The sequence below is a fragment of the Ancalomicrobiaceae bacterium S20 genome (assembly GCA_040269895.1).
In the GTDB taxonomy this organism is placed as follows: Bacteria; Pseudomonadota; Alphaproteobacteria; order Rhizobiales; family Ancalomicrobiaceae; genus Methyloraptor; species Methyloraptor flagellatus.
Window position 1 is genome coordinate 343,415 of the sequence record CP158568.1, and the last position, 54,311, is coordinate 397,725.

The following is a 54,311-nucleotide window of genomic DNA, read 5'->3' on the forward strand; positions in this document are numbered from 1 at the left end:
CGTCGACCAAGTATCTCGGCGGCCACGGCACCTCGATCGGCGGCCTGATCGTCGACGGCGGCAATTTCGACTGGGCGGCCAATCCGGAGCGCCAGCCGCTCCTGAACCGGCCGGATCCGAGCTACCACGGTGCGGTGTGGACGGAAGCCGTGAAGCCGCTCGGGCCGATCGCCTACATCATCAAGGCGCGTGTCACGCTGCTGCGTGACCTCGGCGCGGCGATCTCGCCGTTCAACGCCTTCCTGACCCTTCAGGGCATCGAGACGCTGCATCTGCGCATCGACCGCCACTTCGAGAACGCCGTGAAGGTCGCCGACTGGCTGGCCAAGCGGCCCGAGGTGACCAAGGTCATCCATCCGAGCCAGCAGACGGGTGTCGCGCGCGAGCGGGCGGAGAAATATCTGAAGCGCGGCTTCGGCGGGCTGGTCGGGTTCGAGCTTGCCGGCGGGCGCGAGGCCGGGCGGCGGTTCATCGACGCGCTCGAACTGCTCTATCACGTCGCCAACATCGGCGACGCGCGCAGCCTCGCGATCCATCCGGCCTCGACCACCCATTCGCAGCTCTCGCCCGACGAGCAGCTCGCGACCGGCGTCAGCGAGGGCTATGTGCGGCTGTCGATCGGCATCGAGCACATCGACGACATTCTCGCCGATCTCGATCGCGGTCTGGCCGCGGCCGGCGGCGCGGGCCTGCGCACGGCGGCCGAATAAGCTCCCGCGCCACCGAGAGCGGGCCCGAGCCGGGCTCGCCTCGGGGCGGCCGATCGGTCATGATGAGGAGGCCCGGGGACGATCGTCGCCGGGCCGCTGCTTTCATGGGACGCGCGGGCTTGGACACGGACGATATGGACGACTGGGCCGAGCCGGGCCTGGGCCTCAGCGAGGCGGAGGCTTCGGCGCTCTGCCAGGCCTGCGGCGCGTGCTGCGCCTACTCGGCCGAATGGCCGCGCTTCAGTCTGGAAACGGACGAGGAACTAGCACTGATTCCGGAGGCGCTGGTCGACGATCCGAACGGCCGGATGCGGTTTGTCGATGGTCGCTGCGCCGCGCTGGACGGCACGCTCGGCGAGCATGTCGGCTGCTCTTGCTATCAGGTCCGGCCGCTGGTCTGCCGGACCTGCATGCCGGGCGATCCGGAATGCGCTATCGCTCGGGACGCACGCGGGTTTCCGCCGATCGTGGCGGCGGCGTGAGGTCGTCGGGAGACGGGCCGGGGCAGGCCGGGAGCCCGGTCGCGAGCACCGTGAGCCCGGCTGGTATCATCGCTTCGCTCACGAAAAAATTCGCGGGTTCGCGCGAGAAAACACGAGCATTTTTTTGAAAACGTGGTATGGACGCGGCTCCTGACAGCCGAGGCCGGGGGCGATGGCATTGCCACGTCTGCCGCCACGAACCAAAAAGTGGTGAGGAACTTGCAGGTTCTCGTTCGTGACAACAACGTCGATCAGGCGCTCCGCGTCCTGAAGAAGAAGATGCAGCGCGAAGGCATTTTCCGCGAGATGAAGCAGCGGAAGGCCTATGAGAAGCCGTCCGAGCGCAAGGCTCGCGAGAAGGCCGAAGCCGTGCGCCGCGCCCGCAAGGCCGCGCGCAAGCAGGCCCAGCGCGAAGGCCTCCTCCCGGCGCCGAAGCGCGTCGTCAAGGGCGCCCGCTGATTGATCGACGGCGCGGGAGGCCGATCCTCCCGCTCGAGCCTGTCATGTGAGATGAAATGCGCCGTGCGGCCCCGCGCGGCGCTTTCGTTCGTCGGTGCGTCCGGATCGCAAGGCGATCCCCGCGCGATCGCGGGCGCCCAGTACCCCGGCGGAGATGCCATTGAGGCACTCCGATGCTCTCACGCGGTCGGAACGGTCCCTCCATCGATGACATATTCGGTGCCGGTTATGGCTGCGGCGCGAGGGGAGGCCAGGAACGCGATCAGATCGGCGATCTCGGCGGGCTTCACCGGTCGACCGAGCGGAATGCCGCCCAGCGCGTTCATGATGATCCTCTTGCCGCCCTCATAGTCCGTGCCGGCATCCTTCGCGAGCCGTTCCGCGAGGGCCACGGCGGCGTCTGTCTCGATCCAGCCCGGCGATACACGGACCACCCTGATGCCCTTGGGCGTCACTTCCTTCGACAGGCTCTTGCTGTAGGTCGACAGCGCGGCCTTGGCCGCTGCGTAGGCGGTCGTCGAGTCCGGCAGAGGCAGTTCGTGCTGGATCGAGGTCACGTGGATGATGACGCCCTCTCCCCGGGCGATCATGGACGGGAGCAGCGCGCGGTCGAGACGGACCGCGGGCATGAGATTGTGATCGATCTCCCTTTGCCATTCCTCGTCGGTCAATGCCGCAAACCCACCCGCCGGTGCTGTCGATCCGCCGAGCATATTGACGAGAATGTCGATGCCGCCGGCGATCCGGATCGCTTCCTCTGCGACCTTGGCGCACCCTTTCGCGGTCAGCAGGTCGGCGGCGATGTAATGGACATTGCCGCTGCCGTTCTCGGGCACGGTCCGGGCCGTTGCGGTCACGTGGGCGCCTGCGGCCGCAAGGGCCTGGACGACCGCGGCACCCGCCCCCTTGGTGCCACCCGTCACGAGGGCGCGTTTTCCGCCGAGCGCGAGATCGAAGCTCATGGGACGATCTCCAGCCGGGCGATCAAGTCATCCGAAAGCGTAAAGGCGTAGCGAAGGTCGACCGGGCTGCCTGGAAAAGTCCCGGCCACATGGGCTGTGACGACGAGCCTGCCGCTCTGATCCTCAACCGCGATGGGGGTGGCGGTGTAATCGTATTTTGCGGACGCCGCGGCCTTCCAGGCCGCGATCGCCTCGCGCCCTGTGTGGGTCCTCTTCTCATCGATGACAACGGCGTCGGCCGTGAAGCACTTGGCGACCGCCACGGGGTCTGAGGCATCCGCGGCAAAGTAATCGGCGATAGGCTCGGGTAGTGCGAAAGGCATGATCGATCTCCGGGTCGACTTGTCCCGCTTTCGAAAATGGCCTAACTTTCCAAAATCGCAAGAACACACGAAAAAGTAAGGTACTTACGAAAAAGTATGTCCGAACAATATACGAGAGAGACGGCAGCGGAGGGCGTCGAAAATGCCCTCAAGCTTTTGGAGGGGCGCTGGAAGCTGGTGATCCTGTTTCACCTCTTCGGCGGGCATGTCCTGCGCTTCTCCGATCTCGAGCGCGCCATCCCCGGCGTCTCCCAGAAGATGCTCATCCAGCAGCTTCGGCAGATGGAAAAGGACGGGATCGTGCGCCGCATCGTGCACCACCAGGTGCCGCCAAAGGTCGAGTACTGCCTTACGGACTGGGGGCAGGCCTTGTGTCCGGCTCTGGATGCGCTGCTCACCTGGGCTGCGCAGCGCGAGGACACAGCAAGGCAAGGCCAGGCCGCTGCCGGTCCGGACCGGGCGGTCTGATCTCCGCCGAAGACCGATCCGAGGCGCGACGGTCTGCGACCGGAGCACGCGGGCGTCGATTTCAGCCGATCGGCCGCTCGTCGAGCGCGACGGTCTTGACCATCAGATGCACCGGATCGCCGACGGTGCGGCCGATCTCGGCGAGGCCCATGCGGGTGACGGCGGCGGTCACCGTGCCGCCGCCCGGCAACTCGATCTCGACGCGCGCGACCGCGCCCGGACCCGGCACGATCCGGGCGATCAGGCCGCGCAACACGGTGCGTACCGTAGACGGGCCCGGCGGCTCGGCCGATAGCGCGACGTCGGTCGCGCGGATCACGACCCGCCGTGTTTCGCCCGGCCGGCCGACCCGGCCGGCGACGCGGATCGCACCGGCGGGATGCATGAGCGGGGTCAGATCCCAGGCCTCGTCATAGTCACCGGCGGTGACCGTCAGCACCGAGGCGAGGGCGAAGCGGTCGATATCGCCGTCGAGGCCGTGGCCGAACACCTCCTCCGGCGGGCCGCTCGCCGCGATCCGGCCGTCGCGCAGGATCAGCACCTTGGCCGCGAGCCGCGCGACCTCCTCGATCGCGTGGCTGACATAGACGATCGGGATCGCGAACTCGTCGCGCAGGCGCTCGATCAGCGGCAGGATCTCGCGCTTGCGGTCCTGATCGAGGGCGGCGAGCGGCTCGTCCATCAGGAGGATGCGTGGGCTCGCGATCAGCGCGCGGCCGATCGCGACGCGCTGGCGCTCGCCGCCGGAGAGGCCGGCCGGGCGGCGCTTCAGGAGATGGCCGATGCCGAGCGTCTCGATCACCGGGCCGGGCGCGATCCGCCGCTCGGCGCGGGGCGTGAACAGGCGGCCGAAGAACAGGTTCTGCTCGACGCTCAGATGGGGGAACAGCAGCGCGTCCTGATAGACGAGGCCGACGCGGCGGCGCGGTGGGGCCAAGAAGACGCCGCGCGCGGTGTCGACCAGCACGGTGCCGTCGACCTCGATGCGGCCGGCGCTCAGGCGCGCCAGCCCGGCGATCAGGTTGACCAGCGTCGACTTGCCCGAGCCGGACGGGCCGAACAGCGCCAGGATGCCGGCGTCGTTATGAAAGTCGGCTTCGAGCCGGAAGGCGCCCTGGGTATGGTCGATCTCGGCGCGGATCATTCGGCGAGCCCCGTGGAGCGGCGCGCGCGCCGTTCGAGCAGGCCCGAGCCGACGAGCGCGAGCAGCGCGACGGCCACCGCGATCAGGGTCAGCCGAAACGCCTGGGCGTCGCCGCCCGGGATCTGGGTCGCGGAGTAGATGGCCGCCGAGATCGTCTGGGTCTCGCCGGGAATGTTCGACACGAAGGTGATCGTCGCGCCGAATTCGCCGAGCGCCTTGGCGAAGCAGAGGATCGCGCCGACCACCACGCCGGGCAGCGCGAGCGGCAGCGTCACCAGCACGAAGCTGGCGATCCGTCCGGCGCCGAGCGTGCCGGCGGCCTGTTCGAGGCGCCGGTCGATGCCTTCGATCGACAGCCGGATCGCGCGCACCATGAGCGGGAAGCCCATCACCGCGCAGGCGAGCGCCGCGCCGGTCCAGCGGAACGACAGCACGATCCCGAATGTGTGGTCGAGGAAGGCGCCGACGGGGCCGCGGCGCCCGAACAGGACGAGCAGGATATAGCCGGTGACGACCGGCGGCAGCACGAGCGGCAGATGCACGAAGCCGTCGAGCAGGCTCTTGCCCCAGAATTTCCCGCGCGCCAGCGCCAGCGCCACCAGGATTCCGAGCGGCAGGCTCGCCAGCGTCGCGACCGTCGCGATGCGCAGGCTGAGCCGGATGGCGGTCCATTCGTCAGGGGTGAGGTCGAACACGACGAAAAACCATTGGCTGGACAGGGGCAGGGCGGACACCCGTCGGGGGCGGGCGCTTCGGGCGAGCTTAGCCGTGCGGCGGCCAGGAAGCCAAGGGGGAGGCGCGTGAAGCCATGTCGTGGAAAATACGGCTTGTGGGTAGAGCCGTATCTCGGACAATATGGCTTACCCTTTTGTCAGGAGAGTGTTCGATGGCCTGTCCGTCCCGCCGTTCCGTCCTCGCCGCGCTGGTCGCGGGCGTCCTCTCGCTCGGCGCTTTCGGCTCCGCCGCCACCCCGGCGGCGGCGCAGTCCGGCGACATCGTGTTCTTCGCGGCGGCGAGCCTGAAGACCGCGCTCGACAGGATCGCGGCCGACTGGCAGGCCAAGACCGGCAAGAAGGTGGTGTTCTCCTATGCGGCGAGTTCCACCCTCTCCAAGCAGATGGAGGCCGGCGCGCCGGCGCAGCTGTTCGCCTCCGCCGATCTCGACTGGATGGACTACGCGCAGTCGAAAGGCCTGATCAAGACCGACAGCCGCCGCACGCTGCTCGGCAACCGGCTCGTGCTGATCGCGCCGGCCGACAAGGCCAAGCCGGTCGAGATCAAGCCCGGCTTCGATCTCGCCGGCCTCGTCGGCGACGGCCGTCTGTCCGTCGGCCAGATCGCCTCGGTGCCGGCCGGCAAATATGCCAAGACCGCGCTCGAGAAGCTCGGCGCCTGGGCCGGCGTCGAGCCGAAGCTCGCGCAGGCGGAGAGCGTGCGCGCCGCGCTCGCCTTCGTGGCGCGCGGCGAGACGCCCTATGGCATCGTCTACGCGACCGATGCCAAGGCCGAACCGAAGGTCGCCGTGGTCGGTGTGTTCCCGGAGGACAGCCATCCGCCGATCGTTTATCCTTTCGCGCTGACCCCTCGGCGGGCCCGGACGCGGCCGCGTTCCTGGCGAGCCTGTCGGAACCGGCGGCGGTCAAGGTGTTCGAGGCCGAGGGGTTCTCGATCCTGGCGAAGTGACGCGTCGCGACAGGTGAGGCCGGGGGCAACGGGCCTCGCAGAACGGGGAAGCGGAAGGGCCATGGACGGCAGCGGCGGCGGCAAGGCGACGGGCGCGGATCTCACGATCACGATCGCGCTGCCGAACGGCGTGCGCCTGTCGGCCGAGGACGTCGCGCTGCTCGAGGCGATCCGGCGCGTTCGCTCGATCACCGGTGCCGCCAAGGCGCTCGGCATCTCCTATCGCAAGGCTTGGCTGATGGTCGATGCGTTGGCGCGCGGCTTCGAGAGCCCGGCGGTGACGACCCATCCCGGCCGCCGCGAAGGCGGCTCGGAACTGACGCCGTTCGGCGAGCGGCTGATCGCGCTCTATCGCTCGGTCGAGCGCCGCTCGCGCTCGGCCGCGGGGGCGGCACTCGGCGAACTGGTCGCCGGGCTCGACTGGTCGTTCAGGGTCGAGGGGGCCGATGCCGACCTCACGGCGCGGGCGGCCACGGACGAGGCGTGACCTCGCCCTCCGGGCTGATCGCGGCTTTCTCGATCGCAACGGCCTTCACCATCGCCCAGGCCCGCAGGCCCGGCTCCAGGCCGAGGCGTTCGACCGATTCGGTGGTCACGAGCGCGTCGAGCCGTGTCGTGCCCAGATCGAAGGTCACCCGGACATAGGGCAGGGCCAGCGGCTCGACCGCCAGGATCGTACCGGGCAGGCGATTGGTGATCGAGATGTCCATCGGCCGCGACAGCGCGACGGCGACGTCGCGGGCGTCGATCTCGACGCTGACCCCGTGGCCGATCTCGAAATCGACCGCCGGCACGCGCAACTCGCCGTCGGCGAATTGCAGGGTCGACAGGCCGTAGGTCCGGTCGTGGCGCAGCACGCGCGCGAAGATGGCCGTGCTCGGCCAGGGCGATCTGGGGTCTTGGCTCAGGGGCGCGGCGTGCATCGGCGGTCGGTCCCACGTTGCAACGCGCGGCCTCCCGTCGGGATCCGCGCGCGCTGGTACGACGACGAGAGTTCCACAAGCCGGGCGCAAGCTCCAGTCTCCGATCCGGATGCCGGCAGCGCGTCCGGTGCTGTTTCCTTTTCGCGGCGAAGGCGATAGGGCTGCCGGACGGTTCACTGTCGGAGAGGCTCCAGATGACCGCCTTTGTCATTCCCGCACCGGCGCAGCCGGCGGTTCCCGTCGCCGGCGGCGGCCGTTTCCCCGTGCGCCGCATCTTCTGCGTCGGGCGCAACTACGCCGATCACGCCCGCGAAATGGGTGGCGATCCCGATCGCGAGCCGCCGTTCTTCTTCACGAAACCCGCCGACGCGATCGTGACCAGCGGCGCGGCGACGCCCTACCCGACCGAGACCGCCGAGCTGCATTTCGAGATCGAGCTGGTGGTCGCGATCGGCACCGCCGGACGCGATATCGCGGTGGGCGATGCGTTGGCGCATGTCTATGGCTACGCGGTCGGCATCGATCTGACCCGCCGCGATCTCCAGGCCGCCGCCAAGAAGGGCGGCCGGCCCTGGGACATGGCCAAGGGCTTCGACGCCTCGGCGCCGATCGGCTTCATCCAGCCGGCGTCGGTGATCGGGCACCCCGCCAAGGGCGGAATCACGCTCAGCGTCGACGGGGTAATCAAGCAGTCGTCGGATCTCGCCAAGATGATCTGGTCGGTGCCGGAGACGATCGCCTGTCTGAGCCGCCTCGTCGCGCTGGAGCCGGGTGATCTGATCTTCACCGGCACGCCGGACGGCGTCGGGCCGACCGTGCGCGGCGAGGCACTGCACGGCAGCGTCGAAGGGGTCGGCGAGATCCTGACGCGAATCGTCTGAGACCCACGCCGTAGAGAACACCGACGGGCGCCGGTGTTTCCGGCGCCCGTTCGCATGCGAGGCCGGCGATCACTTCTTCCGATCGCGCGCCGTCTCGCCCTTGCGCTCCTTGGCCTTGGTCTTCGCCAGGGCCTTGCGGTTTTCTGCCGGGCTCTGCTCATTGGAGGCGCCGGCCTCGTGAAGCGCGATGGCGATCGCCTGTTTCGGGTTCTTCACCGTCTTGCCGCTGCCCGACTTCAGCTCGTGATGCTTGTATTCGTGCATCACGCGATCGACGGTTTCCTTCTGGCCTTTGGTCTCCTTGGGCATTCGTGCCTCCTCCCGATCCTCGGTTCCAGTCAACGGCCTGGTGACGTCGCGGTTCGGCCGGACCGAGAGCTTTGCGTTTCATGCAAGGCTGCAACGACGTCCCCTGTGGGGAACCGACGTGTGGGGCTCTGCTTTGAGACTGGTCGCAGGGGCCGAGCTGGAGCTCGGCTTTCGCGTCATCGAGAGGGAGTGACCGCGTGGCCGCCGAACATCTCCTCGAACGGGCGCTGCGCCCGCTGATCGCCACCGGCCGTCTCGACGTGGTGACGCCGGACGGCTCGCGCTTCTCGGTCGGCTCGGGCGACGAGCCGCGCGTCACGGTGCGGCTCGCCGACGGCGGGGCTGCGCTCGCCTTGATCGCCGATCCGGAACTGAAATTCGGCGAGCTGTTCACCGACGGCCGGCTCGTGGTCGAACGCGGCACGGTCTACGATCTCCTGCGCGTGCTGCTGCAGGACAATCACGGCGACCGCGGCCGGCTGCCGGGACGTTTGTTGCATACAATACGCGCGTGGCTCCGGCCGTTGTTCGCGCGAAACGGCCTCGCCGGCGCCCGGCACAATGTCGAGCACCACTACGACCTCGACCGCCGGCTCTATTCGCTCTTCCTCGACGACGACCTGCAATATTCCTGCGCCTATTTCGAGCATCCCGATGCGACGCTGGACGAGGCTCAACGCGCCAAGAAGCGGCACGTCGCGGCCAAGCTCGGGATCGAGCCGGGCATGAGCGTGCTCGACATCGGCTGCGGCTGGGGCGGGCTCGCGCTCTACCTTGCGGACGTCGCGGAGGCGGGTCGGGTGCGCGGCATCACGCTGTCGAAGGAGCAGGCCGCGGTCGCCGCCGCCCGCGTCCGCGCCGCGGGGCTCCAGGAACGGATCGACATCGCGATCGAGGACTACCGCGCGACGCAAGGCACGTTCGACCGGATCGTCTCGGTCGGCATGTTCGAGCATGTCGGGCGCGCTTGGTATGACGCCTTTTTCCGCGTCAGCGCCGACCGGCTCGCCGACGACGGGGTGATGCTGTTGCATACAATTGGCCTGACCGGCAGACCGAACGACACCAACCCGTGGATCACCCGCTACATCTTCCCCGGCGGGCATCTGCCGACCTTGTCGGAGATGCTGCCGGCGATCGAGCGGTCCGGTCTGGCGGTGACCGACATCGAGGTGCTGCGGCTCCACTACGCCGAGACGCTCAGGATGTGGCGCGAGCGCTTCCTCGCGCGTCGCGACGAGGCGCTGCGGCTTACCGACGAGCGGTTCTGTCGCATGTGGGAATGCTACCTCGCCATGTCGGAGGCGGCGTTCCGCTTCGAGGACGTGGTGGTGTTTCAGGTCCAGCTCGCCAAGCGCAACGACGTGCTGCCGATCACCCGCGACTACATCGCCGACCGGGAAGCACGCTACCGGGCGCGCGAGGCCGTGTTGCCGGCGCGCCCGGTGCCGGTGTCGGTGCCGGCGGCCGCGGTTGCCGTGACCGCCGTGCCGGCCTGATCCTCACATGCGGGTCTCGCCCGAGCGGCCGAGGTCGGCCGGGCTGTCGGAGAGACTGGCGGTCAGGATCTCCCAGGCCTGGCTCGCAGTGCTCGCCTCCTCCCAGAACTGCGCCTTGCTCGGCCGGACCGTCAGCACCGCGGCGCGGCCCCCGTCGGGGCCCTCGGGGAAGTAGGCGTCGGCGACCGAGCTCCACAAGGACCGGATCAGGGCCGGATCGCGCGACAGGTTGGCGGTGCCTTCGACCGTGGCATAGACGCCCTCGGCGGGATCGCAGAACACCAGCGACACGGTGGAATCGGCGCGGATCTCGTCGGTCTTCTCGGACGGGTCGCCGGTCAGGAACCGGATCGCGCGGCTCTCGCGATCGAACATCGGCGACATCGGCCGCGCCTCGATCGCGCCGCCGTCGTGGGTGACCAGCATGCAGACATGTTCATCCTCGATGCGATCCCAGACGTCGTCGGCGGTGATGGTGCCATGGCTCATGGGGGGCTCCCGGTTCGGATGGTGCCGCCACCGGCGGTGGCAGGCGTCGGAGAGAGAACGGGAGCGGTGGCGCGGGGTTCCGGCCGGGCCGAACCTCACAAACCCGTCATGATCGCCCTTGCGCCGCCACGAAGCCTCGCCACAGTCGCGCCACTTCGAACGAGAGGTTCAACAATGCGATTCGGATTGCGTGTGCGCGGGCTCGTTGCGGCCCTGACGATTGGAACGTCGGTGATCGCCGCGAGCGCGGCTTCGGCCGCCGTGCCGTGTCAGAAGGACGGCCCGTTCGACAAATGGCTTGCGGACGTCAAGGCGGAGGCCGCCGCCAAGGGCGTGTCGCGCGCCGCGATCGAGACCGGGCTCGCCGGCGTCGCCTTCGATCCGTCGATCGTGCGCCGCGACCGCGGGCAGGGCGTGTTCCAGCAGAGCTTCCTGCAGTTCTCCGACCGCATGGTATCGGCAGACCGCATGAGCCGCGGCAAGAAGATGCTGCAGACCCACGCGGCCCTGTTTTCGCGCATCGAGAAGCAGTACGGCGTGCCGCCCGAGGTGCTGGTCGCCTTCTGGGGGTTGGAGACCGACTTCGGCTCCGATCTCGGCAAGCTGCCGGTGATCACGGCGGTCGCGACGCTCGCCTATGACTGCCGCCGGCCGGACTTCTTCCGCCCCGAGCTGATCGATCTCCTGCGCATCGTCGAGCGCGGCGACCTGAAGCCGTCCGAAATGCTCGGCGACTGGGCCGGCGAACTCGGCCACATGCAGTTCACGCCGACCGACTATTTCAAGTACGGCGTCGACTACGACGGCGACGGCCGGCGCGACGTGCGCAATTCCGTGCCGGATGCGATGGCGTCCGCCGCGAACTTCCTGGTCGGGCTCGGCTGGCGGCGCGGCGAGCCTTGGCTCGAGGAGGTGCATGTGCCGGCGAACCTGCCCTGGCAGGAGGCCGGGCTCGATATCACCCACACCCGGCAGGAATGGGCCAAGGCCGGCGTGACCCGCACCGGCGGCCGGCCGCTCACCGCCGACGGCCTGCCGGCCTCGCTGATCCTGCCGATGGGCCGGCTCGGTCCGGCCTTCCTCGCCTATCCGAACTTCCAGGCCTATCTCGGCTGGAACAAGGCCATGGTCTATTCGACCACCGCCGCCTATTACGCGACCCGCCTCGACGGCGCGGCGCCGGTCACGCGCGGCAGCGCGCCGGGCATGATGACGACCGAGCAGATGAGGGAGCTGCAGACGCTCCTGCATCGCCAGGGCTTCTCCAACGAACCCGCCGACGGCCGTCTCGGCAACGCGACACGCGCCGCGGTCAAGCAGGCGCAGCTCAAGTATGGTCTGCCGGCGGACAGCTATCCGACGGTCGAACTGCTCGCGGCGATGCGCGCGGGGCGGTGAGGGGATCTGTCGTTGCGAGGGTCGTCGACCCGTCCGGTGAGAGCTGGGCGGGTCGATAGATGAATGAGCGGGAGGTTATCTGGGGGAAGCGCCACGCGGTGCGCGTCAGCTCGCCCTCAGCGCCTTCTGAACCGCTTCCGGCGCGCGGTCGATCACCAAAAGGTAAGCGCGTGTCGGCCCCTCCGGTCGGCGGGAGCCCTGCTCCCAGTGTCGCACCGTGCCCAGGGAAAAGCCGAACCGGGCGGCAAACTCTTCTTGCGTCATGGCAAGTCGAACCCGGATCGCCTTGACGTCGATGTCGGCAGGAACGTGCACGGCGTAGCCCGACGTGTCGGTGGCGTCGTCCGCGTAAGCAATCGCTTGCTCGAGTCCACGACGGATCGCATCGGCTACGCCGTTCATCTGGTCTTCCTCCAATACGCTTCGACAAGTAGCGTGGTCAGTCGGTAGTAGTCGTTGCGGTCGCGTTGGCTCAGGTCGGCGGTGTCGTTCTTGGCGTATGCAGTCAGCGCGAAAAGCGGCATCGACCCATTATGGAAGAAGTAGATCACTCGCGCGCCGCCGCTCTTGCCACGTCCGGGGAGCCGCCAGCGCAGCTTGCGGATGCCTCCGGTCCCTTCGATCACGTCTCCAGCCTTGGGATTTTGAGCCAGAAAGTCGACGAGCATTGCACGCTCTTCGTCGTCCATGATCCGTCTTGCAGCCGAGAGGAACTCCGGGGTCTCGACGACCGTCACCGGCGCTGAACGATCCATTGCAGACTACTCCAATGGCTTAGATACCTCAAGCTCCAGCTCGGCCTATGCTATCCCTGCCGATTGAAAGTCCGAAACGGACCTTTCTCCATCGGGAAAAGACCATTGAAAAAGGGCGGGGATCGCTCCCCGCCCTTTGTGTTTCTCGCGTGCCGACCGGCCTCAGAGGCCGATGCACCAGTACTTGATGTCGAGGTAGTCCTCGAGGCCGTACTTCGAGCCTTCGCGGCCGACGCCCGAATCCTTGACGCCGCCGAAGGGGGCGACCTCGGTGGTGATCACGCCCTCGTTGATGCCGATCTGGCCGTACTTCAGCTTTTCGCCGACCCGGAACGCGCGCGACAGGTCGCGCGTGAAGAAGTAGCCGGCGAGGCCGTACTCGGTGGCGTTGGCGAGGCGCACCGCCTCGTCCTCGGTCTCGAAGCGGAACAGCGGCGCGACCGGGCCGAAGACCTCGTCGGTCGAGATCTTCATGTCCGGCGTCGCGTCGCGCAGCACGGTGGGCTCGAAGAAGCCGTGCCCCAGCGCGTGGCGCTTGCCGCCGGTCAGGATGGTCGCTCCCTTGGCGACCGCGTCGGTCACGTGGCTCTCGACCTTCTTGACGGCGCGATCGTCGATCAGCGGGCCCTGGACCACGCCGGCCTCGAAGCCGCTGCCGACCTTCAGGTCCCTGACCGCGGCCGCGAACTTCTCGGCGAAGGCGTCGTAGACGCCGGCCTGGACGTAGAAGCGGTTGGTGCAGACGCAGGTCTGGCCGGAGTTGCGGTACTTCGACTGCACCGCCGCGGTGACGGCACGATCGAGATCGGCGTCGTCGAAGACGATGAAGGGCGCGTTGCCGCCGAGTTCCATCGACACGCGCTTCATCGCGGCCGAAGCGCGGCCGGCGAGCATCTTGCCGACGGCGGTCGAGCCGGTGAAGGTGATCTTGCGGACGAGCGGGTTCTCCAGGAACTCGTCGCCGATCGGCGGGGCATGGCCCGTCACGATGTTGACGACGCCGGCCGGAATGCCGGCCTCCTCGGCGAGCACGCCCCAGGCGAGGCCCGAGAACGGCGTCAGCTCGGCCGGCTTGACCACGACCGTGCAGCCGGCCGCGAGCGCGGCGGCGACCTTGCGCGAGATCATCGAGGACGGGAAGTTCCACGGCGTGATCGCCGCGACCACGCCGACCGGCTCGCGCGTCACCATCAGGCGGCGATCGGCCCAGGGCGAGGGGATGGTATCGCCGTAGACGCGACGGGCCTCCTCGGCGAACCACTGCACATAGTTGGCCGAGCCGCCGACCTCGCCGCGCGCCTCGGCGAGCGGCTTGCCCTGCTCGAGCGTCAGCAGTTCGGCGAGCGCGTCGAGATTGGCGCGGATCAGACCGGCGAGCTTCAGAAGGATCGCGGCACGCTCGGCCGCGGTCTTGGCGGCCCAGGCCGGGAAGGCGGCGTTGGCGGCGTCGATGGCGCGCTTGACCTCGGCGCGGCCGACCGCCGGGATCGTGCCGATCATCTCGCCGGTCGCGGGATTGAACACCTCGATGACCGCGCCGTCGTCGGCTGCGACCCAGCTCCCGCCGATCAGGTTGGCCTCGCGCAGCCAGGGGTTCGTCTTCTTGAGCATGTCGGATCCTCGGATGAAAGGGATGCGGCGGGCGGCGCGGCCGCCGCCTCGAGGGCGCGGCCGCAGCGTCGGCAGGCCGAACAGGTCGGTGATGACGGGCGTCGGGTCAAGTGAGGAGCCGCTTTTCGTCGCTGCACGGCGCATCGGGCAGCGTTGCGCGAAGCGGGAGGCACTGCGGGGGCGCGGTCGGCCTTGCATGCCGGCGGGCCCCGCACGGGAGCCGCACCGCCGTATGGGAAGCCGGGCGCGGCGGAAGGGGTGCGGCAATGCGCGCCGAGCACTGGCGCGAACCGAGATTTCTTAGTTGGCACTTATGCTTGTGCGATCACGATCACGATTTGATGGCTTGTCATCCGCTGGTCGGTTCTATTTGATGCCGGAAACACCAAGACCATCGGGAAACGCCAGGAGACGGGATTCTCCACATGAAATTCTCAAGGTTGCTCGCCGTCCTCGCTCTCGCCGCCGGCCTTTCCGGCACGGGCGCCAGCGGGGCCGGGGCGGCGGAGCGTGTGCGCGTCGGCATTTTGAAGTTCGGCACCGTCGCCTGGGAGATGGACGTCGTCCGCGCCAACAAGCTCGATGCGGCGAATGGCGTCGCGGTCGAGACCGTCGATCTCGCTTCGCCGGACGCGGCGCGTATCGCGTTTCAGGCCGGCGAGGTCGATACGATCGTCTCCGACGTCCTGTGGGCGGCCCGACTCCGGGCCGAGGGCAAGCCGGTGGTCTATGTGCCGTTCTCGGCCGCCGAAGGCTCGGTCATGGTCGCGAGCGGCGCGCCGATCCGTTCGGTCGGCGACCTCAAGGCCAAGAAGATCGGCGTCGCCGGCGGTCCGCTCGACAAGGGCTGGCTGCTGCTGCAGGCCTACGCGAAGAAGACCGCCGGGCTCGATCTCGCCCGCGAGGCCGAGCCGGTGTACGGCGCGCCGCCGCTGTTGCAGCAGAAGCTCGAGAGCGGCGAACTCGACGCGGCGCTGATCTACTGGAACTTCGCGGCGCGGCTGGAGGCCAAGGGTTTTCGCGAGCTCGTCTCGGTCGAGGGGGCGGCGCGTGGGCTCGGCGCGGAGGGGCAGGTCGCGCTGATCGGCTATGTGTTCCGGCAGGACTTTGCCGATGCGCATCCGGATCTGGTGAAGGGGTTCGTTGCCGCATCGCGCGCGGCGAAGGCGCTGCTCGCCGGCCAGGATGCCGAGTGGACGCGCATCCGGCCGATCATGCGCGCCGACGACGATGCGACCTTCGCGGCCTTGAAGCGGCGTTTCGTCGAGGGCGTGCCGTCGCGGCCGATCGCCGAGGAGGCGCGCGACGCGGCCGGGCTCTATGCCCAGATCGCCGCGATCGGCGGCGAGAGGCTGGTCGGCCCGGCAAAGACGCTGCCGGACGGGACCTATTGGCAGGGGAAGTGACGTGGCACTCGACAACGGCGCCATCAGTACGGGCGAGACGACGCGGGGCGAGGCCGGGTTCGGCCCCGCCGCCGCGCGGGTCCGGCTCGGCCACGGGCGTGCGGTCGGGGAGGGGGTGGCGCGGGCGGCCGGCTCGGCGCGATCGGCTGGCGTGTCGCTTCGCTCGTCGCGCTGGTCGCGATCTGGGAGGTCGCGGCGATGGCGACCGGGCGGTCGACCCTGCCCGGGCCGAGTGCGGTCGCGCGGTTCATCGTCGCCGAGACCGCGTCGGGCGATCTCCTGCGCAATCTCGGCATGACGCTCGCGCGGGTGGTCGCGGCCTTTGTCGTGGCCATGGCGATCGGCGCGGCTGCGGGCATCGCCATGGGCCGGTTCCGGGCGGTCGATCGGGTCGCCGATACCTGGCTCGTCGTGCTGCTCAACACGCCGGCGCTGGTCATCACCGTGCTCGCCTATGTCTGGTTCGGCCTGACCGAGGCGGCGGCGGTCGGGGCGGTGGCGCTCAATAAGATCCCGACCGTCGCGGTCACGCTGCGCGAGGGTGCAAGGGCGCTCGACCCCAAGCTCGACGAACTGGCGGCGGTCTATCGCTTCTCCGCATGGAAGACGCTCCGGCACGTGATCCTGCCGCAGCTCATGCCCTATTTCGCCGCGGCGTCGCGGTCGGGCATCGCGCTGATCTGGAAGATCGTGCTGCTCGTCGAACTGCTCGGCCGGCCGAACGGCGTCGGCTTCGCGATCCACCTCTATTTCCAGATGTTCGACGTCACCGCGATCCTCGGCTACTCGGTCGCCTTCGCCGCGGTGATGCTCGCCATCGAATATGCGCTGGTGCAGCCCCTTGAGCGACACGCAACCCGTTGGCGCCCAAGGCGCGCTTGATGTCCGCATCGCGCGGAAGACCTACCGCTCCGGCCGCGGCGGCGCGGTCGAGGCCGTGCGCGGCCTCGCCTTCTCGGTGACGCCGGGGTCGTTTGCGACGCTGATCGGGCCCTCGGGCTGCGGCAAGTCGACGACGCTGCGCATCCTGCTCGGCCTCGACGACGACTTCGAGGGCGAGGTGCGGTTGCCCGGCAGCGACGAGAGCGTCGGCATGGTGTTCCAGGAGCCGCGACTCTTGCCCTGGCGCACGGTCGAGGAGAACGTCCGGCTGGCGCTGCCGAAGGCGCGCGCCGATCGTCCGCTCGACGCGCTGTTCGAAGAGGTCGGGCTCGCGGAAGCGCGCGATCGCTATCCGTCCGAACTGTCGCTCGGCATGGAGCGGCGCGTCGCAATCGCCCGCGCGCTCGCGGTCGAACCGGCATTGCTGGTGCTCGACGAGCCGTTCGTGTCGCTCGACGATCCGACCGCCGCGCGGCTGCGCCGGCTGGTCGCCGAGGCCGCGCGGCGGCGCGCCATGACCGTGCTGATGGTCACGCACAACATCCGCGAGGCGATCGAGCTTTCGGACCAGCTGATCCTGCTCGCACCGCGGCCGACACGGGTGGTCGGCGAGGTGACGCTCGACCGGCCCCGCGAAGCGCGGACGGCGGTCTGGATCGAGGCGGAGCGCGTGGCGCTCGCGACCCGCTTCCCTGCCACGGTCGAGGCCTAGTCAAGCCCAGGCGGAGGCCGGCAGGCAGGTCGGAATCGGGACACCGCGCGATTCGAGCCGCACGCCGCTGTTCCCTTGGATCGGGGCGCGGCCGGCGTAAGCTCGCCCGATCCATTCCCGGACCGAGGGGCGGGCGGCCGGACATGAGCCGAAAACAACGATTTCGGGCCTATCAGACGAAAGAACAAATCATGCGTCAATTTGACCTGAATGCGACTCTTCGATGCTGCATTGCAGCATGTCTGGCCTTGCTCGGGACGGTCGTGGGCGTGGTCGCCGCCTCCGACGCCCGTGCGGCGGACGGCGCCGTGGAGCCCTTGCCGGTCCAGGAGGTGGCGCCGGGCATCTTCGTCTATCAGGCACCCTACCAGCTCGCCGCACCGATCAACGGCGGGGCGATCGGCAACGCCGGCTTCATCGTCGGTCGGGAGGCGGTCGCGGTGGTCGACACGGGCGGTTCGGCCAAGGTCGGTGCGCGGCTCCTGGCCGCGGTGCGGGCCCGGACGGCGCTGCCGATCCGCTTCGTCATCAATACGCATTTCCATCCCGACCACGTGCTCGGCAATGCCGCCTTCGTCGGCCTGGGGGCCAAGTTCGTCGGCCACAAGAACCTCGCAGCCGCGCTGGCGGCGCGCGCGGATGTCTATCTCGAGGCGAATAAGCGCCTGATCGGTGAAGCGGATTTCGCCGGGACGGCCGTCGTGCCGCCGGACGTGGCGGTCGACGGCACCATGACCGTCGACCTCGGCGACCGGGTTCTGGAACTCGAGGCGCACCCGACCGCGCATACGAACGCCGACCTCACCGTGTTCGACCGGGCGACCCGTACCTGGTGGCTTGCCGACCTCCTGTTCGTCCGGCATGTGCCCGCTCTCGACGGCTCGCTGCGCGGTTGGCTCGCGGTCATGGACAAGGCGAAACAGCGGGCCTGCGACCGCGTCGTGCCGGGGCACGGGCCGGCTTCCGTGCCCTGGCCGGCGGCATTGGCGCCGCAGGAGCGCTATCTGGCGCGGATGCGCGACGAGATCCGCGCCAAGATCCGCGACGGCGTCAGCCTCGCCGAGGCGGCGCGCAGCAGTGGCATGAGAGAAAAAGACGCCTGGGACCTGTTCGAGGACTTCAACGCACGCAATGCGACGGCCGCCTATCACGAGTTGGAGTGGGAATGATATCGGCAACCGGTGATATGATATATCTTCTCGCACTTGCGAGATTACTCGCGCTTCGAGGATTCCCATCTGTTGCAATGCATTAAACCGATATGAACCGTGACGTCACGTCCGCCGATCGTGGCGGTGCCTTACGTGAAAATACGTATTGTTCGGTTCTCAGGGTGTTATTAGGCTCTTATCCAGTCTTCGGCTTCAACCACTTGGCGTCTGGGAGCGTCGGGTGGAGATCGCAGGCCAGGCAGGGTCGAAAAGAACCCTCAGCGCGGGACCGGCTTCACGTCGGGTCGTGACACGCTGCCGGAGATGTTGGTCCCATTAGTAGGCGTACGACGACACCCTTGCGCGCCGAGGGTGAACGATCGCGCGCATCTGGGAGGAAGCATAAAATGATCAACACGCGCATTCTTTCGGCTCTGTTCGGGTCGGCTGCGCTCGTCACGCCGGTTCTGGCGAACGACGAGGTCAGCAAGCTGACGGCGGATCCGAACCAGTGGGTCCTGCAGACCGGCGACTACGCCAACACCCGTCACTCGAAGCTCAGCCAGATCAACAAGGACAACGTTGGCAAGCTTCAGGTGGCCTGGACCTTCTCGACCGGCGTTCTGCGCGGTCACGAGGGCTCCCCGCTGGTGGTCGGCGACGTGATGTACGTCCACACGCCGTTCCCGAACATCGTCTATGCGCTCGACCTGAACAACGACGGCCGCATCCTCTGGCAGTACACGCCGAAGCAGGATCCGTCGGTCATCCCGGTCATGTGCTGCGACACCGTCAACCGCGGCCTCGCCTACGCCGACGGCAAGATCTTCCTGCACCAGGCCGACACCACGGTCGTCGCGCTCGACGCCAAGTCCGGCAAGGAAGTGTGGAAGGTCGTCAACGGCGATCCGAAGCGCGGCGAGACCAACACCGCGACCGTTCTCCCGGTCAAGGACAAGGTCATCGTCGGCATCTCGGGTGGTGAGTTCGGCGTGCAGTGCCATGTCACCGCCTACGACATGAAGACCGGCAAGAAGGTGTGGCGCGGCTATTCGGTCGGCCCCGACGATCAGATCCTGGTCGACGGCGAGAAGACCACCAGCCTCGGCAAGCCGGTCGGCAAGGACTCCTCGATCAAGACCTGGCAGGGCGACCAGTGGAAGACCGGTGGCGGCTGCACCTGGGGTTGGTATTCGTACGATCCCAAGCTGAACCTGGTCTACTACGGCTCGGGCAACCCCTCGACCTGGAACCCGAAGCAGCGTCCGGGCGACAACAAGTGGTCGATGACCATTTGGGCGCGTGACGCCGACACGGGCATGGCCAAGTGGGTCTACCAGATGACCCCGCACGACGAGTGGGACTTCGACGGCATCAACGAAATGATCCTCACGGATCAGGAAGTTGGTGGCAAGATGACCCCGCTGCTGACGCACTTCGACCGTAACGGCCTCGGCTACACGCTGAACCGCGAGACGGGCGATCTGGTCGTGGCCGAGAAGTTCGATCCGGCGGTCAACTGGACGACCGGCGTCGACATGAAGAAGGACAGCCCGACCTACGGCCGTCCGGCGGTCGTCGCCAAGTACTCGACCGAGCAGAACGGCGAAGACGTCAACACCAAGGGCGTCTGCCCGGCGGCTCTGGGCTCCAAGGACCAGCAGCCGGCGGCCTACTCGCCGAAGACCAAGCTCTTCTACGTCCCGACCAACCACGTCTGCATGGACTACGAGCCGTTCCGCGTCTCGTACACCCCGGGCCAGCCGTTCGTCGGTGCCACCCTCTCGATGTATCCGGCCCCGAACAGCCACGGCGGCATGGGTAACTTCATCGCGTGGGACGGCGTGAAGGGCAAGATCGTCTGGTCGCTGCCGGAGCAGTTCTCGGTGTGGTCGGGCGCTCTGTCGACCGATGGCGACATCGTCTTCTACGGCACCCTCGAGGGCTACCTGAAGGCGGTCGACGCCGCGACGGGCAAGGAACTCTACAAGTTCAAGACCCCGTCGGGCATCATCGGCAACGTGATGACCTACAGCCACAAGGGCAAGCAGTACGTCGCCATCCTGTCGGGTGTCGGCGGCTGGGCGGGCATCGGCCTCGCGGCCGGCCTGACCGACCCGAACGCCGGTCTCGGCGCCGTCGGCGGCTACGCCGGCCTCAAGAGCTACACGGCTCTCGGCGGCCAGCTGACCGTCTTCACCCTGCCGAACTGATCGCAGGAACCAACGTCGCGCGCGGCCCCCAAAGGGCCGCGCGTTTCGTCTTGAAGCCGGGCACGATCGACGTGCACGGAAATGTGACGTCCAGGAGCCGGCAAGGTCCGGACGCCCGAATGCGCAGCCATCGGCGCCGAAAGGCGGGTTCGACCAATTGTCTAGCCCGCTCCGAGAGGCTCGGACGTAAGCATTTCCGCGGTCTTTACGCCCCGATCGCGAGTCCGTGTGACATGCGACAAAGAGGCCCGGCTCAAGTGCTGTTGACGCCGGGCCTTTTGCTGCTAAATCCAGTCGAGGGGAAGCAAAATCAACGAGCGATCGTGACATCGATCGTCCGGGAGGAAATCCAGCCATGAACATCGCGAAGCGCGGCCGTCTTATCGTCTTCTTAGGTACTGTGTTGGCCGCCGCCAACGTCTATGCCGGACCGGCCGTGAAGGTCGAAGAGGGCAAATACCTCGACAAGGATGGCAATCCGACCTACAACAAGAAGGAAGACGGTACCTGGGATTGGTACACGTTCTCCGGGTTCCGGCGCTATCATTCCGAGTGCCACGTCTGCCACGGTCCGGAAGCCGCCGGCTCGACCTACGCACCGGCGCTGGCCGACAGCCTGAAGACGATGACCTACGACCAGTTCGTGGAGACCGTCGTGAACGGCCGCACCGTGCACACCGCGGAGAAGGAGAGCGTCATGCCCGCGCTCGGCACCAACCGCAACGTGATGTGCTACCTCGACGACATCTACGTCTACATCAAGGCTCGTGCCGATGGCGCGATCCCGCGCGGCGAGCGCCCGGAGAAGCACGAGACCAAGCTGGACTCGATCCGGACGGCCGAAAACCAGTGCATGGGGTTCTGAGATGAACCGGGCTCCGACCACCGTTCGGGCCCTGGTCCTCGCGATCGCGGTGGCCGCCGGCTTCGGCCCGGCCGCCGCGCAATATCGGGCGGCCGTCGTTTCCAACGAGGTCTTCCGAGTTTGCGCGGATCCGTCGAACCTGCCGTTTTCCAACAAGGACGGCCAGGGGTTCGAGAACAAGATCGCCGAGCTGATCGCCGCGGAGCTCAAGCTGCCGCTGCAGTATTTCTGGATGCCGTCGGGCCCCGGCTTCATCCGCAACACGCTCGGCACGAAGCTCTGCGACGTCGTGATCGGCTATGCCGCCGGCGCCGAGATCGTCCAGAATACCAATCCGTATTACCGCTCCGCCTTCGTGTTGATCACGAAGAAGGACAGCCCGCTCGCCGATGTCACGACGCTGGCGGATCCGCGGCTCAAGGACAAGCGGATCGGTATCATCGCCGGCACGCCGCCGTCCGACTACGTGCTCAAGTACGGTCTGATGGGCAAGGCCAAGCCCTATGCCCTGATCGTCGATCGCCGCTACGATTCACCTGCCGAACAGATGCTGGCCGACATCGCCAAGGGCGATATCGACGCCGGCGTGCTGTGGGGGCCGATCGGCGGCTATTTTGCGACGAAGGCCTCCGTGCCGATGGTCGTGACGCCGCTGGTCAAGGACAAGGACGGCCCGCCGATGGCCTTCCGCATCACCTTCGGCACCCGCTTCGGCGAGAGCGAGTGGAAGCATCGGCTCAACGACGTGATCAAGGCGCGGCAGAACGACATCGACAAGGTGCTGGTGTCGTTCGGGGTGCCGATCCTCGACGAGAGCGATCGGCCGATCACGCCGAAGCCATGACGCCCGGACGACGGGGCGCCCCTGAGCGCCCCGTCAGGTTCGAGGTCCGCCCCGGGCTCGGACGAATGCGCATCGCACCGACATGCGCCGGGCTGGTGGCCTGGGCGGGGGGCATGGCGGGCGAACCGGAGACGGCATGAACCAGAACGCGAACGACCGGGGCGTGCCGGTACCGGGACCCCCTCCGCAGGGCCTTGCATCCCGTCGCGGCCGCGATGATCGGCCTCGCGGTCCTCTTCGGCGGCGGGATCACGACCGCGGGTCGTGCCGCGGAGACGCATCCGATCGACGAGCCGGCCGGCTATCGGATGGATGATTACCGATCGCCGACGCCGGCGACGCTCTCGGGCGCGCGGGTGGTCGATACCGACGCGGCCTATGCGCTGTGGAGCGAGGGCAAGGCGGCCTTCATCGACGTGTTGCCGCGGCCGCCGAAGCCGGCCAACCTGCCGGCGGGCACCGTCTGGCGGGATAAGCCGCGCAGCGACATTCCGAAGAGCATCTGGCTGCCGAATGTCGGCTACGGTGGCCTCGCGCCCGAGACCGAGGCCTATTTCCGCAAGGGCCTCGAACAGGCCTCCGGCGGAGACAAGAGCCGCACTCTGGTGTTCTACTGCCTGCGCGACTGCTGGATGTCCTGGAACGCTGCCAAGCGCGCGCTGACCTACGGCTACACCTCCGTCGTCTGGTATCCGGAGGGCACCGACGGCTGGGCGGAGTTCAACTGGCCGCTGGCGCCGGTCGAGCCGGCGCCCTGAGAGGCAGTCGGCCGGTTGTTCTTGTTCATGCTGTTGCCGGCGTTCTGACAGCCTGCGCCCGCGCTCAATCCAGCCGCACGATCCCTTCATGCCCCATCGCGGCCGCGGCATCGGCGACGCGGGTGCCGCGGATGACCAGATCCGGAGCGATCTCGGCGAGCGGCAGAAGCACGAAGGCGCGCTCCAGCATGTAGGGGTGCGGGATGGTCAGGGTCGGGCTGGCCAGGGTCAGGACCGGCTGGGCAGGAGCCGGCTGGGTAGGAGCCGGCCGGGCGCCCTCGGGCGGGGCGTCGGCGCCGGGCGCGGCGGTATCCTCATAGGCGAGCACGTCGATGTCGATGACGCGCGGGCCCCATTTCTCCAGCCGGCGGCGGCCGAGATCGGCCTCGACCTTCAGACAGAGCGCCAGCAATGCCTCCGGATCGAGCTCGGTCTCGACGATGGCGCAGAGGTTGACGAAGGCGGGCTGGTCGAGCTTGCCCCAGGGCGGGGTCTCGTAGTCGGCCGAGCGGGCGATCACCCGCGCGCCGCTGGTGTCGAGTCGTGCCAGCGCCTCGCGCAGGGTCGCGCGGACGTCGCCGATGTTGCCGCCGAGGCCGAGATAGGCGCGCGCCATGGTTCAGGCCCCGTGCCCGGCGTCCGCAAGTCCAGGCGGCGCGCGGCGGCGATCGATCTCGATGGCGATGCCGTCGAGAACGGTCGGGATCGGCGCCGCCGGCTTGTCGACCCGCACGATCACCTGCTCGATCGCCGGGAAGCGCGCCAGGATCTCGGCTGCGATGGTCTCGGCCAGCGCCTCGATCAGGTGGAAGCGCTTGTCGGTCGAGGCTTTCACGACGATGTCGGCGAGCTGGTCGTAGGAGACGGTGCGCTCCCATTCGTCGGTCGTGCCGGCCGGCTTCAGGTCGAGCCGGCAGTCGAGCGAGATGTAGAAGCGCTGGCCGAGCTTCTCCTCCTCGGGAAACACGCCATGATAGGCATAGGTCGCGATGCGGGTCAGCAGGATGCGGTCGGTCACGGGCGGCCTCTCAGGATCGCGTCGGCGACGCGCACGGCTTCGACATGGGCGAGTACGTCGTGGACGCGGACGATGTCGGCGCCGAGCGTCACCGTCACGACGTTGGAGGCGATGGTGCCGAACAGGCGCTCGTTCGGGCCGCGGTCGAGCAGGCGACCGATCAGCGACTTCCGCGAGGTTCCGATCAGCACGCGGAAGCCGAGTTTCTTCAAGTCGGGGGTCACCTTGAGCGCGGTCAGGTTCTGCTCGATCGTCTTGCCGAAGCCGATGCCGGGATCGACGATGATGTGGTCGCGCGGAATGCCGGCGCGCGTGGCGATCTCGGCCGAGCGCTCGAAGAAGGCGGTCATGTCGGCGAGGATGTCGAGCTCGGGCACGACCTCGGTGCGATTGTGCATGACGACGACCGGCGCGCCGAAATCGGCGGCGACCCGCGCGATGTCGGGTTCGCGCTGCAGACCCCAGACGTCGTTGACGATTTTGGCTCCGGCTTCGAGCGCGCGGCGCGCGGTCGCGGCCTTGTAGGTGTCGATCGAGATCGGCGTCGCGGTCTGTTTCGCCAGCCGCTCGATCACCGGCACGACGCGGGCGATCTCCTCCTCGGCCGAGACCTCGCTCGAGCCGGGCCTCGTCGACTCGCCGCCGACGTCGAGGATGTCGGCGCCCTCGGCGACCATCTCGGCGGCGTGGCCGAGCGCGGCCTCGAAGCGCGTTGAAACGGCCGCCGTCGGAGAAGCTGTCGGGCGTCATGTTGAGGATGCCCATGACCAGCGTGCGGGCGCCGATCGCCGGCAGGGCCGCGATGGAGGCTGCGCCGGCTCCGGCCTGAGTGTCGGGCGTGCCCGTCGCCATTCTGGTTCGATCCTCTGCCTGCGCGCGGACGCGCGGCTGCGCCGGTGCGTCGGTATGATCCCGTGGAGGCTATACCCCGTCCGGGGGCGCGTCGACAGACCCGCGATGCCGCAGTCCACGGCCGCACTTCTGCCGCAGGTGGATCACCGAAACGGGAATCCCCTGGCGGCAAGAAAAAGCGTAATATGTCGGCAAAAGAATTCCGGGAGTGAAATGGCCATGATCAATTGCAGCCGCCTCGATCGCCGCCGGTTCCATCGCCGCCAGTTCGATCGCCGCCAGTTCCTGGGGCTCGCCGCCCTGTTCGCAGCCACGACCGCCTTGGTCCTGCCTGTCACGTCGCTGCCCGCCCATGCGGCGGAAGACGAGGCGACGTGGGCCTCGCTTAAGCCGGACGTGTTCGGCTCGCGCACGATCGAGGACGGCGCCGGTGTGATCAAGCTCGACGCTCCCTATCGCGCCGAAGACGCCGCGATCGTGCCGATCGGCTTCGAGGCGGGTCTCGCGGATGGGCGTACGATCAAAGCCGTGACTGTGATCGTCGATGAGAACCCGTCGCCGGTGGTCGCGACGTTCCGCTTCGGCGAAGGACGCAAGACGGTCGGTCTGTCGACCCGCGTGCGTGTCAACAGCTATTCCTATGTCCGTGCGGTTGCCGAGGCGAGCGACGGCAAGCTCTACATGACCAAGGCCTTCGTGAAGGCGTCCGGCGGCTGCTCGGCGCCGGCCGGCAAGGATCCGGAGGAAGCCGCGGCCAATGTCGGCAAGATGCGGATGGCGACCTTCGACAAGGACGGCCGCCGCGAGGCGCAGGTGCAGCTGCGCCACCCGAACAATTCGGGTCTGCAGTCCGATCCGGTGACGCATCTGTTCATTCCGGCCTGGTTCGTGCGCGATCTGGAAGTCCGCCAGGGCGACAAGACGGTGATGTCCATGCAGGGCGGCATCTCGATCAGCGAGGACCCGACCATCCGCTTCACCGTCGCGCCGGGTGGCGCCGGACCCTACGAGGTCAAGGCGATCGACACCGAGAACCGCGAGTTCAAGGGCACGTTCGAGCCGAAGCCGGCGAGCTGACGGCGAAGGCCGCGCGCAGGCGATCCATGACGACACGGATGCGCGCGGCCGTCTTCAGATCGGTGTGGACGACCAGCCAGATGTCGAGCGCGAAGGGCGGCGCGCCGGTCTCGACCGCGACGAGGCCGGTCGTGTCGTCGATCAGGAAATCGGGCACGAGCGCGAGGCCGGCGCCGGCGAGAGCGGCGGCCCGGTGGATCTCCGAGGTCGAGCCGACGAAGCCGATCGGGCGACCGGCGGCGACCGTCTCGATATGGCGTTGCTGCGCCGAGTGATCGTCGCGGCCGACGAAGCGCCAGGCTTCGGCCGGTGTGCGGGCGAGATAGTCTGGCGAGGCATAGAACCGGAACGGCATTGCGCCGAGGCGCGTGACGGTCAGGTCGCCGACGACCGGCCGGGTCAGCCGCACCGCCAGATCGGCCTCGCGGCGATCGAGCGAAATGGTCCTGGTTTCGCCGATCAGGCGGATCGTCAGCGCCGGGTGTTCGCGCCCGAGTGCCGCGAGCGGCGCCGTGAGCATCGCCGCGGCGAGGGCCGGCGGGGCGCTGATCGTCACCTCGCCGCTCAATTCGCCCGAGGCGCCGGCTGCGATGCGCTCCATGCCGCGCGCCGCCGCCTCCATCGCGCCGGCGAGGCCGGCGATCCGCTCTCCCTCGGCCGTCAGCGCGATCCGACGGCCGCGCCGGTCGATCAGCTTTAGCGAAAGCTCCTGCTCCAGCGCCGCGACCCGGCGCGCGACGGTCGCGTGATCGACGCCGAGCGCGCGGGCGGCGGCCGAAAGCGAGCCGCCAGCGGCGAGGGCGGCCAGATGCCGGATGTTCTCCCAATCTGGCATTGTGCAAAATCTCACAAGTGATGCCGATTTATAGGGAATTTTCTCGGTATAGGTCCAGAGCGATTGTCCCTCCCGTCGCCGCGCCCGAGCCCCCGCTCGGCGGCCCACGCGCGGCCCCCTGCCTGCGCAGCGGGCTTAAGTCCTGAGGAGATGATCATGTCGGAAGAGCGTATGACTGCCGCGCCCGCGCCCGCGCCCGCGCCCGCGATCGGCGCCGGCCTCGAGGTTCGGATCGCGCGCTTCGGCGATCCGTCGGTGTTCGAAATCGGACCGGCCACGGTCGCCGCGCCCGGCCCGGGCGAAATCCTGCTCCGGCAGGACTCGATCGGGGTGAACTTCATCGACGTCTATCACCGCGCAGGCCTCTATGCCTTGCCGATGCCGGCCGTCATCGGCGTCGAAGGTGCGGGCGTGGTCGAAGCCGTCGGCGCGGATGTGACGACTGTCGCGATCGGCGATCGGGTCGTCTACGGCGGCGCGGTCGGCGGCTACGCGACCCGACGCCTGTTGCCGGCGTGGCGTGCCGTGCGGCTGCCCGACGCGGTGTCGGCGGAGGCTGCGGCCGCGCTGTGGCTGAAGGGACTGACCGCGCACATGCTGCTGACGCGGACTTGTTCCGTCGGGCCTGGCACGGTCCTGCTCGTCCATGCGGCGGCCGGCGGCCTCGGCGCGGTGCTGGTGCGCTGGGCGAAGCGGCTCGGCGCGACGGTGATCGGCACGGTCGGCTCCGAGGCCAAGGCGGAGATCGCGCGCGGTCTGGGTGCGGACCAGGTCGTCGTCGGTCGGGATGCCGATTTCGCGACCGCGGTGCGGGCGGCGACGAATGGTCTGGGCGCGGACTATGCCATCGACGGCATCGGCGGCGCGACGCTGCTCAGGACCTTCGACGCCGTCCGGAAATTCGGCACGGTGGCGAGCGTCGGGCAGGCGGCGGGGCCGATCCCGCCGATCCGGGTCGAGGAGATCGGACCGATGCGGTCGCTGTCGCTCGCGCGTCCGAGTGTCATGGCCTATGCGGCGGACGAGGCGACCTATCGTCGGGCGTCGGCGGACCTGCTCGCCGCGATGGCCGAAGGCATCATGGCGGAGATCGGGGCGCGCTATCCGCTCGCGGAGGCCGCGCGGGCCCATGCCGATCTGGAGGCGGGCCGGACCGTCGGCAGCGTGATCCTGCTGCCCTGAGGCTAACGACGTGTACGCCGGTCGGGCTCCGACCGGCGACGGTGTTCGGGGCGGGCCTTGTCAACCGCGCTCAGGGGAAGCAGCGCATCTCCGCTTCGGCCTGGGCGCGGCGGAGGTCGGCGACCATGTCGTCGAACATCGGCGTCGAGCGGAAGGTGTTGGCGGTCTGGCCGACGCCCTGGCGCATCATCAGGATGGTCTGCGCCCTTTCGTACTTCTCGTAAGGCAGGATCGAGGCGACCACGTCGACCGAGCACGAACAGCGCGAGAGCGCGTCGCGGGTCTCGCCGTTGACGGCCATGCAGCCGAACACATAGTCGGCGCGAACGTCGGTCGGATAGTCGTTGGCGCTCGCCGCGCCGCCGGCCGCCCCTTGCGCGAAGGCCGCACCGGCGGTCGCCGCCGTGAGACCGGCACCGAGGGCGAGGAGGCGCAGCGAGCGGATCATACGATCGGAAACGCGCATCTCAGTTCTCCGCATACTTCAGCTCTTCGAGCAGCACGGGCTTGGCGTCCGGCTTCGAGGTGTCCGGCGTGTCGATCTTGATCGAATAGATCGAGCCCGGCACCGCGTCCGAGATCACGAATGTGTAGGTCGTGTTCAGGAACGGGCCGAGTCGGTCGCGATTGTCGCGATCGTCGGCGAAGGGTTTGATCAGGATCTGGGTCGCGTCGACGTCCTTGCCGGCGAGCTTGATCTTGATCGGGGTGATCGTCGGGTTCTCGCGCATGGCCTTGCGCATCGCGTTCTTCAAATAGCGCGGGTTGGCGTGCAGCAGCTTCGACAGGTTGCCGACGTCGAACTCGAGCGTGAGGATCGCGATCGGGTTGAACGACACGTCGTCGAACGGGCCGGCGGGGCGGTGGTTCTCGCCCTTGAACAGCGTGACGATAACGTTGCGATTGTCCGGGGTCGAGCCGGGCTCGAGCCTGAAGTCGATCTCGTCGGAGAAGGACGGCATCAGCTTGGCCGGATCTGCGGCCTCGCGCCGGAACGTGTAGCGGATCTTCGCGTCGGGCGCGGTGTTCTTGAAGTGCTTGGCTTCGAACAGCAATTCGCCGACGTCGGCCTGCGCGGACGCCGGGCTGGCCGCAGCCGGCGTGGCGGGCGCCGTGGTCGTCTGGGCAAGAACGGCCTGGGCGAGAACGGTCTGGGCACGAACGGTCTGGGCGAGGGCCGGAACGACGAGCGAGGCGGCCGACAGCGAGCCGGCGACCGCCGCTGCTACGAGCGGGACCATGAGACGCAACGCGATTTCCTCCCGACCGGCTTCTTATTGGCTGTCTTTTCCCCGTCCCGGAGCCGGTCGTCTCCAGGGCGCGCGCGACCGGCTCATTCGGCCGGTTCGCGTACCGTAGCGCCCATCTCGCGATATCGATAGGGCGGCGGTGTGGCAGTGACCGATTCCGCCTCGGCCAGGGCCACCATCCGGTCGTGATGCGGCGATTTGTGGCAGGCCGGATCGGTCGCGCCGGCATCGGCCGCCATGGCCAGCGCCTGGCAGCGGCAGCCGCCCCAATCGATCTCGCGCCGGTCGCAGCTCTTGCACAGGTCCGGCATCCAGTCGGTGCCGCGATAGGCGTTGAAGGCCGGGCTCCGATACCAGATGTCGCCGAGGCTGTGATCCTTGACGTTCCAGAACTCGAGGTTCGGGATCGTCTCGGCCGCATGGCAGGGCAGAACCTTGCCCGACGGCGTCACGTTGAGCGAGCGCCGGCCCCAGCCGCCGGTGCAGGGCTTCGGGTATTTCGCATAGTAGTCCGGGATCACCATGTCGATGACCAGCACGCCTTCGAGACGCTTGCGCGCGTCCTCGACGATGGCGATCGCGGCATCGACCTCCGGCTTTGCCGGCATCAAGGCGGCGCGGTTGGCGTAGGCCCAGCCGTAATACTGGGTGTGTGCCACCTCGAGCCGCTTGGCGCCCATCTCGACCGAGAGCTCGATCAGCCGCGCGACCTGATGGATGTTGGCGCGGTGGATCACCGCATTGATGGTCAGCGGCATGCCGGTCGCCGCGACCAGCCGGGCGACCTCCATCTTGCGTGCGAAGGCGCCGCGATAGCCGGCGACCTTGTCGTTGGTGTCGACATCGGCACCCTGCAGCGACAGCTGCACGTGGTCGAGGCCGGCGTCGGCGAGTTCGTTGACGAGCTTCTCCGTCACGCCCACGCCCGAGGTGATCAGGTTCGAGTAGAGGCCGATGTCGGCGCAGTGGCGGGTCAGCTCGACGATGTCGCGGCGCGCCGTCGGCTCGCCGCCCGAGAGATGGGTCTGCAGGCAGCCGAGCGCGGTCGCCTCGGAGAGCACGCGCTTCCAGGTCTCGGTATCGAGCTCGACGGAGCGGCGGTCGAGCTCCATCGGGTTCGAGCAATAGGGACACTTGAGCGGGCAGCGATGCGTCAACTCGGCCAGGATGCCGAGCGGCGCGGGCGCGGGGACGATCGGCGGCGGCGTGATCGCGTTCATGGCATCCTCTTCAGGGTTGGCGGCCGGGCTTGGAGGGGCGGCGCCGGTCATCGGCCGGCGCGGGCGCGCCTCAGGGCTCCAGCACGCGCTTGGCGACGAGATCCTTCAGCATCTCGGCGATGTCGGCGGCGATGGTGTTCGGATCCTCGGCGTATTTCTCGGCGACCGCGCCGACGATCTGCGCGAAGTCGCGACTGCCGTCACAGAGCTTCAGGATCTCGGCCGCGGTCTCGTCGATCCGGAACGCGCGCTCGGGCGCCAGCATCATCCAGGTCGAGCGCACCTCGTCGTAACGCAGGCGCACGCCACGCGGCAGTTTCGGGCGCGTGAAGCCGTGTGTCGGGGCGGCGCCTGCCTGTGTTTCCGAGGGCGAGGAGGCGGGCGCGGCGGTCGGGTCGGCGCTCATGATCGCGTCATTCCTTCGGCTCGAACACGCCCGGCGGGGGCATGCAGGGGTTCACATAGGCGTAGTAGAGCGCGTCGAGCTGCGACCACAGCACGGCGCATTTGTATTTCACCGCCGCGATCACCGCGTCCTGCCCCGAGGGCTCGGTCGCGTGACGCTGCACGTATTTGAGTGCGAAGGCGGCGTCGCGGCGGCCGACCGACAGGCGCTTGTCGAAATAGTCGAGCGTCTCGCGCGAGACGAAGGAGTAGTTAGCCAGCATGCCGGACAGTCGTTCCGAGGCGATGGTCGGCGAGAACAGTTCGGTCAGCGACGAGGCGACGGCCTCCAGCACCGTGCGCTCCTTGACGAAGTGCACATAGGCGTCGACCGCGAAGCGCACGGCCGGCAGGACGCCTTCCAGCGAGACCACATAGTCACGATCGAGACCCAGGCCGTCGGTCAGCTTCAGCCAGCGGGCGAGACCACCGTCGCCTTCCTTGTCGCCGTCCTGGTCGAGGATGCGCTGGCGCCAGGCGCGGCGGTCGGCCGGATCGGCGAGCCGGGCGAGCACCGCGGCATCCTTCACCGGCAGCATCGCCTGATAGTAGTAGCGATTGAGCGCCCAGGCCTGGACCTGGCCGCGGGTCAGCTTGCCGGTGTTGAGCAGCCGGTGGAACGGGTGGCTCGAATAGTAGCGGCGCGCGGCGACCTGCCGAAGCTCGGCCTCGAGGTCGTCGGGAGAGAGAAGTCGCGCCATCATGTCCTCCGGGTCGCGGGTGTCGGGTCCGATCCCGCGACCTTACCATTCATTGCCGGCGGCCCGCAGGCCGTTCCCGGTCGTGCGCCGACGATCGAGCGTATCCGCTCACTTGCCCGTCGGCCGGAACGCCCCTGGCGGGATGAAGCCCGGATCGACGTAGGCGAAGTAGAGTGCATCGAGCTGGGCCCAGAGCACGTCGGTCTTGAAGGTCAGTGCCGCGATCACCTGTTGCTGCTGCTCGGGCGTCTTGGCGTTCTTCTTGACGTATTCGAGGGCGAAATCGGCATCCTTGGGCGCCTGGTCGAGCCGGCGCTTGAAATAGGCGATCACCTTCTCGTCGATGAAGTCGTAATGCTCGAGCATGCCCGAGATGCGCTCCTTGTGGATGCCGGGCGCGAACAGTTCGGTCAGCGACGAGGCGACCGCCTCGAGCAGCGTCTTCTCGGCGACGAAGTGCCGGTAGGCCTCGGTCGCGAAGCGCGAGGTCGCGAGCGCGCCGCGCTTCGACATCACATAGTCGCGGTCGAGGCCGAGACCGTCGGTCAGCACGAGCCAGCGCTCGATGCCGCCCAGATCCTCGCCGTAGCCGTCGTGATCGGTGATGCGGTGCAGCCATTCGCGGCGCAGCTCGCGATCCTCGCAGCGCGCCATCAGCGCGGCGTCCTTCTGCGGAATGATCGACTGGTAGCAGTAGCGGTTCAGCGCCCAGGCCTGGACCTGGCCCTTGTTCAGCTTGCCGCCGTGCAGCAGGTGATGAAACGGGTGCAGGTTGTGATAGCGCTCGGCGCCCACTTTCCGCAGCGCGGCTTCCAACTCGTCGGGAGACATGAGAGTCGTCATAGAGATACCTCCATTCCGTCGAAGGCGATCTCCCATCCGGCCTCCTCCGTCGCCCGGCGTTCGGGCGAGCCTTCGATCAGGACGGGGTTCGAATTGTTGATATGGATGAAGATCCGCCGGCGGCTCGCCACGCCGGCGAGCGCGGCGATGGTGCCGGTCTCGCCCGAGATCGGCATGTGGCCCATGCGGCCGCCGGTCTTGGTGCCGAGACCCTCGCGGATCATCTCGTCGTCGTCATAGAGCGTGCCGTCGAAGAAGAACGCGTCCGCCCCGTCCAGGCGTGCGAGTACTTCCGTCGTCGGCCGGGCGCAGCCGGGGATATAGACGAGGCGCTTGCCCCCGGCGCGGATCGTCACGCCGACGGTCTTCTCGCCTTCCTCGCCGACATCGACGACGCCCTGTTCGAGCCAGAGCGGCACCTTGCCGGGCACCGAAAACAGTTCGACCTCGAGCCCCGGCAAGGGCTCGAACGGGCGGCCGAGTTCGATGCGGGACCGCTCGACACAGTCCTCGGCCATCACCTGGAAGATCTTGTTGTCCGCGATCGTCGCGAGGGTTTCGGTCGTGCCGTAGACGACAAAGGGCTGGCGTTCGCGAAGGCCGAGCAGGCCCGTCACGTGGTCGACATCGCCGTTCGTCACGAGGACCGCCGCGATCGGGGAATGGCGCAAGCCGGCCTGCGGGTGCAGCGCCGGGGTGGCCCAGATCTGTTGGCGGATATCGGGCGAGGCGTTGAGGAGAAGCCAGCGCTCGCCGTCTGCGGAGACTGCAACACTCGACTGGGTGCGGGGGCGGACCTTGCCGCCACCTTCCCAGGCCAGCCGGCAGACGCGGCAGCGGCAGTTCCATTGCGGAACTCCGCCACCGGCTGCCGAACCGAGCACGATCGCGCGAAGGGATGACGCCGTCATCGGCTCGCGCTCACGTGATCGTCAACGAAATCAATACTCCGGCGGGAAGTAGCCGTTGATCTCGAGGCCGACGCACATTTCCACGACAGTGGGCTTGTTCCAGCGCATGGTTTTTCCTCCGTTCAGGGGTTCGGTCCCGATCCGCCCGCCGCCCGAGCCGCGTTCGTCGGAACCTTGGCAACCGGCTTTTCAATCGATTGCTATGGGAGGATGACGAAGACCTAAGTAGCCGTCAACGACAAAACGATAAGACAATCCTAATAAACAAAGGTCAGTCACGCTCTGGCGAGCCGAATTGATCATATAGAGTTCACAAGATTTCTTATAATTTTCATAGAAAAGGCCGTTTGCTTTGTTGCGGTGCGGCAATTCAAGCAAACGGCCCTGTCATGTTTGAGGTGAACGATCAAAGGACGCGAATGTTCACGTCAATATTGTTGCGCGTCGCATTGGAGTAAGGGCAGACCTTGTGAGCCTCGGCGACCAGGTTTTCTGCCGTGGCGCGGTCGAGGCCCGGCAAGGACACGTCGAGGGCGACCGTGATGCCGAAGCCGGCCGGGATCTGGCCGATGCCGACGGTGGCGGAGACCTGGGCGTCCGCGGGCACCGAAACCTTCGCCTTGCCGGCGACGAACTTCATCGCGCCGAGGAAGCAGGCCGAATAGCCGGCGGCGAAGAGCTGCTCCGGGTTGGTGCCGGTGGCGCCGTTGCCGCCGAGTTCCTTCGGAACCGTGAGCTGGATGTCGAGCACGCCGTCGTCGCTCTTGGCACGGCCGTCGCGGCCACCGGTGGCGGACGCATGAGCGGAATAGAGAACCTGCATGGTGTTGCTCCTCTGGGGTCGTTGCCTCATGTAGATTTGAGGCAATTAAATTGTGCGCAATTGAAATAGCCGAAATCAGAGGCGTGCGCCAGTGCCGACGGCAACGATCACGCGGACGTGATCTCTGCGATCGAGGCGCGGAAGCGGCGACGGGTCAGGTTGCGCCGTCGAGGTTTCGCTTGAGGATCTTCAGCCGCTCGCGCAACGCAACCAGATCGCCGACCGGAAGGCCGCTGGCGGTGCCGATGCAGCGCATGACGTCCGCGAGGTCGTTCTGGAGCGCCGCGCCGCGCGGCGTCGGCGTGACCAGCACGACCCGTTCGTCGGTACTCGACCGGCGCCGGGTCACGTAGCCGGCCGCTTCCAGGCGCTTCAAGAGCGGGGTCAGCGTGCCGGAATCGAGGTTGAGCCGCGCGCCGATCTCGCGCACCGAGGCCTCGCCCACCTCCCAAAGCACCAGCATGACCAGGTATTGCGGATAGGTCAGACCATGGGGCTCGAGCAGGGGCTTGTAGGTGCGGGTCATCGCCTGCAGCGCGCCGTAGAGCGCAAAGCAGAGCTGGTCGTCGACACGGGCGACCGGCGGCAGGACCGGCGCGCGGCCGGTCTTGGCCGGCGCGGCTGCGGGAGAGGCGGGAGAAGGGGGCTCGGAGGTCGGCATGACGGGCTCGCTCGCATCGATCGTGCACGATCATATGGGATGCGAATGAGGTCGCGCGAGAGGAAAGCCGTCGCCCTCGCGCGATCGTGGCCGTGGGCGTGACGGCTGTTCAGCTCTCGGGCGGGCGGAACATGAAGCCGCGCCCGCGAACCGTGACGATCAGCTGCTGACCGCCGGGCGTCAGTTCGCCGAGCTTGTGGCGCAGATAGCCGACATAGACGTCGACGACATTGAGCGAGGCGCCGCCCTGGTCGGCCCACAGCGCGTCGAAAATGTCGCCGCGTGCGATCGGCCTGCCGGCGGCGCGCATGAGCAGCACGAGCAGCGCGCATTCGCGTTCGGTGAAGCGCGTTTCCGCCTCGCCGAGCCGGGCGACGCGGGTCTCGAGATCGAGGCTCATCGGGCCGGCGGTGACATAGCGCGCGGCCTGCGGCATCTCGGCCCGGCGCAGCATGTGGGTCTTCAGCCGCGCTACCAGTTCGTCGAAGGCGAAGGGCTTGACCACGTAATCGTCGGCGCCGGCGGCGAGGCCTTCTGCGCGATCGCCGATCGCGGCCTTGGCGCTCAGCATCACGATCGGCATCGAGAAGCCTTCGGCGCGCAGCGCCCTGCAGACGTCGACGCCGGTCTGGTCGGGCAGCATGACGTCCAGGATCACGGCCTGCGGCGCGAGCCGCCGCGCCTCGTGCAGGGCCGCGCCGCCGCTCTCCACCACGCTGACCTCGTAACCTTCCTCGCCGAGCCCGCGGCGGAGCAGGGAGCCGATGTCCGGATCGTCCTCGACAACCATGATCGTCATAGCGTGTGATCGGTCCTTTCCAGTGCCGGCAACCGGATCGTCACCGTGGTGCCGCGGGGCCCCGCGGGATCGGCTTCGAGCCGGCTCGCGATCGCGATATTGCCGTCGTGCCGTTCGACGACCCATTTCGCGAGTGCGAGCCCGATGCCGAAGCCCGATCCGCCGGTCGCCCCGGCGCCGCGATAGAATCGTTCGAACAGGTGCGGCAGATCCGCGGCCGCGATTCCACTTCCCTCGTCTTCGACCATCAATACCGCATCGTCGCCGTCTGCGAAGGCTTTCAATGCGATCCGCCCCCCTGCGGGAGAGTGTCGCACGGCGTTGGCCACCAGGCCCTCGAGCACCTGACGCATCCAATCCGGATCCGCGAGCGCGGTCAAACCGTCCGTGTCGACGGCCGTTTCGAGCCTGAGACCGGCGCGGCGGGCGAGCGCGCCGGTGTCTTCGACCGTGTCGGCGATCAGCCGCTCGACCTCGACCGGCTCGAGCTCGATATCGATCTCGCCCGACTCTGAGCGAGCCACCCGCAGCAGGTCCTCGACCTTGCGATGCAGGCGCTGGGTGCGGACCCGGATCGTGCAGAGCGCCTCGCGCGTCGGTTCGGCCATCTCGCGGCGCAGCGCCAGATCGCACTCGCCGAGCACCACGGTCAGCCGCGTGCGCAATTCGTGGCTGACATCGGTGAAGAAGCGGCGGCGCGGCGTCCACGTCGGCGAGGCGCTGGTTCGCCTCGCGCAGGTCGGCGGTCCGTTCGGCGACCGTCTGCTCCAGTCGGGCGCGGTCGGCGGCGACGCGGTCCTCGCGCCGCTGCAGCCGTGCCGCCATCCGATTGAAGGTCGCCATGGCGAGGCTCAGCTCGTCGCGGCCGGAGATGCCGACGCGTGCCTGCCATTCGCCACGGCCGAGGGCCGCGGCGGTCTCGCCGATCGCGGCGATGCGGGTCAGCAGGGGGCGCGCGAGCGCACGGTAGAACAGGGCCGCGAAGACGAGCGCGATCCCCACCGCCGCCATGGCGGCCATCGTCATGGTGCGGCCGAGCGCGCGCATCTCGTCCTGGATGCGGCCGGCGGTGCGGCGTTCGTCGTCCATGGTCGAGGACAGGGTCGGGCCGAAGGTCGCGCCGAAGCCGTTGAGCGCGCCGCGGATCTCGTCCGCGGTCGCGCCCTTCGGATCGGCAAAGCGGGCGCCTATCTGCTGGTCGAGCACTTCGAAACCGGCCTTGAGCCGCGCCACGAGACGCGCCTTGTTGGCCGTGAACGTCTTCTGGGTCTCGGAGCCGGCGTTCTCGACCGCCATCGCGAGCGCCGTTTCGACGGCGGTGAAGGCCGCCATCACGTTGCGCCGGGATTCGATCAGCCGAAGATCCTGATTGCCGGGATTGAGCCGCCCGGCGTTGTCGAGCGCGACCAGAGCGTAGTCGGCGACCTGCGCGGACACCGCGCTCAGGAGATCGAGCCGATGCTGGGCGGCGAGCGCGCCTTCGATCTGGCGATCGGCGAGCTGGAACGACCAGACCACGGCACCGGCGCCGACGAGGATGGCGAGGGCGGCGGTGGTCGCCGCGGCCGCGACGCGGAAGGCGATGGAGCGGAAGGAGAATTTCATGAACCGTCCCGGTCGGGCGATCGGCCGGCGGTCCCGGCGAGACCGCGGCGATGCCGAACGGGCAAGGTGCCAAATTCGCGCCGAGAATGAAATCCGGACGCGGCGTCGCGGCGCGCGCCGCGCAATCTCGGCGGACCGGTGCTCGACGACGGCCGAGGTCGCGACCCCGCGGGGGCGGTCGGGGGCGTCACTTGGCCGGGCCTTCACGCGTTGCCGCGCCAAGGCGGTCGGCTGATCAGATTCGCGTGCCCTCAAGGCGCGGCTGACCGCACTTCCAGCGCACGATCGAATATTTGGGATGCGCCGCCGACCACTCGGCCATCGCCGGCTGGGCGCCCAGCATGCATTGCTGCGGCGTCATCGCTTCCATGCTCAGGGTCAGATGTTCGTCGCGGCAATCGCCCGGCGCGGTCATCAGACAGATCATCAGCACCAGTTCCATGGGATCGCTTCCTGCTCGGGTTGCGGAAGTCCCCCTGAATGCGCGTCCCCCAGTTTTATGGGTCTGACATTTCAAATCGCGTGCCAACGAATGCGGTTCCGCACACGGCGGCAAAAACATGCGAGCGGATCAATGGTTAGGAAAACGGCCATTTGTCTGCCGAATGGCAATTTGTGCGGCGCAGCATTGGATGACTGATTTATGAGCGCGGACGGTCGTTGCTGCCCAAATCATGTGCTGACGCGGTGCTGGCCGGGAATGGCAGCGGCGCGGCCCCGAAACCGGCGCCGCCGGTCTTGGACCGCATAATCGACGGCTGAGCCGGCATGGCTGCTCGGCGGCGGCTCAGGCGCCGACGAGCAGTTCGCTCTTGCCGACCGCGGCCATGTCGCCGCGGTAGCGGCGGGCGCGCAGCGGGATCAGATGGGCGGCGTCGGGCGCCTCGGCGGCGATCCAGCGCTTCAGCAGCATCGCGAAGGTCGCCGCCCAGGAGCCGGTGTCGACGAAGGTCGGCGCCAGTTCGCCCGGTTCGGCGAGGATCAGCGTGCCGCGCTTCATCAGCGTGCCGGGACGCGGGCCGGAGACCGGCGCGATGATCGTGCCGCCGCTCATGCGGCTGCCCACGTCGGCGCCGACACCGGTCAGCGAAACGATGGTGCCGCGCTTCATGCGGTCGCCGGCGCGGTCGCCGATCCGGCCGCGCACCAGCACGAAGCCGCCCTGCTGACCGGCCATGGCGCCATGGATCGCGCCACCGAGGAAATCGCCGGCATCGCCGCCGATCTCGATACGGCCGCCGGTCATGGCCGTCGCCGCATGCGGGCCGACGGAACCGGCGACGCTGATGGTGCCGGATTTCATGCCGGTGCCGAGCCGCGCGCCGGCATCGCCTTCGACGACGATCGTGCCGCCGGCGAGCTTTGTGCCGATGCCGTCGAAGCGCTCGGAGCCACCTTCGAAGCGGATCGTGTCGTCTGGTGTGCCCGAGACGTCGAACAGGTCGCCGACACTCGGCGCGAGCCGGGTCGTGCCGATAACGAGCGCGGCGATCTCGCCGAGCGACTTGCCCGCCAGTGCGACCGGGGTCAGGCCCGAAAGATCGAGGCGCTCGGGCACTTGCGCCTTGAGGCGAAAGGTCAGGGCCATCAGAGGAGATCCTTCAGGTGGAAGTGATGGCGGCCGAGATTGCCGCCATAATTGCCGGCCGACAGGCGGGTGATGCCGTTCTCGGGACCGAAACTCGCGGCGGCGTGCAGCGCCCGGCGCATCGATTCCTTGATCGCGTCGAAGGAAAGCCCGTCCATGACCAGCTCGAGCACGCATTCGGTGTCCGGATCGAGTTCGGAGCCCGGATCGCCGCGCAGGTTCGGGCAGAACGCGTTGTTGGTCGAGGCGATCATGCCGGCGTATTTCGAGCCGACCTTCGAGCCGGAGCGCACGATGCCACCGGGGAACGGCAGGATCACGTCGCGCACGGTCGAGGCGGCTTCGGCCGCCGCCTCCGCCGCGGCCAGCACTTCGGCATGGCTGCGGCCGAGGATCAGCACGTTTCCGCCGCCGATCGCGCCTTCCGCGAGGCCGGTCGTGTGCTCGACCAGGAACTCGCCGTCCATGACCGGCACGCGCCAGTAGCGCGTGGGGCCGAGCTTCTTGGAGATCTGGTTGCCGTCGCCGAAGTAGCGCAGCGTCGCGCCGAGCTTCAGGCGCTTGCCGCCCTCGATGCCGGAGAAACAGGCCGAACCCGGGCTGGTCAGCACGCATTGGCCGACGCGGTTGCGGAGCTGGGTCTCCAGCCCGCCGCCATCGAAGCCGAAGATCAGCACGCGCACGCCGGGACGCCCGTCGGGCGTCTCGTCGGGAGTGAGATAATGGTCGATCGCCGCCTCGCAGCCGCAGGCGATCACCGAGGTGGCGAAGCCGGTCATGGTGCGGGCGGCGATGTCGGCCCATTTTTCGTTCGGCGCGGTGATGACCACACCCGTCGCGGCCATGTCGAAGGCCTCGGCGAAAGTGTCGTCGATCCGGACGCCGTTGAGGCTCAGTTCGCGCATGGTTCGACCTTGAAGATGTCGCGTTCGCCGAAGGCGCGGGCCGGCACCGCGAAGGCGGAGCGCGGCACGCCGAAGCGGTCGGCGATATAGGTTTCCATCGCGCGGTCCATCTGCGCGTCGTAGCCAGGGGCGAGCACGTGGGTGCGGCTCTGGCGCCAGCCGAGGCAGCGGCCGTCGCGGACGACCGGCTGGCCGTCCTTGAGCACCAGCCGCGCCGCGGAGAACATCGCCGTGCGATCGGCGAGGTCGTCGTAGATCGCGACGTCGGCGACCGCGCCGGGCTTCAGGTGGCCACGGTCGTTCAGACCGAGAAGCCGGGCCGGCGCGGCGCGGGTCATGATCGCGACCTCGGTCATCGAGTATTCGCGGTCGAGCGCTGCGACGTTGGAGCGGTTCTTCGCCTCCTCGGGCATCGCCTCGACCCAGGCCCGGCGCTCACCGGCGTCCATGAGCAGATGCAGGATCTTCGGATAGGAGGTGAACGGGCCGCCGTTCGGATGGTCGGTGGTCATCAGCACACGCCACGGATCGGGCGAGAGCAGGAACAGCTCCATGCCGATCGCCCACTGCAGCTGATTGACCCAGCTCTTCTGCTTGTAAGGGATCGGCACGACGCCGCCGCCTTCCGCATCGCCGTCGACCAGCGCCCATTTCTTCGGGCTCGCGTAGGTCGCGCCCGAATACTGCTTGATCACGTCGAGCGAGATCGTGACCGTCGGCCCGAACATGACCTGACCGACGTCGACGGTGATGTTCGGGTTCGCCGCCACCGCCGCCGCGATCTCGGCCGCGCCCGAGCGGAACAGGCCGGCCTCGTGGGCGAGATAGGAATAGAACTGGATGTGGGCGAGGTGCAGCCGCCGGCCTTCCGCGGCCGCGATGGTCTTCTCGACTGTTTCGACCGCGCCGGGCACGCCGAGGTTCGAGCAGTGCAGATGCACCGGATGTGGCACGCCGAGCGTCTCGGCCGCGTCCATGATCGAGGTGATGATCTTGCGCGAGGTCACGCCGTAGTGCGGCACGACGTCGTCGAGATCGAAGGTGCGGACGTTGCTCTTGAACGAGGCCGCGCCGCCGGCGTTGACGACCTTGATGCCGAGCCCGCGCGAGTTCGCCAAGGCATAGGCGACGCTGTCGCGCACGGCGGTGGCGCTCTCCTGCGAGCGCAGCAGGGTCAAGAGGTGATCGTCGTTGCCGACGACCGACAGCGCGCCCTTGTCGATGACCGGGATATCGGCGAGCTCGAGATGGGTCTGCAGCGCGTGGCCGGGCGGCAGCGCCGGCTCGATCACGGTGGTGAAGCCCATCTCGGCATAGAGCCGACCGGTTTCCCATGTCGACCAGCGCGCGGTCGCGAAGGGCAGTTCCTCGGGCGAGGGCGCTTCGTTGACGTGCAGCTCCGGCAGGAGCAGGCGCGACAGCGCGACGTTGCCGCCGGCGATGTGGGAGTGGATGTCGATGGCGCCGGCCATGACGATCTTGCCGGAGACGTCGATGGTCTCGTCGACCGTCTCGTGTTCGGCCGGCGCGGCGACGATCCGGCCGTCGCGGATGTAGACGTCGGCGACGGCGTCGAGATTCTGTTCCGGGTCGACGACGCGGCCGCCCTTCAGCCTGGTCAGCATCAGGCGTGTCCTCCACGGCGGTGCGGCGCGAGCCGCGCGGCGATGCCGTCGAGGACGGCGGCGGCGGTCGGCAGATCGGCGGGTGCGCTCGGCTCGATCCAGGCGAAGCCGTCGCGCAGGTCGTCCACGATCGAAGCGCCGTGATGGACGCCCGGCACGCCGACCTCGATCACGACATCGGCGTCAACGGCGGTGCCCGGTGCGACCAGTGCCACGGTCGGGCGGCGGCCTTCCCACGCAGGCAGGTCGGGGCCGAGCGGCGCGACCCAGACCACGGCATCGGCCTCGCCGGAGGCGACCAGCCGGTCGGCGTCGTAGGCCCAGGGATCGAAGGCCGGATAGCCGCGGCCGAAGCCGACGCGCAGTGGGCCGCCGGTGGTCCAGGCCGAGACGAGGTTTGCGGCGCGGCCCTGATAGGGCCCCGGCGCAGGCAGCGTCGTCGCGCGGGTGACGAGGTTCAGGTCCTTGACCAGACCTTGCACCAGCTCCGCGCCCAGCGCGCCGAGCTCGGCGCCGTCGTAGATCACCACGACATAATGCGCCGCCTTCAGGCGTTCGACCGCGGCATCGACCTCGGCCATCGGCAGGCCGGGGCGACGGCGCGACCGGCGAGCCGGGCGCGGGCGAGGCCGAGCAGCTTGGTCGCGTTCGACGGCAAGACGCCGAGCTGCGACAGGCCCTCGGCCGGGAAGCCGGCGAGTGCCTCGACCGGCACGCCGACGGCGAGCACGTGGCGGTCGCCCCGCCAGGGATAGAGATCGCCGGCCTCGAACACGCGGGCATCACGGGCAGCGGCGACCGCATGGGCGCCGACCAGCACAACGAGGTCGGCGCGGTGGCGCGCCTCGGCCGGGGTGGTCGTCATCGCGCCGGCGTCGGCGAGGACCCGGAGGTCGACGTCGAGGTGGGATGCGGCGGCGTGGTCGATCGCGGCGCCGGCGGTCGCGGCGAGCCGCAGGGCGGCGCGGACGCCGTCCACGTCAGTCCCGAGACCGGCAACGAGCGGCAGCCGCGCGGCCGCCAGCAGTTGCGCGGCACGGTCGATGGCCGCGGCGATGTCGCTCGGCCGAGTGTCGATGAACGCCGACACGCTTCCTCCCATTGTCTTTATCGGAGCGAGAATGTCACCCGGCCCCGGCTCGCGCAAGTCTCGGAGCCGTAAGGTAAATCGGGCGCCTGCACGCGTGCTGCGGTCGTACTCCCATTGTGCGGTCGCAGCATGCGGGCGGCTTCGGCGGCCGATCGCCTTGAAACAAAACCGGCTTTTCGTCGATGCGCCGCGGTCGGGCCGATCCTCTGTCGGTCCGGGCGGGCAGCGCGAGCGCGGCCATGACGGGACAACGCGCCGCAGGTCCAGCATGAGATTTTCGTGAGAACGCCGCGCGTCGATCGGTCCGCGCGGCAGGCACGGCGCGGCGCCCGCCGAGGCCGTTGCGAATCAGGCGCCGCTGGTCAGCGTCACCGGTCAGTCGTAGCGGACATAGGCGAAGCGCAGATCCTTCTCGGGCGTGCCCTCGAGGCCCTGTCCCTCCTTGCCGGGCTGCCACATCACGACCTCCTCGATCTTGCGGGCGAGGGCGAAATCCTTGTCGGTGATGCCCTTGGCGTGGTGGTTCATCAGCCGGACCTCGACCCAGGCATAGGACGCGGTGAGGTCGGGATGGTGCCAGGCCGCTTCGGCGAGGTGGCCGACGGTATTGATCACCATCAGCGTGCCTTTCCAGCTGTGCGTGCGGTAGGTCCGGCGGATCCAGCCGTCCTCCAGCCGCCAGGTCGGCAATTCCGCCGCCAGACGGGCCTCGATCTCCTCGGGCGAATAGACCTTTTCCTTCGGCGTCTCGCTCATCGTTGCGCTCTCCCCTCCGCTTGGCCACTATGCGCGCGCCGAAAGATCGCTTGTCGATGACGATCTTCGGCGGCACGGGCTTCTCGCCCCGATCGCGATGTCGCAGATCGGGATGTCGGGGCCCGCGCCGGAGTTTCGCATTATCGATCACGAGGGGGAAGAATGGCGGGCGAGGAGCCGCGGCCGGTAGAAGTGCGCGTCGAAGCGCCAGCGCGGTTGCACATCGGGTTTCTGGATCTCAACGGTGATCTCGGGCGCAAGTTCGGGTCCATCGGCCTCGCCATCGATCGCCCGGCCGTGCAGCTCAGGCTCCGGCGCGCGTCGATCCCGAGCGTCTCGGGCGCCGAGGTGCAGCGTGCCGCCCGCTATCTGAAGGCTGCGAAGGATCTGTTCGGCATCGCCGAGGCCTACGAGCTGATCGTCGCGGGTGCCATTCCCGCCCATGCCGGCTTCGGCTCGGGCACGCAGCTCGCGCTCGCCGTTTCGGCGGCCGTGGCGCGGATCGAGGGCCGCCACTTCGATCCGGTCGCCCATGCCGAGACCTTCGAGCGCGGCGCGCGTTCGGGCATCGGCGTCGCGGCCTTCGCCTCGGGCGGCTTCGTGGTCGACGGCGGGCGTGGTCCGGGAGACCGGGCGCCGCCGGTGGTGTCGCGGCTCGATTTTCCCGCGGACTGGCGCATCGTGCTGGTGATCGACACCGGGGTCGACGGCGTCCACGGCGAGGCCGAGACGCAGGCCTTCCGCGACCTGCCGGCGTTCCCGGCCGCGACCGCCGGGCATCTGTGCCGGCTCGTGCTGATGCGCATGCTGCCGGCGCTCGCGGAGCACGATCTCGACAGCTTCGGTCGCGCGGTGACGGAAGTGCAGGAGCGGGTCGGCGATCATTTCGCCCCGCGCAGGGCGGCGGGCGCTTTGCCTCGCCGGCGGTCGCCGAGGCGATCGAGGCGATGAAGGCGCTCGGCGTCGCCGGCGTCGGGCAGAGCTCCTGGGGGCCGACCGGCTTCGGCGTGGTCGGCTCGCAGGCGGAGGCGGAGCGGGTCGTCGCTGCCCTTGCGCTGAAGAACCGCATGCCCGATCGTTTGAACTTCGTCATCGCAACGGGCAGAAACCACGGAGCGCGGATCACGGTGGCCTGACGACGCCGGGGTTCCACATACCGGCGCGCGCCCCGCGCCAGTCGCAGAACAACAATCGGGAGTGAGGGAACGAAATGGCCCGCCAGATCCTGCATATGCTGACGCCGCTGAAGCACATGAGCCCGTTCGACGTGAACATGGCGGCGGACGCCGGCTATGAGATCATCGCGACCTACACGGACGTCACGATCGAAGAGGTCCGCGGGCTGGTCCAGGACGCCATCTTCTCGCGCTCGCCGAACGATGCGGCGAAGACCGGCATCTTCTTCGCCGGCAAGAACGCCATCCAGGCGCTCGACATGATGAAGATCGCCGAGGAGAGCTTCGTTCCCCCCTTCGAGGTCAACCTGTTCGCCGATCCGGCCGGCTCGTTCACGACCGGCGCCGGCATGATCGCGTGCACCGAAAAGCTGCTGAAGACCAACTTCGGCACCGGCCTCAGGGACAAGACCGTCACCATCTTCGGCGGCACCGGCGTCGTGTCGTTCTGCGCCGCCGTGCTGTGCGCGCAGGAGGGCGGCAAGGTCAGCCTGGTCGGCTATGACGGCGTCAAGCGCGTGGCCGATATCGCCAAGGAGATCAAGGCGCGCTTCGGCGTCGAGGTGACGCCGGCCGACGGCTCGGACGACGAGAAGAAGCTCGCGCTGCTCGCCGACACCGAGATCGTGCTCTCGGCCGGCCCGGCCGGCAAGCAGCTCGTCACGGCCGAACAGCTCGCGACCGCGAAGAACCTGCTCGTCGCCGGCGACGTCAACGCCGTGCCGCCGGAAGGTGTCGCCGGCGTCGCCGCCTTCGCCAATGGCGAACCGGTCGGCGGCAACAAGGGTGTCGCGCTCGGCGCCCTGGCGATCGGCAACGTCAAGTATCAGGCGCAGCATCGCCTGTTCCGCAAGATGATCGAGCATGGCCGCCCGCTGACGCTCGACTTCCGCGACGCCTTCGTCGAGGCGCGCGCCTTCGTTGGCTGACGGACCGACGGTCCTGATCGCGGCCCAGTCGGGCCGCGCTCTGGCGGAAGCCGCCCGCCGCGCCGGCTTCCGCCCGCTGGTCGCCGACCTGTTTGCCGATCTCGACACGCGACGGGCGGCGGAGGCTGTCGAACAGGTACCCGGCCGCATCGGCGCGGGCTTCCGGCTCAAGGATCTCATTCCCGCCCTCGAACGTCTTGCCGCCGCGGCCGCCTCGCCGCCGGTCGGGCTCGTGCTCGGGCCGGGCTTCGAGGATCGGGCGCGGGCTGTCGAAGTGCTCGATCGCCGCTTCGGCATGATCGGCTGCGGTCGCGCGGCGGTGGCGGCGGCCAAGAGCCCGGAGCGGCTCGCCGCGCTCTGCCTCGAACTCGGCGTGCCGCATCCGCCAGTCCGGCGCGATGTGCCCGACGACGGCGGGACCTGGATCCGTAAGCGCATCGGTGCCTCGGGCGGCGCGCATGTGCGGGTCGCCCGCCGGATCGGGGCCGTTCGGCGCGGATACTATGTCCAGCCGCTGATCCCCGGTCGCTCGGCGTCGCTGACCGCCTTCGCCTGGCGCGGGGCCGACGGCGAGCGTGGGCTCGCGCCGGTCGGCTTTGCGCTGCAGATCGCCGATCCGACCGAGGGCCATCCGTTCCGTTTCGGCGGCCTCGCCGCCCCGGCCGCGCCGCCGCCGACGATCGCCGCGGCCGTGATCGACGCGGCGCGCCGGCTCGCGGCCGCGATCGGGCTGGTCGGGATCGTCACGTTCGATTTTCTGATTCATGATCGAACCGCCGTCGGCGATGCCTCGGGCGCGCCCGACGGCAGCGACACTTGGACGCTTCTGGAAATCAATCCGCGGCCGGGTGCATCGCTCGACGTGATGGATCGGACGGGAGTACCTCTGTTCGCCATGCATGTCGCATCCGTGCGAGACGGACCTGTCGATCCGGGCAGTCTGCCCGCCACGGTCCGGGCGCTGCGGACGGTCTATGCCGATCGGCCGATCGAGCGCCTGCCGGCGATCGACTGGCCGGAGTGGGTGCGCGATCGGTCGGAGGCCGGAGTTTCGATCGGTGCGGGAGAACCGATCGCGACGGTGGTCGCGGACGCACCGGGCACGCCCGATGCGCTGAATGAAGCGATGAACGAGGCCGAGCGGCGTATTGCGCTGGTGCGCCGCCTGGCCGCAGACGACTTGAACGACAAACGGCGGGACGTCGATGACGCGCCCGATCGAGAGGTTATGGGGGATCTGGAATCATGAGCAGCATCAGCGTCAACGCACTCGCCGCGCCGCTCGTCCGGGCCATGGAGGCCGACGCCGCGCTCCTGCGCTGCAAGGTCACGACCGGACCGCTCGGCGCCTGTTTCGTCGATGCGGGCGCGACCGTGACCGGTGGCGTCGAGGTTGGCCGCCGGCTCGCCGAGATCTGCATGGGCGGTCTCGGCCAGGTCTCGATCGTCGCCTCGCCGGCGACGCCGCGCTGGCCCTTCGCGGTCCGGGTCGGCGCGCTCGATCCGGTCGTCGCCTGTCTCGGCAGCCAGTATGCCGGCTGGGCGCTCTCCGACGGCGACTGGTTCGCGCTCGGCTCCGGTCCCGCGCGCGCGGTGTGGGCAAAGGAAGATGTGTTCGCCGACATCGGCTATGCCGACAAGCAGGCCACTTCGGCCGCGCTCGTGCTTCGAGACCGCGGCTCCGCCGACCGAAGGCGTGGTGCGGCAGGTCGCCGAGGCGACCGGGCTCGCGCCGGAGAAGCTGACCTTCCTCTATGCCCCGACGCAGAGCCTCGCCGGCTCGACCCAGGTGGTCGCGCGCGTCCTCGAAGTGGCGCTGCACAAGGTGCATGCGCTGCACTTCCCGATGGACCGGGTGATCGACGGCTTCGGCCTCGCGCCGCTCGCGCCGCCGTCGCCGGACTTCGTCACCGCCATGGGCCGCACCAACGACGCGATCATCTACGGCGGCTTCGTGCATCTGTTCGTCACCGGTCTGGATTCGGACGCGCACGAACTGGCCGAGAAGCTGCCTTCGACCACGTCGCGCGACTTCGGTGCGCCGTTCGGCGAGGTGTTCAAGCGCTTCGGCGGCGACTTCTACGCCATCGACTCGATGCTGTTCTCGCCGGCCGAGGTGATCGTCACCGCGGTCGAGACCGGCACGAGCTTCCGCGCCGGCGGGATCGCGACCGCGCTGGTCGATGCCTCGTTCGGCGGCGGGCGCTGACGGCGATGGTCGCTTTCCCGGAACACCGGGCATGGCGTCGAGGCCGATCGGGATGACCGGCACGGCTTTCGACGACCGTGTCGTCCTGTTCGCCGACGGCCGCGACTGGCATGTCCGCGGCCTCATCGCCGGCTTCGAGCGCCGCGGCGTCGAAGCCGCGATCGTGCCGCTGGAGCGGATCGATTTCCGCTTCGGTGGTGCGGGCCGCGAGCCGATCGCGATCCCCGGTTTCGATGGCCGATTGCCGCGGGCGGCCTTCGTGCGGACGATCTCGGCCGGCAGTTTCGAGCAGGTCACTCTGCGGCTCGGCATTCTGCACGGGCTCGCGGCGACCGGTGTCACGATCTGGAACAGTCCGCGCGCGATTGAAGCCTGCGTCGACAAGTCGACCACCACGCTGCGCATCGCCCGCGCCGGACTGCCGACGCCCGAGACCTGGGTGACTGAGGATCCGGCGCGTGCCCTCGCCATCGTCGAGGCGGAGGCGAGCGAGGCGACGCCGCTGGTGGTGAAGCCTCTGTTCGGCGCACAGGGCAAGGGGCTCGCGCTGGTGACGAGCCCACAGTCGCTACCCGGTGCGGCGGCGGTCCACGGCGTCTATTATCTGCAACGGCTGGTCCGGCCGAAGGACGGCACCTTCCGCGACTACCGCGTGTTCGTCTCCGGCGGCGGCGTGGTCGCGGCGATGCGGCGCGAGGCCGAGGTCTGGCTGACCAACGTCCATCAGGGCGGCCGGCCGAGCCGTTGGGACCCGCCGCGCGCGGCGGCCGAGATGGCGCTCGGTGCAGCGAAGGCCGTCGGCGCCGACATGGCCGGCGTCGACCTGATCGAGGACGGGAGGGCGGCTTCATGGTGCTCGAGGTCAACAGCATGCCAGCCTGGTCGGGGCTGCAATCCGTCATCGAGACCAAAATCGCCGATCGGATCGCGGCCGATCTCTGCCGCGCCTGCGGTCTCGGCCGTGCGGTCGAGCCGGCATGACGGCGACGGGGCCCGACGCGGGGCCGTCGTCAGCGGGTGCCGGTCCGGTGCCACCGCCGGATGCGGCGATCGATCCATTGATCCGCGACGCCTTTCTGGCCGCCTGCCGGGCCGAGTTGCAGGCGCTGAAGCCCGGCAACGTGCATGTCCACGCGCCCGGCCATCGCATGACCGTGGCCGATTTCGAGGCGAGCGCGGCGGCGGCGGCGCCGTTCGTCGCGCGGCGCGGCGCCTCGGTCGGGCGACGGGTGCGCGAGGGCGTCGAGGCGACCTTCGCGGCGGTCGGCACCAACACCAATCTCGGCATCCTGCTGCTCTCGGCGCCGCTCGCGGTCGCGGCCGAGCGGCGTGCCGCCGCGCTCGCGCAAGGGCGCGCGTCGCCGTTCCGGGCGGTGCTCGGCCAGGTGCTGGCAGAGCTTGGTCCAGGGGATGCCCGCGACGTGTTCGCCGCGATTCGGCTGGCCAACCCCGGCGGGCTCGGCGCGGCGGAGGAGCACGACGTGCGCGCGGAGCCGACGGCCGGTCTCATGGAGGCGATGCGCGCCGCCGCCGACCGCGACAGTATCGCGGCCGCCTATGCAGAGAATTTCGAGGCGCTCTATCGGCTGGGTCTGCCTGTCATCGGGGCGCTTGACCATGGTGCGGCAATATTACCCGATACCGTAACGGAAATATTCCTCACCTATCTGTCGGCCCTGCCCGACAGCCACGTCGTTCGAAAGTGGGGCAAAACCGTCGCCGAAGAGGTGCGGCTCAGTGCCGCGGAATATCTGCAAAAGCGCGGTTCGCCGGGCTTCGAGCACTCGCTTCTCGGCTGGGACAGCGCCCTGAAGGCGCGCGGAATCAATCCGGGCACCTCGGCGGATCTGACAGTTGCCACGATTTTTCTACACCTTATCGATGGGGATAAGTAAGAACACTTATGCCGGGTGGCTTGCCGCTCCGGCGGCGGCAGTCTAGGCTCCGCGCGTCTGGGAAGTACCGTGATATCTGGCGAACCGGTTTGGGAGACCGAACGCTGTAAACAGGGATACACGGGGAAGAGCGGCCGGCACCGCCGGGCCGCTCTTGATGTGTCATTGGGAGGTATTTCACATGGCTAAGATCGATAAGGTTCTGGTCGGCGAGTCGCTCGTCGGCGATGGCAACGAAGTCGCTCACATCGACCTGGTGATCGGACCGCGCGGTTCGGCTGCCGAGAGCGCGTTCGTCAACGCCCTCGCGAACAACAAGGACGGCTTCACGACCCTTCTCGCGGTCATCGCGCCGAACCTGCCGTGCAAGCCGAACACCATCATGTTCAACAAGGTCACCATCAAGGGCGCCAAGCAGGCCGTCCAGATGTTCGGCCCGGCTCAGTACGGCGTCGCGAAGGCGGTGCAGGATTGCGTCGCCGACGGCACGATCCCGGCGGATCAGGCCGACGACCTGTTCATCCTGGTCGGCGTGTTCATCCACTGGGAAGCCGAGGACGACGCGAAGATCCAGCAGTACAACTACGAAGCGGTCAAGCAGTCGATCAAGCGCGCCGTCGCCGGTGAGCCGAAGGCTGCCGACGTCACCGCTCAGCGCGACTCGGTCAAGCACCCGTTCGGCGCCTAGGAAGGAAACCACCCTGGGCAGCCGGAAACCCCGGCGATGCCGAAGGGGCTGCTCCAGCGGTTGGTTGCCATGTTCTTCGGCAAATGAAGAACACACGAGGACGGCCAAGGCCGTCCTCGTCATTTCAGCGATCGATCCGGGGCGCATGCGCCTTCGGGCACAGGGTTATTCCTTGGGGCGGCTCATGGCCGCCCCTTTCGTTTTTGTGGGCTGCGCTCGTGCCGGCGTGCGGCACCGGGCTGCCGGGCTCGGCCTGCCCGCCCGCGAGGTCGTGTCCTCACATCCGCCCGATCGCCGCGAGCGCCGCCGTGTCGAGGCGGCCGTCGTGCAGGGCGGTCGCGACCAGGGCGCCGCTGATGCCGTCGGTCGCGAGGCGGGCCATGTCGGCGAGGTCGCGGACGCCGCCGGCGGCCCAGATCCTGACATCGCGCCCGGCGGCGCCGGCGCGGGCGCGGAGCCCGCTCAAGGTCTCGAAGTCCGGCCCGGCGCCGGAGCCGACGCGGGCGAGCGTCATGGCGATCACATCGTCCGGCCAGGTTGCCGGGTCGTCGCGCAGCGCCGGTGGGCCGATGAAGGTTTCGCCGCGAAAGTCGATCGACAGGATGGCGCCGACACCGGACCGGACCGGTTCGGGGGCGCTGATGGCGCCGGCCGCAGTCGTTGCGGTGGATGGGGGGCTCCCGAGTGCCCGCGGCAGGCTCGCGTCCTGCTGGCTCTCCGAGCCGATCACCAGCCGGACGCGGTGCGCCGTGGTGTAGTCGCGGGCGCTCGCGAGATCGGCGATGCCGTTGTCGAGCCAGAGTTCGAGGTCGGGAAAGCGCGCGGCGATCGCATCGATCGCGGCATCGTTGCGCGGGCGGCCCTCGATGCCGTCGAGATCGGCGATGTAGAGCTTGCGGAACGGGTGCAACGCCAGCAGTCCGGCGGCGATCGCGAGCGGCTCAGGCGACGGGCTGAGCGGCGTTTCGATCGGCGCATAGGAGGCTCGATCGCCCATGCGGGCGCGGACGACGAGGCCGTGCTTCAGGTCGATGACGGGCACGATTTCCAACCGGCTCTTCCTTCTCATATGCGCGCGGCATGCATGTCGATCCGCCTGTCGCGGTTCGTGGTGATCCCGTGGTGGCCGGTGCTCGGGGTCGCCGCCGCTGGCAACGGCCCCCGGGCCTGGCCGGCTCCGGCGTCCCATGGACCGTCGTTCGATCGATGCCCGGTCGCTGGCCTGTGCACACCGAGAGCGACGTTGCCGGGCATCGCGTCGCGTCGCACGCGCCGAACCTTGGCATTGCCGCCGTCCCGTGCCAAGGGCTTAGCCGATCAGCCGGATCGCCCGGTGCGGATCGCCCGGTGCCGGTCGCCGGACGGCGCCCGGGCGTCCGGTCCGGGGCATGGGGCAGGGCCGCGCGAGGCGCGCCCGGTCGACAAGATGCGCGTGGGAGGCACGATGACGACGACGATCGGCTGGGATATCGGGGGCGTGCATCTCAAGGCGGCGCGGGTCGAGCGTGGCGGCGACGGCGTGGCGCGGGTGACGGCGGTGGTGCAGGAGCCCTGCGCGCTTTGGACCGGGCTCGATGCCTTGCACGCCGCCTTCGACCGCGCGCTGGCCTCGCTCGGGGACGCGGATGCCCATGCCGCGACCATGACCGGCGAGCTGGTCGACTATTTCGCCTCGCGCGCCGAGGGCGTCGCGACGCTCGCGACCATCGCCGCCGCGCGGCTGACCATCGAGGGCCGGGCCCCGCTGATCTACGCCGGCCGGGCCGGCTTCGTCGCGGTGCCGGAGGCCGGCGCGCATGCGCTCGACGTCGCCTCGGCCAATTGGCACGCGACGGCGGCGCTCGCGGGCCGGGCGGCGGGCGCGGCGCTGCTCGTCGATATCGGTTCGACCACAACCGACATCGTGCCGGTCGACGCAGGGGGCAGCCGGGCGACCGGTTACACCGACGCCGAGCGGCTGGCGACCGGCGAGCTCGTCTACACCGGCGCGGTCCGGACCATGCTGATGGCGCTCGCCAACCACGTGCCGTTCCGTGGCCGGCGGGTCGGCACCATGGCCGAGTATTTCGCGGTGATCGCCGACGTGCATCGGGTGCGCGGCGTGTTGCCCGACGGCGCCGACCAGCACGGCACCGCCGACGGGCGGGGCAAGTCGGTCGCGGAGAGCCGGCTGCGGCTGTCGCGCATGATCGGTGTCGATGTCGCGGAGGCGAGCGAGGCCGAGTGGCTGGCGCTCGCCGAGCACTATGCCGGCCGTCAGCTCGATCTGATCGAGGATGGCGCGCGGCAGGTCCTGTCGGCGGTGCCGCTCGGACCGTCGGCGCCGGTGGTCGGTTGCGGCGTCGGCCGGTTCATCGCGCAGGATCTCGCCGGCCGGCTGCGACGACCCTATCGCGATCTCGCCGATCTGATTCCCGCGGTCTCGGCGGAGGTCGCGGCTCAGGCGGCCAATTGCGCGCCGGCGGCCGCGGTCGGGCTCGCCGCCGCGCTCATTTCGTCCGGCGGATGAAGGCGCCGAAGGCGCGCGGGCCGTCGCCGACCGGGATCGATCCGACCTTCTTCAGCGTGGCGACGTCGATCACGTCGAGCACGTTGTCGGCCCAGGCGGCGACGTAGATCTTCGTTCCGTCGGCGCTCGCGGCGATGCCCTCCGGGTAGCCGTCGGTCTTGATCGTCGCGATGCGGGTCAGGCTCACCGCGTCGATCACCGAGAGCTGGTCGTCGTGTTGGTCGGTGACGAAGGCCTTGTCCCCGGCGAAGGCGATCACATAGGGCGTGCTGCCGGTCTTCACCCGCGCGATCTCTTTGCGGCTCGCGAGGTCGACGATCGAGACGTCGTCGGATTTGACGTTGGCTGTATAGGCACGCCTGCCGTCCGGCGACAGCGTCACGCCGAAGGGATGCGTGCCGACCGGCACGGTCGTGACGACCGCGCGGGTCGCCGTGTCGATGATCGAGATCTGGTTGGAGTCGCGGTCCGCGCTGATCAGAAAGCGCCCGTCGGGCGTCGGGGCGAGGCCGGACGGGCTCTCGCCGGTCTTGATGGTGGCGGTCACCGCACCCGTCGCCGGATCGACCACCGAGACATGATGGAAGTACCAGTCCGCGACATAGAGCGGCGCGCCGGAGGGGCCGAGCGCGATGCCGAGCGGGCCGCCGTTCATCGGGATCTTCGACAAGACCGTGCGCGCGGCCGTGTCGATCACGGTCACGACCTGAGCCTCCGGGCTCGTCACATAGGCGCGGGCGCCGTCGGGCGAGACGGCGATGCCGGCCGGCTTGCCGCCGACCGGGATCGTCGCCACGACCTTTCCCGCGTCGAGATCGACGACGCTGACATCGTCGCTGCCCTGATTGGTGACGAAGGCCTCGTCGGCACGCGCCGGCGAGGCCGCCCCGAGCGGGGCGACCGAGAACAGGGCCGCCGCGAGCGTCAGCCCGGCGGCGGCGGTCCGGCGGCGTGCGATGGAGGCGAAGGGCCTCAGTTGGTGCCCTCGATCTTCTTCTTGAGGTTCTCGAGGCCGGCCTTGTAGAGGCCGACGACGGCGGCCTTCGAGGCCTCGTCGTTCAGTTCCGGCGGCGGATCGTTGTTCATGTAGCCGCGGTAGAACGCGCCCCACCACTCGACCTTGCTCTTGTCGGCGCCGAGCGAGGTGACCGTGATGCGCGACGAATAGTCGTTGACCGGCAGCACCTTCACGTCGACCTTGGCGATGCGGTAATGCAGCTGCATGGCGGCCGCATCGTACTTGTCGAGCGTCTCTTCGACCGTGGCGCCGCCCTTCAGCGTCAGCGTGCGCGCCGCCTTGCCGGGCGTGTTGCCGTCGGTGCCGGTGGTCTTTTCGACGACCGGGATCCAGCCGCCGTCCTGGAAGTTGCCGACCACGGCCCAGACCTTCTCGGCCGGAGCGTTGATCTCGATCGTCTCGGTCACCTTCTGGCGGGTGGGTCCATGCGCGAGCGCGGCCGTGGCTGAAAGGGCGACGGCGCCGGCGAGCGCTACGGCGGTGACGAACGTCTTCATGCGTTTCCTCCGGTTATGCCGAACCCCGGTCGCATCGGGCTGACCCGTCTCCGACCGGGGAGGCTTCATTCCTATTCTGCACGGACGCGGCGCGCCGCTCACCTTGGCGTGAGCCGGGTGAGCGCTCGTGTCGCACCCTGTTCGCCCATCGATAGCGCGTTGTGGCGCTTCGGGAAATACGACCTCGGTCCAGCGAGCGGATCACGCCGGCGCCTGATCGGCGTCGACGTAGTGCGCCTGGATCTTGTCGAGAATCCAGCCCCAAGCCTCCATCTCGGC

The 54,311-nt window shown here is 68.8% G+C and carries 60 protein-coding genes and 6 pseudogenes (2 of these 66 running past the window's edge); 29 read left to right on the top strand and 37 right to left on the bottom strand.

Annotation, left to right across the window (positions count from 1 at the left end):
- The 3 genes from ABS361_01535 to rpsU form a co-directional block, all read left to right on the top strand.
- A protein-coding gene (locus ABS361_01535) for a PLP-dependent transferase (protein ID XBY45012.1) crosses the window boundary here: on the top strand, positions 1–710 show its 3' portion. Its footprint begins 613 nt before the window's first position; the window shows 710 of its 1,323 coding nt (coding positions 614–1,323); its start codon lies off the left edge, out of view; its stop codon occupies positions 708–710.
- 134 nt (positions 711–844) lie between these two features.
- On the top strand, positions 845–1,192 hold the full coding sequence (locus ABS361_01540) for a YkgJ family cysteine cluster protein (protein ID XBY45013.1): 348 nt from the start codon (positions 845–847) through the stop codon (positions 1,190–1,192).
- Between the two features lie 219 nt (positions 1,193–1,411).
- Positions 1,412–1,651: a 30S ribosomal protein S21 gene (rpsU, locus tag ABS361_01545; protein ID XBY46774.1), complete on the top strand. Its 240-nt coding sequence runs from the start codon at positions 1,412–1,414 to the stop codon at positions 1,649–1,651.
- Positions 1,652–1,830: 179 nt separating this feature from the next.
- Here the strand turns inward: rpsU and ABS361_01550 are convergent, their stop codons facing one another.
- Complete coding sequence (locus tag ABS361_01550; protein XBY45014.1) at positions 1,831–2,613, bottom strand: SDR family oxidoreductase; 783 nt, start codon at positions 2,611–2,613, stop codon at positions 1,831–1,833.
- On the bottom strand, positions 2,610–2,936 hold the full coding sequence (locus ABS361_01555; protein XBY45015.1) for a nuclear transport factor 2 family protein: 327 nt from the start codon (positions 2,934–2,936) through the stop codon (positions 2,610–2,612). The genes ABS361_01550 and ABS361_01555 overlap by 4 nt, the downstream gene beginning before the upstream one ends.
- A gap of 96 nt (positions 2,937–3,032) precedes the next feature.
- Between ABS361_01555 and ABS361_01560 the strand changes: the two genes are divergently transcribed.
- Positions 3,033–3,404 (top strand): helix-turn-helix domain-containing protein, encoded by a 372-nt coding sequence (locus ABS361_01560; GenBank protein ID XBY45016.1) that lies wholly within the window; start codon positions 3,033–3,035, stop codon positions 3,402–3,404.
- Positions 3,405–3,465: 61 nt separating this feature from the next.
- On the opposite strand, the gene modC is transcribed toward ABS361_01560, so the two are convergent.
- Positions 3,466–4,548 (bottom strand): molybdenum ABC transporter ATP-binding protein, encoded by a 1,083-nt coding sequence (gene modC / locus ABS361_01565; protein XBY45017.1) that lies wholly within the window; start codon positions 4,546–4,548, stop codon positions 3,466–3,468.
- Entirely contained in the window at positions 4,545–5,243 is a 699-nt protein-coding gene (modB, locus tag ABS361_01570) for a molybdate ABC transporter permease subunit (GenBank protein XBY45018.1), read from the bottom strand. Before modB ends, modC begins: the two co-directional genes overlap by 4 nt.
- 191 nt (positions 5,244–5,434) lie before the next feature.
- On the opposite strand from modB, the pseudogene modA reads away from it, so the two are divergent.
- Positions 5,435–6,231: pseudogene (gene modA, locus ABS361_01575) on the top strand (molybdate ABC transporter substrate-binding protein).
- 61 nt (positions 6,232–6,292) lie between these two features.
- Positions 6,293–6,718 carry a ModE family transcriptional regulator gene (locus ABS361_01580; protein ID XBY45019.1) on the top strand — a complete coding sequence of 142 codons (426 nt, stop codon included), beginning with the start codon at positions 6,293–6,295 and terminating at the stop codon, positions 6,716–6,718.
- Here the strand turns inward: ABS361_01580 and ABS361_01585 are convergent.
- Positions 6,687–7,154: a TOBE domain-containing protein gene (locus ABS361_01585; protein ID XBY45020.1), complete on the bottom strand. Its 468-nt coding sequence runs from the start codon at positions 7,152–7,154 to the stop codon at positions 6,687–6,689. The genes ABS361_01580 and ABS361_01585 overlap by 32 nt on opposite strands.
- Positions 7,155–7,348: 194 nt before the next feature.
- On the opposite strand from ABS361_01585, the gene ABS361_01590 reads away from it, so the two are divergent.
- On the top strand, positions 7,349–8,035 hold the full coding sequence (locus ABS361_01590; protein ID XBY45021.1) for a fumarylacetoacetate hydrolase family protein: 687 nt from the start codon (positions 7,349–7,351) through the stop codon (positions 8,033–8,035).
- Positions 8,036–8,104: 69 nt separating this feature from the next.
- Here ABS361_01590 and ABS361_01595 read toward each other — a convergent pair whose 3' ends face one another.
- Positions 8,105–8,344 carry a DUF6496 domain-containing protein gene (locus ABS361_01595; GenBank protein XBY45022.1) on the bottom strand — a complete coding sequence of 80 codons (240 nt, stop codon included), beginning with the start codon at positions 8,342–8,344 and terminating at the stop codon, positions 8,105–8,107.
- A gap of 197 nt (positions 8,345–8,541) precedes the next feature.
- On the opposite strand from ABS361_01595, the gene ABS361_01600 reads away from it, so the two are divergent.
- A complete protein-coding gene (locus ABS361_01600; protein XBY45023.1) occupies positions 8,542–9,843 on the top strand; it encodes a cyclopropane-fatty-acyl-phospholipid synthase family protein in 1,302 nt (433 codons plus the stop codon).
- A gap of 3 nt (positions 9,844–9,846) precedes the next feature.
- Here the strand turns inward: ABS361_01600 and ABS361_01605 are convergent, their stop codons facing one another.
- Entirely contained in the window at positions 9,847–10,332 is a 486-nt protein-coding gene (locus ABS361_01605; GenBank protein ID XBY45024.1) for a pyridoxamine 5'-phosphate oxidase family protein, read from the bottom strand.
- A gap of 174 nt (positions 10,333–10,506) precedes the next feature.
- Here ABS361_01605 and ABS361_01610 point away from each other — a divergent pair, with 174 nt between their 5' ends.
- Positions 10,507–11,730, top strand: a complete 1,224-nt coding sequence (locus tag ABS361_01610) for a lytic murein transglycosylase (GenBank protein ID XBY45025.1) — start codon at positions 10,507–10,509, stop codon at positions 11,728–11,730.
- 105 nt (positions 11,731–11,835) lie between these two features.
- On the opposite strand, the gene ABS361_01615 is transcribed toward ABS361_01610, so the two are convergent.
- The 3 genes from ABS361_01615 to ABS361_01625 all read right to left on the bottom strand — a co-directional run bounded on the left by ABS361_01615 (position 11,836) and on the right by ABS361_01625 (position 14,096).
- A complete protein-coding gene (locus tag ABS361_01615; GenBank protein ID XBY45026.1) occupies positions 11,836–12,132 on the bottom strand; it encodes a helix-turn-helix domain-containing protein in 297 nt (98 codons plus the stop codon).
- A complete protein-coding gene (locus ABS361_01620) occupies positions 12,129–12,485 on the bottom strand; it encodes a type II toxin-antitoxin system RelE/ParE family toxin (GenBank protein XBY45027.1) in 357 nt (118 codons plus the stop codon). The genes ABS361_01615 and ABS361_01620 overlap by 4 nt, the downstream gene beginning before the upstream one ends.
- A 162-nt stretch (positions 12,486–12,647) precedes the next feature.
- Positions 12,648–14,096: an NAD-dependent succinate-semialdehyde dehydrogenase gene (locus ABS361_01625; GenBank protein XBY45028.1), complete on the bottom strand. Its 1,449-nt coding sequence runs from the start codon at positions 14,094–14,096 to the stop codon at positions 12,648–12,650.
- Positions 14,097–14,521: 425 nt separating this feature from the next.
- Between ABS361_01625 and ABS361_01630 the strand changes: the two genes are divergently transcribed.
- From ABS361_01630 to ABS361_01665, 8 genes are all read left to right on the top strand, one after another.
- A complete protein-coding gene (locus ABS361_01630; protein ID XBY45029.1) occupies positions 14,522–15,502 on the top strand; it encodes an ABC transporter substrate-binding protein in 981 nt (326 codons plus the stop codon).
- A 198-nt stretch (positions 15,503–15,700) separates the two neighbouring features.
- Positions 15,701–16,384: an ABC transporter permease subunit gene (locus tag ABS361_01635; GenBank protein XBY45030.1), complete on the top strand. Its 684-nt coding sequence runs from the start codon at positions 15,701–15,703 to the stop codon at positions 16,382–16,384.
- Positions 16,344–17,096 carry an ATP-binding cassette domain-containing protein gene (locus tag ABS361_01640; protein ID XBY45031.1) on the top strand — a complete coding sequence of 251 codons (753 nt, stop codon included), beginning with the start codon at positions 16,344–16,346 and terminating at the stop codon, positions 17,094–17,096. The genes ABS361_01635 and ABS361_01640 overlap by 41 nt, the downstream gene beginning before the upstream one ends.
- A gap of 248 nt (positions 17,097–17,344) precedes the next feature.
- Positions 17,345–18,265, top strand: a complete 921-nt coding sequence (locus tag ABS361_01645; protein ID XBY45032.1) for a quinoprotein relay system zinc metallohydrolase 2 — start codon at positions 17,345–17,347, stop codon at positions 18,263–18,265.
- Between the two features lie 389 nt (positions 18,266–18,654).
- Positions 18,655–20,460: a lanthanide-dependent methanol dehydrogenase XoxF5 gene (gene xoxF5, locus ABS361_01650; protein XBY45033.1), complete on the top strand. Its 1,806-nt coding sequence runs from the start codon at positions 18,655–18,657 to the stop codon at positions 20,458–20,460.
- Positions 20,461–20,815: 355 nt separating this feature from the next.
- Entirely contained in the window at positions 20,816–21,325 is a 510-nt protein-coding gene (locus ABS361_01655) for a c-type cytochrome, methanol metabolism-related (GenBank protein ID XBY45034.1), read from the top strand.
- Between the two features lies 1 nt (position 21,326).
- Positions 21,327–22,169 (top strand): substrate-binding domain-containing protein, encoded by an 843-nt coding sequence (locus ABS361_01660; protein ID XBY45035.1) that lies wholly within the window; start codon positions 21,327–21,329, stop codon positions 22,167–22,169.
- 215 nt (positions 22,170–22,384) lie between these two features.
- Entirely contained in the window at positions 22,385–22,927 is a 543-nt protein-coding gene (locus tag ABS361_01665) for a PQQ-dependent catabolism-associated CXXCW motif protein (protein ID XBY45036.1), read from the top strand.
- A gap of 64 nt (positions 22,928–22,991) precedes the next feature.
- On the opposite strand, the gene folK is transcribed toward ABS361_01665, so the two are convergent.
- The 3 genes and pseudogenes from folK to folP all read right to left on the bottom strand — a co-directional run bounded on the left by folK (position 22,992) and on the right by folP (position 24,808).
- Entirely contained in the window at positions 22,992–23,543 is a 552-nt protein-coding gene (gene folK, locus ABS361_01670; GenBank protein XBY45037.1) for a 2-amino-4-hydroxy-6-hydroxymethyldihydropteridine diphosphokinase, read from the bottom strand.
- 3 nt (positions 23,544–23,546) lie between these two features.
- On the bottom strand, positions 23,547–23,945 hold the full coding sequence (gene folB, locus ABS361_01675) for a dihydroneopterin aldolase (protein ID XBY45038.1): 399 nt from the start codon (positions 23,943–23,945) through the stop codon (positions 23,547–23,549).
- Positions 23,942–24,808 (bottom strand): annotated as a pseudogene (gene folP / locus ABS361_01680) (dihydropteroate synthase). Before folP ends, folB begins: the two are co-directional and overlap by 4 nt.
- Before the next feature lie 94 nt (positions 24,809–24,902).
- On the opposite strand from folP, the gene ABS361_01685 reads away from it, so the two are divergent.
- Positions 24,903–25,874 carry a quinoprotein dehydrogenase-associated SoxYZ-like carrier gene (locus ABS361_01685; GenBank protein ID XBY45039.1) on the top strand — a complete coding sequence of 324 codons (972 nt, stop codon included), beginning with the start codon at positions 24,903–24,905 and terminating at the stop codon, positions 25,872–25,874.
- Here ABS361_01685 and ABS361_01690 read toward each other — a convergent pair.
- Positions 25,840–26,709, bottom strand: a complete 870-nt coding sequence (locus ABS361_01690; protein XBY45040.1) for a LysR family transcriptional regulator — start codon at positions 26,707–26,709, stop codon at positions 25,840–25,842. The genes ABS361_01685 and ABS361_01690 overlap by 35 nt on opposite strands.
- 156 nt (positions 26,710–26,865) lie before the next feature.
- Here ABS361_01690 and ABS361_01695 point away from each other — a divergent pair, with 156 nt between their 5' ends.
- Entirely contained in the window at positions 26,866–27,891 is a 1,026-nt protein-coding gene (locus ABS361_01695; GenBank protein XBY45041.1) for a quinone oxidoreductase, read from the top strand.
- 70 nt (positions 27,892–27,961) lie between these two features.
- Here the strand turns inward: ABS361_01695 and ABS361_01700 are convergent, their stop codons facing one another.
- From ABS361_01700 to ABS361_01790, 19 genes and pseudogenes are all read right to left on the bottom strand, one after another.
- Entirely contained in the window at positions 27,962–28,339 is a 378-nt protein-coding gene (locus ABS361_01700; GenBank protein ID XBY46775.1) for a hypothetical protein, read from the bottom strand.
- Positions 28,340–28,358: 19 nt separating this feature from the next.
- Complete coding sequence (locus ABS361_01705) at positions 28,359–29,141, bottom strand: hypothetical protein (GenBank protein ID XBY45042.1); 783 nt, start codon at positions 29,139–29,141, stop codon at positions 28,359–28,361.
- Between the two features lie 83 nt (positions 29,142–29,224).
- Positions 29,225–30,361 (bottom strand): pyrroloquinoline quinone biosynthesis protein PqqE, encoded by a 1,137-nt coding sequence (gene pqqE, locus ABS361_01710; protein ID XBY45043.1) that lies wholly within the window; start codon positions 30,359–30,361, stop codon positions 29,225–29,227.
- Positions 30,362–30,431: 70 nt separating this feature from the next.
- Positions 30,432–31,509: pseudogene (pqqC, locus tag ABS361_01715) on the bottom strand (pyrroloquinoline-quinone synthase PqqC).
- Between the two features lie 105 nt (positions 31,510–31,614).
- A complete protein-coding gene (pqqC, locus tag ABS361_01720; protein XBY45044.1) occupies positions 31,615–32,349 on the bottom strand; it encodes a pyrroloquinoline-quinone synthase PqqC in 735 nt (244 codons plus the stop codon).
- Complete coding sequence (pqqB, locus tag ABS361_01725; GenBank protein ID XBY45045.1) at positions 32,346–33,260, bottom strand: pyrroloquinoline quinone biosynthesis protein PqqB; 915 nt, start codon at positions 33,258–33,260, stop codon at positions 32,346–32,348. The genes pqqC (ABS361_01720) and pqqB overlap by 4 nt, the downstream gene beginning before the upstream one ends.
- A 30-nt stretch (positions 33,261–33,290) precedes the next feature.
- Positions 33,291–33,368 (bottom strand): pyrroloquinoline quinone precursor peptide PqqA, encoded by a 78-nt coding sequence (gene pqqA / locus ABS361_01730; protein XBY46776.1) that lies wholly within the window; start codon positions 33,366–33,368, stop codon positions 33,291–33,293.
- 298 nt (positions 33,369–33,666) lie between these two features.
- Positions 33,667–34,083: an organic hydroperoxide resistance protein gene (locus ABS361_01735; protein XBY45046.1), complete on the bottom strand. Its 417-nt coding sequence runs from the start codon at positions 34,081–34,083 to the stop codon at positions 33,667–33,669.
- 154 nt (positions 34,084–34,237) lie between these two features.
- Positions 34,238–34,744 carry a MarR family transcriptional regulator gene (locus tag ABS361_01740; protein XBY45047.1) on the bottom strand — a complete coding sequence of 169 codons (507 nt, stop codon included), beginning with the start codon at positions 34,742–34,744 and terminating at the stop codon, positions 34,238–34,240.
- A 109-nt stretch (positions 34,745–34,853) separates the two neighbouring features.
- The gene (locus tag ABS361_01745; protein XBY46777.1) at positions 34,854–35,543 is read right to left on the bottom strand and encodes a response regulator transcription factor; all 690 of its coding nucleotides are present in this window, start codon (positions 35,541–35,543) and stop codon (positions 34,854–34,856) included.
- On the bottom strand, positions 35,540–36,208 hold the full coding sequence (locus tag ABS361_01750) for a HAMP domain-containing sensor histidine kinase (GenBank protein XBY45048.1): 669 nt from the start codon (positions 36,206–36,208) through the stop codon (positions 35,540–35,542). The genes ABS361_01745 and ABS361_01750 overlap by 4 nt, the downstream gene beginning before the upstream one ends.
- 202 nt (positions 36,209–36,410) lie before the next feature.
- Positions 36,411–37,148 (bottom strand): annotated as a pseudogene (locus ABS361_01755) (hypothetical protein).
- Positions 37,149–37,383: 235 nt separating this feature from the next.
- Complete coding sequence (locus tag ABS361_01760) at positions 37,384–37,590, bottom strand: hypothetical protein (GenBank protein XBY45049.1); 207 nt, start codon at positions 37,588–37,590, stop codon at positions 37,384–37,386.
- A 345-nt stretch (positions 37,591–37,935) separates the two neighbouring features.
- Positions 37,936–38,736, bottom strand: a complete 801-nt coding sequence (locus ABS361_01765) for a formylmethanofuran dehydrogenase subunit C (protein ID XBY45050.1) — start codon at positions 38,734–38,736, stop codon at positions 37,936–37,938.
- Positions 38,736–39,641 (bottom strand): formylmethanofuran--tetrahydromethanopterin N-formyltransferase, encoded by a 906-nt coding sequence (fhcD, locus tag ABS361_01770; GenBank protein XBY45051.1) that lies wholly within the window; start codon positions 39,639–39,641, stop codon positions 38,736–38,738. The genes ABS361_01765 and fhcD overlap by 1 nt, the downstream gene beginning before the upstream one ends.
- Positions 39,629–41,266, bottom strand: coding sequence for a formylmethanofuran dehydrogenase subunit A (locus ABS361_01775; GenBank protein XBY45052.1), 1,638 nt, complete (start codon positions 41,264–41,266; stop codon positions 39,629–39,631). The genes fhcD and ABS361_01775 overlap by 13 nt, the downstream gene beginning before the upstream one ends.
- Positions 41,266–41,847, bottom strand: coding sequence for a hypothetical protein (locus tag ABS361_01780; protein XBY45053.1), 582 nt, complete (start codon positions 41,845–41,847; stop codon positions 41,266–41,268). The genes ABS361_01775 and ABS361_01780 overlap by 1 nt, the downstream gene beginning before the upstream one ends.
- Positions 41,814–42,356, bottom strand: a complete 543-nt coding sequence (locus ABS361_01785; GenBank protein XBY45054.1) for a hypothetical protein — start codon at positions 42,354–42,356, stop codon at positions 41,814–41,816. Before ABS361_01785 ends, ABS361_01780 begins: the two co-directional genes overlap by 34 nt.
- A gap of 375 nt (positions 42,357–42,731) precedes the next feature.
- On the bottom strand, positions 42,732–43,112 hold the full coding sequence (locus tag ABS361_01790) for a 4a-hydroxytetrahydrobiopterin dehydratase (protein ID XBY45055.1): 381 nt from the start codon (positions 43,110–43,112) through the stop codon (positions 42,732–42,734).
- Positions 43,113–43,274: 162 nt separating this feature from the next.
- On the opposite strand from ABS361_01790, the gene ABS361_01795 reads away from it, so the two are divergent.
- The 9 genes and pseudogenes from ABS361_01795 to fae all read left to right on the top strand — a co-directional run bounded on the left by ABS361_01795 (position 43,275) and on the right by fae (position 50,008).
- Complete coding sequence (locus tag ABS361_01795) at positions 43,275–44,063, top strand: beta-ribofuranosylaminobenzene 5'-phosphate synthase family protein (protein XBY45056.1); 789 nt, start codon at positions 43,275–43,277, stop codon at positions 44,061–44,063.
- Entirely contained in the window at positions 44,060–44,248 is a 189-nt protein-coding gene (locus ABS361_01800; GenBank protein XBY45057.1) for a hypothetical protein, read from the top strand. The genes ABS361_01795 and ABS361_01800 overlap by 4 nt, the downstream gene beginning before the upstream one ends.
- A 74-nt stretch (positions 44,249–44,322) precedes the next feature.
- On the top strand, positions 44,323–45,216 hold the full coding sequence (locus tag ABS361_01805) for an NAD(P)-dependent methylenetetrahydromethanopterin dehydrogenase (GenBank protein XBY45058.1): 894 nt from the start codon (positions 44,323–44,325) through the stop codon (positions 45,214–45,216).
- Positions 45,209–46,465 (top strand): ATP-grasp domain-containing protein, encoded by a 1,257-nt coding sequence (locus tag ABS361_01810; protein ID XBY45059.1) that lies wholly within the window; start codon positions 45,209–45,211, stop codon positions 46,463–46,465. Before ABS361_01805 ends, ABS361_01810 begins: the two co-directional genes overlap by 8 nt.
- Positions 46,462–47,425, top strand: a pseudogene (gene mch, locus ABS361_01815) (methenyltetrahydromethanopterin cyclohydrolase). Before ABS361_01810 ends, mch begins: the two are co-directional and overlap by 4 nt.
- Positions 47,426–47,477: 52 nt before the next feature.
- A pseudogene (locus tag ABS361_01820) lies at positions 47,478–48,209 on the top strand (RimK family alpha-L-glutamate ligase).
- A gap of 65 nt (positions 48,210–48,274) precedes the next feature.
- The gene (locus tag ABS361_01825) at positions 48,275–48,406 is read left to right on the top strand and encodes a hypothetical protein (GenBank protein XBY45060.1); all 132 of its coding nucleotides are present in this window, start codon (positions 48,275–48,277) and stop codon (positions 48,404–48,406) included.
- Positions 48,403–49,320 carry a triphosphoribosyl-dephospho-CoA synthase gene (locus ABS361_01830; GenBank protein XBY45061.1) on the top strand — a complete coding sequence of 306 codons (918 nt, stop codon included), beginning with the start codon at positions 48,403–48,405 and terminating at the stop codon, positions 49,318–49,320. Before ABS361_01825 ends, ABS361_01830 begins: the two co-directional genes overlap by 4 nt.
- A 181-nt stretch (positions 49,321–49,501) precedes the next feature.
- On the top strand, positions 49,502–50,008 hold the full coding sequence (gene fae / locus ABS361_01835; protein ID XBY45062.1) for a formaldehyde-activating enzyme: 507 nt from the start codon (positions 49,502–49,504) through the stop codon (positions 50,006–50,008).
- 277 nt (positions 50,009–50,285) lie between these two features.
- On the opposite strand, the gene ABS361_01840 is transcribed toward fae, so the two are convergent.
- Entirely contained in the window at positions 50,286–51,050 is a 765-nt protein-coding gene (locus ABS361_01840) for a HisA/HisF-related TIM barrel protein (GenBank protein ID XBY46778.1), read from the bottom strand.
- Between the two features lie 402 nt (positions 51,051–51,452).
- Here ABS361_01840 and ABS361_01845 point away from each other — a divergent pair, with 402 nt between their 5' ends.
- Positions 51,453–52,517, top strand: a complete 1,065-nt coding sequence (locus ABS361_01845) for a hydantoinase/oxoprolinase family protein (protein ID XBY45063.1) — start codon at positions 51,453–51,455, stop codon at positions 52,515–52,517.
- On the opposite strand, the gene ABS361_01850 is transcribed toward ABS361_01845, so the two are convergent.
- From ABS361_01850 to ABS361_01860, 3 genes are all read right to left on the bottom strand, one after another.
- The gene (locus ABS361_01850) at positions 52,498–53,445 is read right to left on the bottom strand and encodes a beta-propeller fold lactonase family protein (protein XBY46779.1); all 948 of its coding nucleotides are present in this window, start codon (positions 53,443–53,445) and stop codon (positions 52,498–52,500) included. The two genes, ABS361_01845 and ABS361_01850, sit on opposite strands and share 20 nt — an antisense overlap.
- 44 nt (positions 53,446–53,489) lie before the next feature.
- The gene (locus ABS361_01855) at positions 53,490–54,032 is read right to left on the bottom strand and encodes an SRPBCC family protein (GenBank protein ID XBY45064.1); all 543 of its coding nucleotides are present in this window, start codon (positions 54,030–54,032) and stop codon (positions 53,490–53,492) included.
- A gap of 201 nt (positions 54,033–54,233) precedes the next feature.
- Positions 54,234–54,311, bottom strand: partial view of a DUF447 domain-containing protein gene (locus tag ABS361_01860; GenBank protein ID XBY45065.1) — the 3' end only. It continues 522 nt past the right edge of the window; only the last 78 of its 600 coding nucleotides appear in the window; its start codon lies off the right edge, out of view — the gene reads right to left on this strand; the stop codon is at positions 54,234–54,236.

Bases quoted from the DNA above. Each gene is read 5' to 3' on its own strand.
- ABS361_01780 (XBY45053.1), bottom strand. From the start codon at position 41,847: ATGGCCGAGGTCGATGCCGCGGTCGAACGCCTGAAGGCGGCGCATTAT.
- ABS361_01585 (XBY45020.1), bottom strand. From the start codon at position 7,154: ATGCACGCCGCGCCCCTGAGCCAAGACCCCAGATCGCCCTGGCCGAGC.
- ABS361_01605 (XBY45024.1), bottom strand. From the start codon at position 10,332: ATGAGCCATGGCACCATCACCGCCGACGACGTCTGGGATCGCATCGAG.
- ABS361_01560 (XBY45016.1), top strand. From the start codon at position 3,033: ATGTCCGAACAATATACGAGAGAGACGGCAGCGGAGGGCGTCGAAAAT.
- pqqC (XBY45044.1), bottom strand. From the start codon at position 32,349: ATGACGACTCTCATGTCTCCCGACGAGTTGGAAGCCGCGCTGCGGAAA.
- ABS361_01665 (XBY45036.1), top strand. From the start codon at position 22,385: ATGATCGGCCTCGCGGTCCTCTTCGGCGGCGGGATCACGACCGCGGGT.
- pqqA (XBY46776.1), bottom strand. From the start codon at position 33,368: ATGCGCTGGAACAAGCCCACTGTCGTGGAAATGTGCGTCGGCCTCGAG.
- ABS361_01540 (XBY45013.1), top strand. From the start codon at position 845: ATGGACGACTGGGCCGAGCCGGGCCTGGGCCTCAGCGAGGCGGAGGCT.
- ABS361_01625 (XBY45028.1), bottom strand. From the start codon at position 14,096: ATGCTCAAGAAGACGAACCCCTGGCTGCGCGAGGCCAACCTGATCGGC.
- ABS361_01790 (XBY45055.1), bottom strand. From the start codon at position 43,112: ATGAGCGAGACGCCGAAGGAAAAGGTCTATTCGCCCGAGGAGATCGAG.
- pqqE (XBY45043.1), bottom strand. From the start codon at position 30,361: ATGAACGCGATCACGCCGCCGCCGATCGTCCCCGCGCCCGCGCCGCTC.
- ABS361_01745 (XBY46777.1), bottom strand. From the start codon at position 35,543: ATGACGATCATGGTTGTCGAGGACGATCCGGACATCGGCTCCCTGCTC.
- fae (XBY45062.1), top strand. From the start codon at position 49,502: ATGGCTAAGATCGATAAGGTTCTGGTCGGCGAGTCGCTCGTCGGCGAT.
- ABS361_01595 (XBY45022.1), bottom strand. From the start codon at position 8,344: ATGCCCAAGGAGACCAAAGGCCAGAAGGAAACCGTCGATCGCGTGATG.
- ABS361_01690 (XBY45040.1), bottom strand. From the start codon at position 26,709: ATGCCAGATTGGGAGAACATCCGGCATCTGGCCGCCCTCGCCGCTGGC.
- ABS361_01655 (XBY45034.1), top strand. From the start codon at position 20,816: ATGAACATCGCGAAGCGCGGCCGTCTTATCGTCTTCTTAGGTACTGTG.
- ABS361_01795 (XBY45056.1), top strand. From the start codon at position 43,275: ATGGCGGGCGAGGAGCCGCGGCCGGTAGAAGTGCGCGTCGAAGCGCCA.
- ABS361_01805 (XBY45058.1), top strand. From the start codon at position 44,323: ATGGCCCGCCAGATCCTGCATATGCTGACGCCGCTGAAGCACATGAGC.
- pqqB (XBY45045.1), bottom strand. From the start codon at position 33,260: ATGACGGCGTCATCCCTTCGCGCGATCGTGCTCGGTTCGGCAGCCGGT.
- ABS361_01630 (XBY45029.1), top strand. From the start codon at position 14,522: ATGAAATTCTCAAGGTTGCTCGCCGTCCTCGCTCTCGCCGCCGGCCTT.
- modC (XBY45017.1), bottom strand. From the start codon at position 4,548: ATGATCCGCGCCGAGATCGACCATACCCAGGGCGCCTTCCGGCTCGAA.
- ABS361_01620 (XBY45027.1), bottom strand. From the start codon at position 12,485: ATGGATCGTTCAGCGCCGGTGACGGTCGTCGAGACCCCGGAGTTCCTC.
- ABS361_01610 (XBY45025.1), top strand. From the start codon at position 10,507: ATGCGATTCGGATTGCGTGTGCGCGGGCTCGTTGCGGCCCTGACGATT.
- ABS361_01700 (XBY46775.1), bottom strand. From the start codon at position 28,339: ATGATCCGCTCGCTGCGCCTCCTCGCCCTCGGTGCCGGTCTCACGGCG.
- ABS361_01735 (XBY45046.1), bottom strand. From the start codon at position 34,083: ATGCAGGTTCTCTATTCCGCTCATGCGTCCGCCACCGGTGGCCGCGAC.
- ABS361_01760 (XBY45049.1), bottom strand. From the start codon at position 37,590: ATGGAACTGGTGCTGATGATCTGTCTGATGACCGCGCCGGGCGATTGC.
- ABS361_01555 (XBY45015.1), bottom strand. From the start codon at position 2,936: ATGCCTTTCGCACTACCCGAGCCTATCGCCGATTACTTTGCCGCGGAT.
- ABS361_01685 (XBY45039.1), top strand. From the start codon at position 24,903: ATGCCGCAGTCCACGGCCGCACTTCTGCCGCAGGTGGATCACCGAAAC.
- folK (XBY45037.1), bottom strand. From the start codon at position 23,543: ATGGCGCGCGCCTATCTCGGCCTCGGCGGCAACATCGGCGACGTCCGC.
- ABS361_01765 (XBY45050.1), bottom strand. From the start codon at position 38,736: ATGGCCCTGACCTTTCGCCTCAAGGCGCAAGTGCCCGAGCGCCTCGAT.
- ABS361_01825 (XBY45060.1), top strand. From the start codon at position 48,275: ATGGTGCTCGAGGTCAACAGCATGCCAGCCTGGTCGGGGCTGCAATCC.
- ABS361_01855 (XBY45064.1), bottom strand. From the start codon at position 54,032: ATGAAGACGTTCGTCACCGCCGTAGCGCTCGCCGGCGCCGTCGCCCTT.
- fhcD (XBY45051.1), bottom strand. From the start codon at position 39,641: ATGCGCGAACTGAGCCTCAACGGCGTCCGGATCGACGACACTTTCGCC.
- ABS361_01695 (XBY45041.1), top strand. From the start codon at position 26,866: ATGTCGGAAGAGCGTATGACTGCCGCGCCCGCGCCCGCGCCCGCGCCC.
- ABS361_01800 (XBY45057.1), top strand. From the start codon at position 44,060: ATGAAGGCGCTCGGCGTCGCCGGCGTCGGGCAGAGCTCCTGGGGGCCG.
- ABS361_01775 (XBY45052.1), bottom strand. From the start codon at position 41,266: ATGCTGACCAGGCTGAAGGGCGGCCGCGTCGTCGACCCGGAACAGAAT.
- ABS361_01830 (XBY45061.1), top strand. From the start codon at position 48,403: ATGACGGCGACGGGGCCCGACGCGGGGCCGTCGTCAGCGGGTGCCGGT.
- ABS361_01845 (XBY45063.1), top strand. From the start codon at position 51,453: ATGACGACGACGATCGGCTGGGATATCGGGGGCGTGCATCTCAAGGCG.
- ABS361_01590 (XBY45021.1), top strand. From the start codon at position 7,349: ATGACCGCCTTTGTCATTCCCGCACCGGCGCAGCCGGCGGTTCCCGTC.
- ABS361_01660 (XBY45035.1), top strand. From the start codon at position 21,327: ATGAACCGGGCTCCGACCACCGTTCGGGCCCTGGTCCTCGCGATCGCG.
- ABS361_01635 (XBY45030.1), top strand. From the start codon at position 15,701: ATGGCGACCGGGCGGTCGACCCTGCCCGGGCCGAGTGCGGTCGCGCGG.
- ABS361_01580 (XBY45019.1), top strand. From the start codon at position 6,293: ATGGACGGCAGCGGCGGCGGCAAGGCGACGGGCGCGGATCTCACGATC.
- ABS361_01615 (XBY45026.1), bottom strand. From the start codon at position 12,132: ATGAACGGCGTAGCCGATGCGATCCGTCGTGGACTCGAGCAAGCGATT.
- xoxF5 (XBY45033.1), top strand. From the start codon at position 18,655: ATGATCAACACGCGCATTCTTTCGGCTCTGTTCGGGTCGGCTGCGCTC.
- ABS361_01740 (XBY45047.1), bottom strand. From the start codon at position 34,744: ATGCCGACCTCCGAGCCCCCTTCTCCCGCCTCTCCCGCAGCCGCGCCG.
- ABS361_01550 (XBY45014.1), bottom strand. From the start codon at position 2,613: ATGAGCTTCGATCTCGCGCTCGGCGGAAAACGCGCCCTCGTGACGGGT.